Origin of the sequence: Cytobacillus firmus DS1, assembly GCF_000565285.1 — a bacterium.
In the GTDB taxonomy this organism is placed as follows: Bacteria; Bacillota; Bacilli; order Bacillales; family Cytobacillaceae; genus Cytobacillus; species Cytobacillus firmus_A.
Genome location: NZ_APVL01000021.1, coordinates 1 through 57671 on the forward strand (window position 1 = coordinate 1; position 57671 = coordinate 57671).

Sequence of the window (57671 nt, forward strand, 5' to 3'; positions counted from 1 at the left end):
ATTCACCCTCTTCAGGCTTGCTCATCCACTCATCAAGCATTAGAGTATAGTCGCGATCATATGCCTTTTCTTTTGGTTCTACAATAAAAGAACCGTAAAGACCTTTATCCATTTGCTCAACAGCATTCTGATGGGTATGGTACATATATGTTCCAGGATCCTCCGGGGTGAATTCATATATGAAGGATTTACCCGGCTGTACCGCATTTTGTGTTACACCTGGTATACCGTCCATTTCATTTGGAACCTTAATCCCATGCCAGTGTATGGACACAGGTTCATCAAGTTCATTTTTAAGATTTATTTTTACTTTTTCTCCTTGCTTTACTCGAATTTGAGAACCGGGAACAGATCCATTGAATGTTAATGCATCCACACTTACACTCTCATTCAGTTGATGTTTGCCTTTTTTTGCAACAATGTTTATTTCATTTCCTGTCAGTGTTTCTGTGGCATTTGCAGGTTGCGGCCCCTCGGCCTTTTCTTTTTCATCTGTATTATTTTCTTCTTCCATGTCCATGGTCCCATGGTCCATTCCACTCATGCCGCTATTAGAACAGGCAGCAAGAAATAAGATAGAAAAAAGGAATATAGCAAGCAGTTTAAGTTTCATGACTGAATACCTCCTGTTATTATTCAAACAAATCATAATATAAATAAGTGCAGAAACTATGGATAAAAAATTCTTTGTATGAAATTTTCATTTAATGTAATTGACAATTGGAATTTAGTTAACAAATAATTCATATTTCTTTGCAGCCTCTTTAAAAATTTCGTTGTAAAAATAGAGTTAACGTAAATCATAAATAGGGGAGGCTGCGAGAATGGATAAATAGAGCAGACAAACATTCATTCCCAAATAGCTAAAAAGAACAAGGGGTTTATTTGCCATTTCAGTTTTTCCTCTAAGGTTGACAGCTTGCAACAACAGAGAAAGAGTGAATAGGAGTGCGATGGAAAGCTAAAGGAAACATCGCTGCGTCTCTTTATAAATTTTAGTTTAAGTAACATTAAGATGTTTTGTTAACCCTTTAGGAGGTATATACACATGTGAAATAATTTAAAGGAGGAAGGAAATGACCATCAAAATATTAAAAATTTCAGGGTTAAGTTTGGCATCACTCGGAATCGTTTTTTCAGCTGGGGGAGTTTCTGCAGATGCCCACAATACCGAAGTAAATTTGCAAGACAGTGCAAAGGTTAAAGAGGAATTGAAAGTTGAGAAAAATCTAGCTAAAATAGAGAAAAAAGTGAATGATATTAACGTTAAAATAGTTGGAATTAAAGCATCCCTTGTAGAACCCCCCTTATCTGCTGAAGAGGTCGAGAGATACAAGGAATATAAAGAAAAAATTGGCGATCTGCTTAATCGTTTAAATGCTGTGGAAAACCATTTAGAGGCCAAAACTAAAAATTCAGACAAACTGGATGCTTCCCAAGAAAGTATCGAAAAACTGATTAATGAAGTCCGCCTTAATGCTTTAGAAATCAGAGAAACAATTGAACTTCATTTTGCTGAGACAATGTCAAGTTCAGGTGAAGTTCCTGATAAACTTGGAGAAGCTGAGAATCCAGCTTTCGAAATAGGCAGTCAAGCTATAATTGAGGCAGATCATATGCCAGGCATGAAAGGGGCAGCCGCAACCATTGCAGGAGCATATGAGACTACTGCTTACTCTGTTACGTATTATCCAACGACTGGGGAAGAGCCGGTAAAAGATCATAAATGGGTCATCCATGAGGAAATTGAAAACGCCGGGGAAGAGCCTCTTAAACCAGGTGCAGAAGTTACCCTTAATGCAGATCATATGGAAGGTATGGACGGAGCAGCAGCGGTCATTGAATCAGCGGTCGAAACTACTGTCTATATGCTCGACTTTACTACCACAACCGGCGAAAAAGTAGATAAGCACAAATGGATCATTGAAAGTGAACTGGCTCCAATACAGCAGTAGTTCTTAGTTATTGAAAACATTTTAGGAAAGCCGATGTATACAAGCTTTTTTCATTGTATATATTCGGCTTTTTTAATTATATTACGATTTCTTTTAAATATCTTTTTCTAAAAACTCCTTACATATTGAATCTCTTCATAAATTCTTCATAATTTAATGTTATGAATGATAGGTGAACAAAATAGGATTTTCATTTCAGCAAACGGATTTGGCTTTTTCTTAGATAGGAAAGTGTTCACACGAATAGGGGTTTTAAAAATGTATGAGTTTTTCAGCATAATAAGCAACTTCTTTAGCCAGCCTTTAATTAATATTGGTTTGAGTACTAAAGACATACCCATAATATCAGCTTTTATATTGGGCCTTGTAGGAGCATTGGCACCCTGTCAATTCACAGGGAATTTGGGAGCCATTACATTATACGGCAGCAGGTCTATACAAAAAAACACCGCTTGGAAAGAAGTTCTGTATTTTACATTGGGTAAAATAGCCGTATTTTCAGGTTTTGGTTTATTAGTTTGGATATTCGGAAGTGAGATTAAGACCTCTTTGACCGTTTATTTTCCTTGGATAAGGAGAATTATTGGACCAATGTTTATATTGATCGGCTTATTCTTGCTGGGGTTCCTTAAATTCAGGAAATCAATATCACTAGGGGACTTTTTTGAGAGATTTAAAAAGGAAGGGAGAGTTGGAGCCTTCTTTATGGGAGTGAGCTTTAGCCTTGGTTTTTGTCCCACCATGTTCGTGCTATTCTTTGTCACTCTGATGCCAATGGCACTCTCAGTAAATTATGGGATGATATTGCCTCCAATCTTTGCAATAGGGACTTCTCTTCCTCTTATTATTTCTGTTTTTCTTATTTGGTATCTAGAGCTAGGAGGGAAGTTTATAAAAAAGGGGAGAAGATTAGGGGCAATCGTTCAAAAAATCACTGGTATGATCATTCTTATAATTGGAGTACTTGATACCATTACGTACTGGAGTCTATAAAAGGAATTTGTCGAGGGAATTTATTGCTTTAAAAGATAAATTAAGATGAGGTTAGAGAAATAAAGCAGATGAATTCCAAAAAATGAATGATATTATTATGTTAAAGTATGCGAACCGTCTAAACTTGAAAAGGGTAAAAGAAAAGGCCATCCCTGTAGTAATACAGAAGGGATGGGCCATTCTTCAGTTTACTGTACCATATCTTTAAATTAAGAATTGAAGTAATGACCAGCTCAATAAAAATAATGTGCTTCCGGAGGCTATTAGTATAGTAATTAGCTTTCTTTTTTCTTTAGCTTGAAGATGTTTATATTCTTTATAAGTAACTTTACCTATAGCAAATTGAAGCCCTGCTTCATCAGGTGAAACTAAATATTCTCTTCCATGAGCATCCTGCAGCATTACCTTTGTGATTAAAGGCAAAGCTTCTCCTTGCAGTAAATTAAGGTTACTTTCAATAGATGTATTTTCTTGAATCATCCTATACTGTCCATCAGCGGCAGCAATACCGACTATGTTATAAATGGAATGCCCCCTTATCTCTTCACACATTTTAAGGGCTTGTTGCTCAATGACATTATGAGTAAAGCACAATATTTTCACCTCATTATTAAAGGGTGTAAGAGGAGAGTTTTTATTATTTTTCGGTTTGTGCTATATATCAGCGTTGACCTCCAGATTTCTCTTTTTAAATCAATTATATGCACCATCAATTTCTACCGTGTGCACATAAATTTTACATAATTATTTATATGGTAAAAGTGAGAGTAATCTAAACAATTTATTTAATTTTAATGTCAATGATTATAAATAGTCAACATTCAAGCTATTTAACTATTATTAGTTCTCAATCGGAACAAAAGAGTTAAGAGGAATAAATATTTATCGAATGGAAAAAGACTAAAAGGAAATTTCATCTTACATGAGCTAACATCATATTTTCTGCACATTTTATAATTATAATATTGTAAATTGCTAAAGGAGGATTTTGTGTATGTTGAAAAAAGCATTCAAAAAATCAATGTTATTTGTATTGCTTGCTTCTCTTTTATTACTTTTGGGAGCCTGTACAAATGCAATTGATGAAAACGCAGAAAACAATGAAGGCACCGAGAATACAGAAGAGAGCAAAGACAATGAAGATATGGAAGGCATGGACCATGATAATATGGATGATGATATGGAAGGCATGGACCATGATAATATGAATATGTCTGGTTCAGGCGAAGTTCCTGAAGGTTTAGAAGAAGCAGCTTCACCAACTTATGAAGCTGGAAGCAAGGCCATTATTGAATCAGATCACATGTCAGGTATGAAAGGCGCTGAAGCTACCATAGTTGGAGCATATGATACTACAGTTTATACAATATCATACACTCCGACAACTGGCGGAGAGAGTGTGGAGGATCATAAATGGGTGATTCATGAAGAGTTAGAAGGGGTAGGAGAAGAGCGGCTTGAACCTGGAACAGAAGTTACTGTAAATGCTGAACATATGGAAGGCATGGACGGAGCAACAGCTGTAATTGACTCTGCTGAGCAAACAACTGTATATATGGTTGACTTCACTCCAACAACCGGCGGTGAAGAAGTGAAAAATCACAAATGGGTAACAGAAAGCGAGTTATCACCAGCTGAATAGATTTATAAACTTTAACTGAATAAAGACAGAACAAAAAGCCGATTCCAGATCAAGAATCGGCTTTTATATGGAACTGCTTTAAATCCTAAAATCAGAAAAAGAGTTTATTACTTGCCTGTCCATTAATACCCAACACCCCAAACGGTTAGTAAAAACTAATCAGCGGGAAATCCTGTCTTTCTCAACTTTTCCCGTATATTTCTAACATGCGAATCAATAGTGCGGTCTTCAATTGATACTCCATATCCCCAAACCGATTCAATTAAGTGATTTCTGGAGAAAACCTTGTTCCTGTTATTTATAAATAAATGTACCATCGCAAATTCCTTAGGGGTAAGCAAGATCTCTTTATCTTCAAAAAACAGTTCATAAGAATCAGGTTTAGGTTCGCGAATGGTACCTGCTATTGTTATAAAAGATAAAAGACTTCCAAGTTTCATTAAACGCCCAAAGATCTTTATCGGTTTTGAGGTGAATAAGGATAAAATATTACAATTGCTTAATGTCAAAAATAAATATGAGAAAAACTGATGCCAATTGTTGATGGTATATTCTGTATGAATGATAAGTGTGCAAGAGACGTAATTTCCATAAGCACAACTTGAAGAGGTAACTTATTGATACGTTTGATGGTTTTTCTAGTTTACATAATATATATTATAGGAAGTAATGAAATGAAATAAAAATACTGTCTCATTATCAAAGTATACTTAAGATAGTGAGACAGTATTAATTTTTTCATCAAATTAATTCTCCTGGTTTAATTTGCATTTATAGAATTTTGAAATGAATTTATTTACAGCCAGATTCATTTTCACTAAATTCTTGGTATTATGTTCTGATGCTTGCTGATATTAGTTTAATCCTTATTTAAGGGATATTTTTGAAGATTTATAAACCCCTCTTATATTTTATATTTAACTAATTTAGTTTACATAATATTATTACGCGCAACCTTTATCTAAACTTATTCACTATCCTGTGTACTATTAAAGAATATTTCTGCCTGATCTTTATTTTCCTTTCCATTGTTATTTTCTTTTTCACCCATTTTCCCATCAGATTCATAACTTAATTCAAATGTATTCTCTGGTTCCTTTTTCATTTCGATCGCTCCATTGTTTTGATATTTAGTACAGTGTCTTTTACATTTAATAAATGCGTTTTCAACAACACCAGAACATGAGTTCCCTGAATACTTTTCACACTGGCATCAGTGCGGCAGTTAAATACTTTCTGGGTGTCCCGTAATAAATCAGCTTGCTGAATTCCGGATAAATAGATTCAAAGTAAATAAAGATTGGCGAATCAAGCAGCCATGGATAGTTGGAATAAAAAGACCGGTCTCCATAAACCATCGCTGTCAGCGCCAGATCCAATTCTTTCTGGAAAATGAGAAACCTTATTTTTGAGTATTGCTGATCAAATTCCCCCCTGCTGATATATACCCTTCCGCTCAGCACATACTGGCCCATTTGCGGAATCCATTCAGCAAGAACTTCATCACGCATTTTAGGATTAATTGCTTTAAAATCATAGCATCCGCCTATTGCCAAAAATAATTCTCCAGTTGCATCTGAGTGTGTAAGTGTATATTTCCTGCTGTCTACTGGTCTGAATTCCGTCGCAGGAGGCAAATATTTAACCGACAGCTTAGATGGATTAAATTTGCTCACAAGAAGCGTCCCCCCTATACAAATTTCCTTATGCTCAGTATATGGCGGCCAGAGAGAAACGTGACAAACGCCCAGTCATTAACGCTTGCGGGAATTCATTTTCATGACTTTGGTATCTTTTAATTTCCATTTCCCTTCTTCATACAGCCAAAAGGACTCTACAAAGGCAATGGTATCTGCATTATATGCTCCGCTTATTCTCTGAACTCCCATTAACCCCTCTTTCCCTTCAACAGGGATGATCTTCAAAGTGCTATATGGATTTACCATAAGCTCAGTTGGCTCGCTAAGCTTTCCGTTTACATACATACCGAGCCGTTCATACTCTTTACTCCGGTCCCGTAAATCAAACGTATATGATTGTTTTGTATCCTGGATGCTGATATTTGCTTTGTAGCCATTTTCAAATTGACTATTGATTACTAAAGGATCTGGAACAGACAGGTCAATCAACTTAAAGTCCTTTAAAGTATATAAATAAAAATTCGACAGGCCACCGCTTCCACCAGTTGGAATAATAATATACATATCTTTGATGGAATCATGGTTTAAATCTTCAAACTGTATTTGAGGTTCATAGCCCCCCTCAAGCTCCGCTTTATACGTATTGCCGTCTGAAGCCTTAACTTCGAGTGATATCTCTTTTAAAAATGAGGCGCCTTCCTCATAATAGACACCCTTAATATAGACAGTATCTGCCTTATTATCACCGGTAACATCCACTTTCTTTTTTGACAGCGATACAGTCTTTTGTTCCTGTTCACCTGCATATACACCGGTTATAGCGGATAAAGACATAAAAAAGAAAGCAGCAAACGCAAAAAGCAATTCCTTCTTCATTTACGCATCCTCCCTATTTTTTTATTATCTTGCCCAATTTTGGAAATAACATGTAAAATCACAAAAAACCTCCTATCCTAAGGATAAGAGGCTGTAATAAATAAATTATTTAGCTGCTTTTTTTAAAGCATTTTCTTTAGTTTCCCAGGATTCAATCCCTTTCAGACCTGGGATAGAATCAGCATAAAACACAGGGTCTTTTCCTTCTTTCCTCTGTGCCTTATAATCCTTCAATGCAGCGAATGCAATTTTCCCGAGCATTGTTATGGCAATCAGGTTTATTAAAGCCATAATGCCCATAAATAAATCTGCAAGGCCCCAAACTGTTGCCAGGTCGACTAAAGCTCCAAAGATGACCATGCCGATTACGCCAATACGATAAATGAATATTGCCAATGGGCTTTCCTTGATGAACTCAATGTTCGTTTCCCCATAATAGTAATTGCCAATAACAGAACTAAATGCGAAAAGAAAAATTGACACCGCCACAAAAATTGGAGCCCATGTGCCGATATGAGACGATAATGCGGTTTGGGTTAATTGGATACCTGAAAGATCAGGTGATGTATAAGCTCCTGAAAGGATAATCATAAATGCAGTCGCAGAACAAATTAAGATCGTATCTACAAATACACCTAAAGTCTGAATTAACCCCTGTTTAACAGGGTGAGTAACAGCAGCCGTTGCAGCTGCATTAGGTGCACTTCCCATTCCGGCTTCATTGGAGAATAATCCCCTTTTAATACCCATCATGACAGCAGCACCCATTGCCCCTCCAAAGGCCTGATCCATACCAAATGCACCTTTAACGATCGTTGCAATAAGATTTGGCACTTCAGTAATATTCATAATCACAATTACAATGGCAACAATTAAGTAAATAACAGCCATTATCGGAACAATAACTTGTGATACATAGGCTATTCTCTTAATTCCTCCAAAAATGATAACAGCCGTTAAAACAGCAAGAATTAACCCAATGGTCAAACGGCTTGTCCCAAATGCTTCATTGAAGGCTAATGAAATTGTGTTGGATTGGACTGAGTTGAATACAAGCCCAAAGCAGAAAGTAATGATGACAGCAAACAAAATGCCCATCCATCGTTTGTTAAGTCCTTTTTCCATATAATAAGCAGGACCGCCGCGAAACCCGTCTTTATCTTTGACCTTATAGATTTGCGCTAATGTACTCTCAACAAAACTTGAGGCTGCGCCTAAAAAGGCAATGACCCACATCCAAAACACGGCACCTGGTCCGCCAGCTGCTATTGCTGTAGCCACGCCAGCCATGTTGCCGGTCCCTATCCTGGAAGCAGCACTGATCGTAAATGCCTGGAAGGAAGAAATCCCTCTTTTTCCTTCTGCTGATACCATGGTTTTATCTCCAAGTATCCGAACCATTTCTCCAAAATAACGGAATTGTACAAATTTGCTTCTTAGACTGAAATAGAGGCCTAAAATGATAAGTACTGCAATTAAAATATAAGTCCAGACAATATCATTTAGAAAGCCTACAGCTGAATTTAAACCTTCTAAAAATAAATTCATTCATTTACCCCCTGTTTCTTATTTTGCGGCATTTATTATCTCACTAAAATAACACCTCTTCTAATCTATCAAAAGAATTTTTAATAGACAAGACGAATATTCATTCCAATGCCTTAAAAACACAATAAAATCTTGTTCTAAAAGAAAAAAGCCAAAATTTATATTCCCCTGTAAACGGATCTTCAAACGTTTTCAAATAATAATTTATTCGGTTTTTATACAAAAATATATAATGAATCCCCCTGTCATTAACAGGGGGATTCACTAGGCTTATTCAGCAGAGACATCTGCAACATTTTTAGTTTCTTCAACCTTCCACATGCATTTTGCTTTGCCGCTTTCGGAATCGTCAATGATGAACGATCCATTTGAATAGCGGTCATTAAAACGGATTGCTGAAGCATTAACTGCTTCTATATGGCCTTTTTCTGTTTCAATATATATGTCATCTTTACTGCGGACAATTACACACCCAACGATACGATGAGGGTTTGATTTCAATTCACGAAGCATCACTACGCCTCTCTTGGCACGGGAGGTGCGTTCAAATTCAGTCAGCTTCATTTTTTTAATGGAACCCCGCTGTGTAACAATCACAACAGCCTGTTCTTTCGTTTCCTCTATAAGCTGGGCACCTGTAACAAAGTCGCCGTCTTTGAGATTGATGCCTTTAACTCCAGCAGCCCTTGCCCCTACAATGCTGACCTCTTCCTCGTGGAACCAGAGGCCATATCCCTGGTGGGTCGCAAGGAAAATTTCCTTGGTGCCATCAGTTAAATAAACGTCAAGAACTTCATCATCGCCCTTTACATTGACAGCAACGAGCGGTTTAGAATATCGCTGTGCCTTATATGATTTCAGCTCGGTTTTCTTTACCATGCCGTTCTTCGTCATGAACAGAAGATATTCTTCCGTTTCAAAATCTTTTACAGGAATGGCACGGACAATCGATTCATTCCGGTCAATTGGAATGATATTGGCAATATGCTGGCCAAGATCTTTCCAGCGGATATCCGGCAGCTGGTGAACAGGGCAGTACAGATAGTTGCCTTTATTCGTAAATACAAGGAGAACATCAGTTGTATTCATATCAAGCTGGGCAATAATTCTGTCTGAATCCTTCATGCCGAAATCCTGTCCGTTAGAGGCGGCAAACGATCTCTGGCTGGTACGCTTGACATAGCCTTCCTTCGTTACCGTAACAATAACATCTTCACTTGCTACCAGAACTTCAAGATTGATTTTGATTTCCTCGATTTCCGCTTCAATTCTAGTACGGCGTTCATCCGCAAAGCGCTTTTTAACATCCCTTAACTCTTTTTTAATAACCGAGAGCAGCTTCTTCTCGCTTTCGAGAATAGCCTTAAGCTCGCCGATTAGCTTAGCAAGCTCCTCGGCCTCTGCTCTTAAGGCGGTTATATCGGTATTTGTTAAGCGATATAGCTGCAAGGAAACAATTGCTTCTGCCTGAGGTTCAGTGAACTCAAACTTTGCAATCAGATTATCTTTCGCATCCCGTTTGTCTTTAGAAGCGCGGATCGCTGCAATCACTTCGTCCAGGATAGAAAGAGCCTTCATGAGTCCCTCAACGATATGCTGGCGTGCCTCGGCTTTTTGCAGCTCAAACTGGGATCTGCGTGTGACAACCTCTTTACGATGGCCTATGTAAGCATCCAGCAATTCTCTTAACCCCATTAATTTCGGGTGGCGATTGTGGATGGCGACCATATTGAAGTTATATGGAATCTGCAGATCGCTGTTTTTGTACAGGTAATGAAGGACGCCTTCAGGATCTGCATCCTTTTTTAACTCGATCACAATACGGAGGCCGGTCCGGTCTGTTTCATCACGGACTTCCGCAATGCCTTCCACTTTCCGGTCAAGCCGGAATTCATCAATCTTCTTAACCAGATTGGCTTTATTCACTTCATAAGGAATCTCAGTGATGACGATCTGCTTTTTCCCTCCGCGCAAATCCTCAAATTCAGCCTTTCCGCGGACAATGATTTTGCCTCTTCCTGTCTCATAAGCTTTTTTAATTCCATCGATTCCCTGGATAATGCCTCCAGTAGGGAAGTCCGGCCCTTTAATATGCTCCATCAGATCATCTATGGAACAATCAGGCTTATCCATTCGTAAAATAACACCATCAATAATCTCATTCAGATGATGGGGCGGAATATCAGTTGCATATCCCGCAGAGATGCCTGTCGAGCCATTGACAAGCAAATTCGGATAAACTGCCGGCAAAACGGTTGGCTCATTGGACGTATCATCAAAGTTCGGGATGAATTCAACCGTTCTTTTCTCAATATCTCTCAGCAATTCGGAAGAAAGGGGAGATAAACGGGCTTCTGTATAACGCATAGCTGCTGGAGGATCTCCATCGATGCTCCCGTTATTGCCGTGCATTTCCACAAGAAGGTTACGGACCTTCCAATCCTGGCTCATCCGCACCATCGCATCATAAACTGAAGTATCGCCATGCGGATGATAATTGCCGATTACATTCCCAACTGTTTTAGCGGACTTTCTAAAGCCCTTTTCATGTGTGTTGCCTTCTACGTGCATGGCATAAAGAATCCGTCTTTGAACAGGCTTTAACCCATCACGTGCATCAGGAAGGGCACGATCCTGAATAATATATTTACTATAACGCCCAAAGCGGTCGCCTAATACATCTTCAAGAGGAAGGTCCCTGAATTTTTCAGCAGAACTCATGAGTCAACACCCTCCTCCTCTAGTACTGAAATATTTTCATTTTCAAGTATGCTTCCATCTTCTTCAAGGCCGAATGCCACATTCGATTCGATCCATTTGCGCCGGGGTTCAACCTTATCGCCCATCAAGGTGGTCACACGGCGTTCAGCTCTGGCTGCATCATCAATTTTGACGCGGATCAATGTGCGCGACTCCGGATCCATAGTTGTCTCCCACAGCTGGTCAGCATTCATTTCCCCAAGCCCTTTGTAGCGCTGGAGCATATAGCCTTTACCCACTTTTTTAATCGTATCCTGAAGATCATCATCACTCCATGCATACTCAATCACTTCTTTTTTGCCTGACCCCCTGCTGACTTTATATAAAGGAGGCAGCGCAATGAATACCTTTCCTGCTTCAAGCAGAGGTTTCATATACCTGTAGAAGAACGTGAGCAAAAGCACCTGGATATGCGCTCCATCAGTGTCGGCATCTGTCATGATGATTACCTTATCATAGTTGACATCATCCAGATTAAAATCCGCGCCAACACCTGCCCCAACGGCATGGATAATGGTATTGATTTCTTCATTTTTAAAGATATCCGCAAGCTTTGCTTTTTCTGTATTAATTACTTTACCTCTAAGCGGAAGAACAGCCTGGAAGCGCCTGTCCCGTCCCTGTTTGGCAGAACCGCCGGCAGAATCACCCTCAACCAGATATAATTCATTTCTTTGAGGGTTCCGCGATTGTGCCGGAGTCAGTTTTCCGGAAAGCATGGCTTCCGATTTTTTCCGCTTCTTTCCGCTTCTTGCTTCCTCACGTGCTTTACGGGCAGCTTCTCTTGCCTGGAAAGCTTTTATCGCCTTTTTAATTAACAGAGAGCTTGTCTCAGGGTTTTCTTCAAGGAAATAAGACAAATGTTCGGAAACAACTGAATCAACAGCAGATCGTGCTTCACTGGTCCCCAGTTTGCCTTTCGTCTGGCCCTCAAACTGCAGAAGCTCCTCAGGAACACGAACAGAGATTATCGCAGTGAATCCTTCACGCAGATCCGCTCCATCCAGGTTTTTATCTTTTTCCTTCAGAAGATTCACTTTGCGGGCATATTCATTAAAAGCCCTTGTCATCGCAGTTTTGCTCCCGGCCTCATGCGTACCGCCGTCCTTTGTCCGGACGTTGTTGACGAATGAAAGGACATTTTCAGAGTAGCCATCATTGAATTGAAAAGCAAAATCCACTTCAATTGCATTGCTTTCGCCTTCAAAGCTTACGACAGGGTGCAGAACATCCTTTTCTTCATTTAAATATCCTACAAATGCTTCTATACCGTTTTCATAGTGAAAAACGTCATGAAAATCATTACGCTCATCTATAATTTCTATTTTCATTCCTTTTAAAAGGAATGCAGACTCACGAAGACGCTCGCAAAGCGTTTCGTAATTATATGTGGTTGTCGAAAAAATCGACGGATCCGGCTTAAAGTGAATGGTAGTCCCTGATTGATTTGTCTTGCCCGTTTTTTCCAGTGTAGTCACCGGCTTGCCGCCCAGCTCGAAACGCTGTTCATATACAAATCCGTCACGTTTAATTTTAACCACAAGCCATTCGGAAAGGGCGTTGACGACAGATGCGCCAACACCATGAAGCCCGCCGCTCGTCTTATAGCCTCCCTGGCCAAACTTTCCCCCTGCATGAAGGACAGTTAATATGACTTCCGGAGTCGGCTTGCCCATTCTATGCATACCTGTAGGCATTCCGCGTCCTTTATCTTGTACACTAATAGAATTATCTTTATGTATTCTGACAATGATATGATCCCCGTAACCTGCCAGTGCTTCATCGACAGCATTATCGACAATCTCATATACAAGATGGTGCAAACCCCTTGCATCCGTACTTCCAATGTACATCCCAGGGCGTTTTCTAACCGCTTCAAGCCCTTCGAGTACCTGTATGGCATCATCATTGTAGTCAAAAGCTTCCTGATTTCTTGCCACGAACATACCCCTTTCATTTCCTGCAAAAAACACTTGCCGCCGAAAATCACGGCATTGGAACACCCCTATAAGAATTCGGCTGTACAGCCATTTTCTTTGTGAAAAAACAATATTCGAACAGGTGTTCTACATTTATATTTTACCATATAAATTTGGATGGTCTATGCTTTATTTTATCTATTTATTTGGTTTTGGCAAATAAGATCTTGAGATTTAAGAGATTTATCATGATTATTTCCGTTACACGAACCCTTTATTTACAGGGATTCTATAAAAAATAAAAAACATGAGATCTTGAAGAGACCTCATGCTTTAGTTTACTTTGTCAGAGCATGTTCAACTTTAATGCAGCGGTCCATGATGACAATGTACCCTTTTTCTTTTAGAAAATCATATGCTTCCTGGTTTGCCACTCCGAGCTGAGCCCAGAAAATATCAGCATCTATTTCAGCAGATTCCCGTGCGATTTCCGGAAGAAACTCAGACCGCCTGAATACATTAACGATATCCACATGCCCCTCGATGTCTTTAAGACTGGGCACTGCCTTAACACCAAGTACTTCATCAACAGACGGATTAACCGGAATGATTTCATAGCCCGCTTTTTGCATTGCCTCTGATACCATATAGGATGTACGTTCAGGATTTCCGCTTAATCCTACGACAGCAATCCGCTTTGCCTTTTTTTAGAGGACACCGATTTCGTCCCTGCTTGGGTTTTCAATAGCCATTTTGTTCCCTCCATTTTATCTGGTTAATTATATTTTACCTAAAAACACAAAAGCACACTAACTTATTGCTCTTATACCCGAATATCAAGCTTATAATAATCAATGATCTCTCAACTTTAAACCCGGCTTTTTTATAAATAGACAGCGCTTTCTCGTTTGCTGTTCCTGCACAAAGCTTAATGATTTTGGCTTCACAATTGCCCTTTACTATATTTTACCATAAAAAAACCGGTTGATTTGCTTTCAGCCGAATTAGAAGATTAATAAACTGCTGTCTCTAATCTCTTGAGCAGCCTTTTTATGCTGCTGTTCGCTTCTTTTAAAACAACTTCTTTATCAACTGTGTTCAGCTTCCTATTTTCCATCACCAATTTACCGTTGACAATGGTAGATTCTACATCTGCACGAGTGGCAGAATAGACTATCCTCGAGATGGTGTCGATATCAAATGACGGATATACATGAAAGTCATTAAGATTAAGAATAGCAAGATCTGCTTTCTTTCCGGGCTCCAGACTTCCGATTTCCTGTTCCATTCCAACTGCCTTTGCTCCGCCGATTGTCGCCATTCTGAAGACGGTTCTTGCATTCATTGCAGTTGGGCCGTGCACAGGCTTCTGAATGAGGGCAGCCAATCTCATTTCATTAAACATATCCAGATTGTTATTGCAGGGAGCCCCGTCAGCCCCCAGGCTGACAAAAGCCTGCTGATCCAATAAGGAGGGAATCTCCGCTACACCAGATGCCAGCTTTAGATTGGATCCCGGACAATGGCTGACCTTTACGCCCCGCTCTTTAATGATTCTTTTTTCTTCTTCATTAAGCCAAACACAATGAGCCAGTATCAGCCTTTCATTGGCAAGGCCAATGCTGTCAAGATAGACTACATTCCGCATACCCAGTTCTCTTTCGACAAGGAGAATTTCATTGGCGTTTTCCGATGCATGAGTATGAACTCTAACATTGTACTGTGCTGAGAGATCTCTGACGTTTGTCAACAGTTCCTCTGTGCAGGAAACGACAAATCGGGGACAGAAGGCATATTGTATTCGCCCATTATCACGGTTATGCCATCTTTCAAGGAGATCCACGCTTTGCTGGATGGATTTGGAGGTATTTTCTCTTAATGGAACAGGGACCTCATCCCCTTTATCCATCATGACCTTTCCGGCGAGTGCCCGTATTCCGCTTTTGGCAATGGCCTGAAATGCATATTCGGTATGATTAACGGTTTCCATGTCCACTACAGTTGTTGTTCCGCTCTGGAGCAATTCGCCAATTCCGAGCATGGCAGAATAATAGATGGACTCTTCATCATGTGATGCCTCAAGCGGCCAGATCTTCTGCTTTAGCCAATCAAGCAGCTCCAAATCATCAGCCTGCCCGCGGAATAATGTCTGGCACAGATGGATATGTGTCTGAATGAATCCCGGAATGATCGTCTTTCCGGTGGCATCGATTACTTTATCGGCTTTATGTGATAAGTTCTGTCCAATTTCGGCAATACGGTCATCTACAATATATAAATCCCCGAAAATGATTTCTTCAGCTGCATTCATTGTAATAATTTCAGCGTTTTTTATCAGAATACTGCTCAATTTCTTCCTCCCCCTCGCATTGGACTGACTTCTGACGGCTCCAGCTTTCCATATGACATAATAAGCTGTCTGTAAAATTGAATAGAGCGCTGATATGCCGCCAGACTAACCCACTCATTTGGCTGATGTGCCAGCTTTTCATCACCTGGGCCATAAATCAAGGTAGGAATTTCACTCCTAGGATTAAGTACGGCACCATCTGTATAGTAGGACACCCCGTAATGGTCCGCTTCCGATTCGCCCTTTACCATCTGCGCAATTTGAATAATGTCTTGAGCTGGATCAGTTAAAATAGATGGACGGTCAAGAAGGGTTTCAATACTGTACTTATAAATTTCACCCTGATCCAATAGAACATCCAGTTTGGATTTTAGCTTTTTTATAAAATGGAAATGGGATTGAGGGGGAACCGTTCTAATATCTGCTCTGATGCTGCATTTATCTGGAATGACATTGGTCTGCAATCCTCCTTCAATCATGGTAACAGCCAGGCTGCTTTGTCCGAGGGGCTTCTTTTCTGTCTTCCATTCAATTTTCATTTCATCCAATACCCTGATTATTTTCAGCATGTGATCTACTGCATTGATTCCCTGTTCCGGCATGGAACCGTGAGAGGTTTTTCCATAAGCTGTGATCTCAAGCCAAAGGGCTCCCTTATGGCCAATCACAATTTTTTCATTTGTCGGTTCAGCAATGACAAGTGCATCAATTTTTCGGCCATCATTTTCTTTTAAAAATGTCCTGGCACCGCAGCTGTCGACTTCTTCCCCGGCTGTTGCCAGAAAGGTTACGTCAGCAGGCAGATCAGTATGGGTGAGATACAGCTCCTCCAAAGCCAGGAACATTGCTGCAAGGCCGCTTTTCATATCAGAAGCTCCTCTGCCATAAATCCGGCCATTTGCGATTTCCCCTGAAAAAGGGGAGTGTACCCATTCTCCTGTTCCAGGGGAAACTGTATCCATATGGCCGCATAAGAATAGCTGTTTACCGCTTTTTCCGGGAAGCGTAACTTCAAAATTGCTTCGGGTCTCATCAAGCATGGTCACCTTAAAAGGCAGACCTTTTTCTTTGCATCTATTAATAAAAGCTTCAGTCACTAAATGCTCGTTTCCGGGCGGATTGGAGCTGTCAATTTGGAGCAGATGCTGAAGAAACTGAATATCATTCATGAATCTGCCTCCATAATTTGCATTTTAATAGGGGTCACTTTAAACCCATTAACAGGCGCCATGTCCTGGGAACACGTTGTACAGGCAATGACTACATCGCACAGTGCTTTCAGCCTTATGTAATCGCCTGGCTTGGAAAGGGGTTCTGCAATGACATAATCCCCAACATCATCAAGGACATTATTCATAAAGATATTAATGGGATCCGGAATAACCGGGGGATGAATATTATACTTTTTCAATGCATTCGCAATATTATCATGGCAATTAGGGTGGTCCTCTTTATCGAAATCAACTTTGTAGCGGTAATAATCACATGCCGGAAAGAAGAAATCATGTTTTCCAACAGTATCTTCCAACAGCTGCATTAGCGGACGGCGGCGGTTGCTGTAAAGCCAGTCTCCCGTTTTAAGCCGTATGCTGCTTAGTGAAGCGCGCATATGGACAGGTGAAACATGTTCCCCGGGATCTTCATAGTTAAAGCAGACGAAATCCCCTACCTGTTTTCCTTCCATATCAATAATAATCAGATCTTCCCCTTTGTGTATCAGTGCGCTTCTTCCTTCATACGGCGGGATAATAATTTCGTCCCGGATCTTGCCTCTGTTAAAAACCTCTTTCATTTGATCACCAGCCTTTGTTGTTATTCAATGAAAACTGCAACCGCACGAATCGGAGACCCCGTACCTTTCCGAATTCTGAGCGGGAGTCCGAAATATAGAAATCGCATGCCTGCGATCTGGTCGAGATTGCAGAGATTTTCCGTATTGGTTATTCCGTATTCACGGCAAATAAGATGTCCGGAGTACTTAGGATCATCCGGATGGTCAATGGCCGGAGCATCAATGCCTATATTGACTGCACCTTTATCAGCCAGCCATTTTGCTGCCTGATAATCCAGGCCGGTATACGTGGTGAGCCATTTGTCGGTACCATAAGACCGATTGTAATGGCCTGTATAAAGGAGGACGATATCTCCTTTTTCAATAAACTTCTGTGATTTCTTCAGTGCATCCTCGAGATCACGGTCAGTTATATATTGATGAGGCTGGATGTGGGATACATCAAGGCAAACTGCCGGCCCGTAAAAATACTCAAGCGGCATTTCATCGATGTATTGGCCGTTAGGATCATACTCATAAGTTGCATCACTATGAGTTGGACCATGTTCATTGATTAATAGATTATTAGTAGCAAACATAAATCCAATTTGCTTTTCACTTTCTTCGTGGGAGATATTCGGGAAGATCATTGTTTTCTGATGAAGGGGAAAAACAGGCATCCCCTGATAAATTTCCTGTGTTAAGTCGACAAGCTTAACTCCCATGCTATTCCTCCTTTACCTGCTGTATAAATGAAAAGCGGCAGAGAACGCCGCTTTAATGATCAATTAATAATGGTCGGAATGACCTCGAACTTATCTACATCAATAAGCCCCATATCCGTAATTTTCCATTTAGGGCTTGTTACCAATGACCAGAATGATAAATGCATAAAGGGAACTTCCATACCGCAGCCAAGAACTTCTTTGGCAAGCTGCGACAGTTCATCGACCTTTTCACTCATTTCTTTCCCAGTTAATTCATCTGTCATTAAACCGCCAATCCGGAGAGGCAAATCACCTACTAATTTACTATCCTTTATCATGGCTATTCCGCCATCCATGGCAATAACACGGTTCACCGCCATGGCCATATCTTCGTAGTTAGTTCCTGTAACAATGATATTGTGTGTATCATGAGCAACACTTTCTGCTATGGCTCCGCTTTTCAAATCAAATCCATGCAGAAACGTCTTGCCAATTTTTCCGGTTCTGCCATGGCGCTCAACAACCAAGAGAGGCAGAACATCCTGCTTTAGGCACGGCTGCACAATGCCTTCTTTGACATTCAGCGTATATTCGCTTCCGCCGGTTAAGTTCTGGAAAGGTATCGCTTCAATTGCCCTTACTTTTGCACGGCTGCCTGGAGCTTCAATAGCAAGTTCCTTCACTGTTACAGGCTTCCTCTTCACTGACTTTTTCACACTTTCCGGATATATGTAAGGAGCAATATCTATAGTTAATTCGCCTTTTTCAGCTGCTTTTTTCCCTGCCAGGTATACCTGATCAATTGTCATATTGTTCAGATCGCTAATCACAACAACATCTGCTCTTTTCCCAGGTGCAATTACCCCCACATCCTTAAAGCCAAAGTGGGTGGCCGGATTAATGGTCGCCATTTGGATGGCTTCCACTGGATCAATCCCAACTGCAATCGTTCTGCGGACGATATCATTCATATGTCCGTAATTTAACAAATCAGCAGGCACCATATCGTCCGATACAAGGATTGCACGGCGGGAATCCAGCCCATCCTCTGTTATCGCACGAATACAGTCTGCCATATTCCTTTGGGAAGAGCCTTCACGCATGAACACACTTACGCCATTGCGCAGCTTTTCGACTGTTTCTTCTTTCGTCGTAGTTTCATGGCAGGACACATGATTCCCTCCGCTGATAATATGGGCGGCAAGCTCTTTACCAAACAATCCAGGGGCGTTCCCTTCAACGGTTTTTCCTATGCTGTTTGCATATGAAACTGCAGCAACAAGGTCGTCTATTAATTCCGGTGCATGCTCATATACGGGACCGATATTACTGAAGCTTTGAATCTCCCCAATTCCCTGCACATATGGGTCTGCCAGGAGCTCTTTCATATCCTTTGATGTCACATCAAAGCCGGATGTTTCAAGTCCTGGAGCATCAGGCACAGCACAAGGCACCGTGAATAATACCCGGTTTGGAAGTGTCTTAGCTTCTTCAATCATTGCCTGCATTCCGTGAACACCAAGGACGTTCCCTATTTCATGCGGATCACCTATCAGCGTGGTGGTTCCTGTCGGAATGGAAAGCTTGGAGAATTCCGTACAAGTCAGCATCGCACTCTCAAAATGCATATGAGAATCAATGAACCCTGGACAGACGAATTTCCCCTGAATGTTTTCAACTATCGTTTTTGGCCCAATTAAGTCTTTTGCGTCCCCTGCCATTAAAATATATTCGCCTTTCATCGCGACGTCTGCTTCATAGATCTCACGGGTGATCACATTTATAAAGTATCCCCCTTTCAGGACTACATCGGCATACTGGCTGGGATCAAGCAATACATCAATAAGCTTGCGGTACTGCACTGCCTTTTTGATATTTTTTGCATCCATTTATTAACCCCCTGTTTCCATTCCTTCTACACTGTCAATAATTCCGATAATGGCAGCATCGATAGGAGCATCTTTATTCTGAACTGCTCTTGATGCCATGCTTCCAGTCACATAGATGACTTTCTCGCCAATGCCGGCACCAACAGTATCAACGGTTATAATGGGGTTCGGTAACATTGAGCCGTCCAATCCTATAGGCTGGGTAATTAATAGTTTTGTGCCCACCAGATTATCATCTTTTCTTGTGGCAGTTACACGGCCAACCACTATTCCCAATTGCATAAAGACCTACTCCTTAAAGTAAAATAATATCGATCTTAAGTTCCTTTGCTGTATCTCTTGCCAAGGGGGTTATGATAGCCCCTTTTGGAACAGTTAGCTGATCAAGCTTGCTCAAATAGGCAAACCGGACTGTCTCATCGGAAATAACTGTTTTCTTCATTTGCTGAACAGTAAAGTCAGTCCCATCATTTAAATCTATTAATCTTATGCCAAGCATCTTTAGCTCTGCCATCTGCCCATTAAGTTTTCTTTTTAATAAGTCCGGACCTTTATCCATTCCTTTCAATTTCCAATATTGGCTGAAAGGATCACCTCCAGCCTTCAAAGCCGTGACCCGTTTCCCTTTTAATAAAGCCTTTAGTATGATCCTCACCAAAGGCCTTTGTTCGTTTAGGGTTAATAGATCTGTTATCAAAGAAAATGAAAGAATAGGCAAAAGGATGTCATCAAAATGATCGAGTAGCTGATCATTAATCAATGAAGCAGAGATCCAATCGTCATTCCCTGTCAAAAAAACTAACTCCTCAAGCGGAAATTGGGTTAGCATTTCTTCTTCAGCGGCCATTCTAAGTGTAATATCTTCCTGTATTAACTTTTGCAAGTAAGAAAATCCCGGTTCCATTCCAATCATATGAGAGGTTAATAGAGCCAGGATATGTGGTTTTCTGCCTCTGCTTTTTTCGTTACGCATGTAAAGCTCCTGCAGAGTGTTTTTTGCCATAACACTCTGCTTTTTGCTAATCATACTTATTCACCGATATTTTTTGATAATAGAGCTCTTTCAACTTCGCTGTGCGGTCTTGGAATGACATGGACTGAGATGAGTTCTCCTACTCTGCTGGCAGCTTCAGCACCTGCATCAGTGGCAGCTTTAACGGCTCCGACATCTCCTCTGACCATAACTGTTACAAGACCAAATCCCACTTTTTCATATCCGCAGATCTCCACATTTGCTGCCTTAACCATTGCATCCGCTGCCTCTACTGCGCCAACAAGGCCTTTCGTCTCGATTAATCCCAATGCTTCACCCATTGTGTGTTTCCTCCTTAAGTTTATTAAACTGATGGTTTATCATTATCATTTTCATCAGGTTCAATTTGTTTTTTAACTTGCTTTTTTTCATGTGGCTTATCTACGGATTTAACCTCTTTTTCAGCACCTGCTTCCGGATGCATGTCTTTCAGTTTGAAATTCGGAAGCAGCTTCCCTGCCACTTCACTGTGTGCACGCGGGATGACATGAGCAGAAATTACTTTTCCTATTCTCTCTGCTGAACTCACACCGGCATCGACTGCGGACTTTACAGCCGCAACATCACCGTTAAAATGGATTGTGACGCCAAGGTAGCCATCCACTCCTATTACTTTTTCAATTCCTACAATTTCTACATCTGCTGCTTTTACGGCTGCATCTGCTGCAGAAACTGCTGTTGAATAACCAACGGTTTCAATCAAACCCAATGCTTGCAACTGAAGAATCCTCCTCCTATGAAATTGTCAGAGCGGCTAAATTTTCAGGAATTTTTGTGTTGATCTGTGGCTGTGCTGCTGGCCCTGGCCTTATTTAATCCTGTCGAATTCCTTACAAAGCTTATCCGTGATACGGGATACCTCATCAAACTGACCGTGAAGAAGCACATATTTCTTCTCTATTAAAAAATGGATGTGTTCGGCCGGACTTTTTTTCATGTTCCGGTCAAGGAGCAAAATACCCGAATAATAGTCAATACCTTCTATGACAGCGACACCCCCAACTGTCGAATTAAGCCCCAATTGTTTTGTAAGCCATGGACTGGGGGACTTTTCTGTATATGCTGTAATGGGTTTAAATGATTTTTGGGAAAGTTTTTTGAAGAAGCTCTTTAAAGCGTTTAACAGTATTCCATCATTTTCTTCATAAAGCTCCAGCGAAAAGGATTGCCTGCTGCTTTTGTCCCATGACAGGCAATATTTTAAAGAAGGAAACTCTCTTAAAAGGTCATTCAGTAAAAAAAGCTGTCCGGGCGAACATTTTTCTGAAGTAACTACCCCGATTGACCTTGTTTTTAATTCCCGCTGAAAGGAGCCTTCCAATGTGGGGTGAAGATCTGAGAACAGCCAGACTTTCAAACCCTCAGGCGTTTGTCCGACAAGCTGGCTTTCTCTTGCATTTCGGCCAGGTTTTGTTTCAGCAGAAACCCGCTGTTTCCCTTGTGCCAGGGACAAGGTCTGAAGCTGTGCAATTTTTTCTTTAGCGGAAGGCTTGGGTGAAGAAAGTGAAACTGTCTGCCTTCTAACGTTCGGGTGTGGATTAGCAGCCTTGGATGAGTCTGCATGATTAACAGCTATTCTTTTATTCATTTTTTCCTTCTGATAATTTGGCCGGTTTATACCCGGTATACCCGACTTCAATCCCGGCTGGCTGCGGGGCGGGGGAAAACTGGGAGCTCCATTAATAGGATTCTCTTTTTGCTTGCTGTAGGGCTTCATTACTTCTTCTACAACACTTTTAATAAAGTCAGACACACATTATGCACCTCCACTTTTGACACATGCTCTTATAAAATTTTACGAAGTTCTGAATGAGGTCGGGGTATTACATTTGCCGAAACCAGTTCTCCTCCAGCCAAGGTATGAGCAGTCTTCCCAACCTCAACAGCAGCTGTGACAGCTGCCACATCCCCTTCAATAATGACGGTGACAAGACCGGATCCGACTCTCTTTAAATCAACTAAGCTGACATTTGCTGCTTTTGCCATTGAGTCCAGAGCTTCAATAGCTGCTGTCAATCCTCTTGTTTCTATCAGACCAATTGCCTTCATTTTGGACCTCCTCTACTGCAAAAGCTTAAAGATAGTCTTCGAGATTCACTTCAATGGGGATTGAAGTCCTTCTAAATAACTCTTCTTTTCCAAGCGGATAGGTTGCGTCGATGCCCATCTTATCACTGATTCCTTTTAAATGATGGGAAGACTCGAGCGGTGATCCCTTCGCACCCTGAACGATAAAAATGTCATCCCCCGCCTGTACTCTTGTCGCTATAGCCCATTCAACATCATCCGAATCAAAGATATCGACGTCATCATTCACAACAATCACATGCTTTAAATCCTTATCGCTAGCAAAAGCTGCCAGTGCTGCCTGTTTTCCGTCACCATCATGTTTCTTCTCAATTTGTATGACTGCATGATAGCGGGCCACCCCGCCCATCGGGATATGTACCGCTTTGATATTTGGAACAACCTGCCTGACGGTGCTAAAAAGTGTGGCTTCCCTGACAAGCGCCATTGGCAGCCTTTCTTCATAGCTTGATGGAAAAATAGTCTGTGAGATAGCATTATTACGGTAAGTAACGGCTGAAAATTCTACTATCGGCTGAGGAGTTCTGGTGCCATAATAACCTGCCAGTTCGCCAAACGGCCCTTCCAGTTCTCTTTCATATGGGAGCATTTTGCCTTCCAGAACGATTTCCGCATCTGCCAGTACTTCCAAATCCACCGTTTTGCACTGAACGACATCCAGAGACTGGCCAAGCAGTGCACCTGCTACATCCAATTTGTCGGTATGATACAAATGTGTACTGATCTGAGAACTTAAGACAACAGCTGGAACGACACCAAACATAACAGCCACTTCCATCGGTTCGCCAATGCTTTCATAATGGGCATATTGCTCCATCAGCTCCGGGGAGGTTATGAGAATGTTTGTTCGATTACCGCCAAGGTATTGCATCCTGCGAATCGAGGTATACCTTTTTCTGCCGGATAAGTCATTAACCACCAGAATTCCTGCTACATAATAAGCACCTGAGTCTTCAGCATGATAGGTTGGGATAGGAAACAAATCTGCCAGATCAAATTCCCCGGTTACAAGGTTCTCCTGAACAGGACCAGTTTGCCTTAAGGTTGTCGGAATAGGATTAACAATTGATTCGATGATTTTAGGAATAAGTTCAGATGAGGAGATTCCCATGCTGTCTGCCACCAGCTCTCTATCTCCTCCCAAACCGGCAGCCATGGCAGATTGATAGCCTTTGATTTTTTCAAATAAAAAAGGCTGTCTTCCATTTCTCGTATTAATCACTGCTCCCAGTTCGTAGAGTGGGTCAACCTCTTTTTTCACCCGATGAAGAAGTCCCCTGCTTTCCCATCTGTCCAACAAAGCCCTCATTGTTACAGGGTTCATGTCTTTTCCCCCCATCTCTCCAAGAGCTCATGGTCAATATCCAGCATGTCCAGTATCCTTGCCACCATAAAGTTGGCCAGCTCCCAAATTTCGGTCGGCTTATGGTAAAAGCCTGGTGATGCAGGCATAATGCATGCACCGCTCTCAGCAAGAAGAGTCATATTGCGAAGATGAATTAAATTAAAAGGAGCCTCTCTCGGAACAATAATAAACTTTCGATTCTCCTTCAAAACAACACTGGCAGCCCTGCTTAGAAGCGTATCGCCAACCCCGTTCGCAATCGCACCCAATGTATTCATCGAACATGGCACGATCACCATTCCGTCTGTTTTAAAGGATCCGCTGGCAACCGCAGCGAAAAGATTCCGGTTGCTGTGGATAGCGGCATACTCCTTCAGCTCGTCCATCTTGACCCCGCATTCAAATTGCATTACTTTTTCTCCCATCTCCGTAGCAATTAAATGCGTTTCGATCTCTAATTGATGAAGAGCGCGGATCAGTGTATATGCATACAATGATCCGCTTGCTCCGGTTATGCCCACTAAAATTCGTTTTTTCCTTGGAACTTGAGAAGAGTTAGACAACGGATTCGTCTTGGGAGAATTTCTTTTTAGCCAGTTCTTTGTATTCTTCTGTTGATAATATATCTCCGAAAATGTCAATGTCCCTTAGACCTGATACGTGCATATCATCATCCTGCGAAGCGGTGGCATCTGATACGCAAATCACATTATAGCCATGATACAAGGCATCAGAGGCGGTACTGCGTACACATACATTGGTCCAGACTCCAGTAAGGACGACCGTATCAATTTCTTCTTCTCTCAGGAAGAGATCAAAATCAGTATAACTGAATGCACTATGCCGCCTCTTTTGGACCACATAATCTCCTTTGCTCTCATCGGGCTGAAGCTCTGGAATGAACTCCGAACCCCAGGTTCCTTTTACTGCATGGACAGGTCTTACACGGAAATCCCGGTCATTCTTTCTGTGAGCTTCCTGAACATGCACAACCTGAATATTGTGATTATGTGCGAATTCAATAAGTTCTTGAATTTTAGGAACAATTTTTTCGCCATTTTCACACCTTAATGCTGCTTTTTCGCCGATAAAGTCGTTTAACATATCTATAATGACTACACAGTGCTTTTTTCCCCTAAGTTCCAATCCCTTCAGCCTCCCTCGATATATATTTATTGCTGTGCTACAGGATCTTTTGTTTTCACATTTACCGCCTCGTATTTTTCATACTTCAATGTTCTTTCAAGTCTCTGGATGCTTTGGCGAGGAACATATTCTCCATATCCCGCTTCTCCGACTATTCCCTTATCTTCTTCGAAGACCACGTTTCCGCGGATAATGGTTTGTACTGGCTTGCCTTTTAGTTTCATGCCATGCAGCGGGTTGTATTTAGCCATTGATTCTGTTTTCTGTTCATCAATTACATACTCTTTTTCAAGGTCAATAACAGTGAAATCAGCATCGCTGCCAATTTCCATTGAGCCTTTCTTAGGGTAAATTCCATAATGAATGGCGGCATTACGGCTCGTTACTTCTACAAATCTCGATAAGGATATGCGTCCTTTATTTAAGCCTTCACTGACAAGGATCGGCACCATCGTTTCTACACCCGGAATGCCAGGGAAGGTGTTCCAAATCGTTGCACCTGGATAATCCTTTTCGGTAGCAATTTCATATGGGGCATGGTCGGTTCCGACGAAGTCGATTGTTCCGTCAGCCAGTGCCTGCCAGTGGGATTCGTTATCCTCTTTTCCTCGCAGCGGAGGAGCAATTTTGGCATATGAGCCCCGCTCTGACATGGAATCCTGAGCATTTAAAACAAGGTAGTGAGGGCAGGTTTCAGCTGTAACCTTGACACCACGCTTCTTTGCAGCCTTTACCAGCTGGACGCCTTCCTTTGTGCTCATATGTACGACATGTACACGTGCGTCTGTAGCTTCCGCGAAGCTGAGAATCAGTTCAATGGCCACTTTCTCAGCGAGGCTTGAACGAGCTTCAGCCCATGCAGGTCCGTCAAGGCGGCCTTCTTTTTCAAGTTTTTTCGAATTGAATGTGCAGATATCATAGTTTTCAGCATGAACACCAATAGGAAGACCGGTTTTTGCAACGTTTTTAAAAATCTCCAGCATTTCTGCGTCAGATACTTTAGGGAAGGTAGGCACAGAAGGAGTCATGTAAACTTTAAATGCAACAACTCCCTGGTCTATCTGAGGGTAAATATTATCAATCCAGCCTTCACGTGCATCTTCACCTGTCATACCGCCCCAGAAGCAGTAATCAATATAAGCCTGATCTCTGATTGGACCGATTTTTTTATTGAAGCTATCCCCATCCCGAACAGATGGCTTGCTGCAGCATGGCATATCGATAATGGTTGTCAAGCCTCCAGCTGCTGCAGAACGGCTGCCGGTCGCAAATGTTTCTCTGTGAGTAAACCCGGGATCCATAAAGTGGGTATGTGGATCAATACAGCCTGGAACAACTAATTTTCCTTGAATATCAATAACCTTGGCTGCATTCAGAAAAGAAATGTCATTCGTGTAGCCGACAATCTTTCCCTCGTTTACTAGAATATTCGTTAAAACCTGACGATCTCCCTGTGGAATATTTGCATTTTTCAGAATTAAATCCATTTACATTGCTCCTATCTATTAATTTGATTTCTGCCTCAAAATAAGAGGCAGATGGTTACAGCAGCTGCTATTAAATCATTTCAGCTGAGTGATCTCCTTTCAGCTGTTCGATTCTTTCACTTTCACTTATATTTAAATCTTTATAATTAAATACCAAATTTAATAAAATTGCTGTGATGCTTCCCAGTACGATTCCATTTTCAACCAGCAGGCGTGCACTTGTCGGCAGACTCTCAAAAATCTGCGGTACAACTGCCGAACCAAGTCCGATTCCTATTGAACAGGCAACAATCAGCAAGTTTTCATTTTTGCTGAAATCCACTGCAGAAAGCATTCTGATTCCTGATGAGATAACCATCCCAAACATCGGAATCATGGCTCCTCCAAGGACAGCCATAGGAATAATCGTAGTCAGAGCAGCCACTTTAGGCAAAAGACCTAAAGTCATCAATATGACACCAGCTGCGATAACAACATTCCGTGTTTTTACTTTAGTCAAAGCTACAAGCCCCACATTCTGGGAAAAGGAGGTATAAGGAAACGCGTTAAAAATGCCCCCTATAACAACAGCCAGTCCTTCTGCACGCAGCCCTTTCTTAATGTCTTTAGAGTCCAGTTTTCTTTCACAGACATCACCGAGAGCAAGAAATACTCCAGTAGATTCAATCATGCTCACAATTGCTACTAAAGTCATCGTAAGGATGGCTGAGGGATTGAATGTCGGGAATCCGAAATAAAACGGCTGAACGACATGAAACCAGGAAGCCTGGCTGACTTCAGAAAAACTGACAAGTCCCATAAAGTAAGCTGCTATTGTCCCGGCCACCAATGACAGAAGGACAGAGATCGCTTTCATATAACCTTTAAAAAACCTGTTCATTAAAATAATCAGCACTAGTGTAAATGCAGCCAGGAATAGATTTTTCGCACTTCCATAATCAGGTGATCCAAGCCCGCCTGCAGCATTATTCATGGCAACAGGAATCAGTGATACCCCGATAATAGCGACGACTGAACCGGTAACGACCGGCGGGAAAAACCTCATAATTTTACTCATAAATTGTGATAGGATCATGACGATAATACCTGAAGCAATAATAGCCCCGTAAATGGCAGTAATGCCCTGCAAATTCCCGATGGCAATCATCGGGCCGACTGCTGTAAAAGTACATCCCAGAATGACAGGCAGCCTAATGCCAAAATGCTTCCCCCCTATAACTTGAAGCAATGTAGCAATCCCGCAGGTAAACAAATCAATCGATATTAAGTAAGCAAGCTGCTGGGCATTAAGCCCAATTGCCGGTCCCACAATCAGCGGTACAATGACAGCACCTGCATACATGGCTAGCACATGCTGAAATCCCAAAGTCCCTACCTTCCAAGGATTTAGCTTTTCCAAAGATTTTCCCCCCAGGTTTAATTCTTTGTTATGCCATAGCCTACTCCAGCTTTTAAAACGGCATCACCTCCCAACAGAAATATTTGTATAAAAAAAACCGCAGCAATAGATAACATCAAAGTAAACCATAGATGTTCTATTACTGCGGTTTCATTCAGCTTCCGTTAAACAAAAGACAAAGGAACCGCTCCTATATTCAGGTTTAAGAAAAACTGCGGCATGCACAGCTCTCCCTAACATAATGTAAAACTGCTATTCTTCAAAATAAATAATGGTGCATGCTTCTTCAGTAACAGGATCATAATCTTTTAAAATCGTCCTGACTTTCAAATGAAGAGCATCTTCAATCATCCCTTTAAAAAGCGATTTGAATTCAACAATCAATGCTGAATCAACCGAAATGGTCAGGTGATGGAAGTTCTGACTCAGCATATGCAGTGCCTGAACACGCTTATGCTGGGCAAAGATGATGACTCTATCATCAAAAGTTTCAATACGCTGTTTTTTTACACCCGTTCCATAGATCTCCTGGTTCACACGATTATAGAGATAAGCGAGATCTTTTTTTATGGTCTGAGATAATTTTGAGGTAGAAACAGTCATGAAATCCTCCTGTTAATCAATATATTAAACAAGGCTATTTTAGAAGTCAATATCTTTTTTCAGAAAATTCATACTTGACAAAATATTAACTTAACTATTACACTACAAATCAACTCCCCCTCTATTTCTATAATTGTTCCAATAAAACCTCCCTTCAGCACCATGAAAAATTAAATAGAATTTTTCGTATAACCTCAATAATCGGTTTGAGGGTTTCTACTGGGAACCGGAATTCCTATCTACGAAAGGTATATTTTCCTGTGGACTTCAAACAGGGAACCTTTTGTGCAGGAATTTTTTTGTGCTTATTAGTCTATTTAGAAGAAGAAGCATAATATCATAATTTAAATACCTCTGCTTGCTCGCCAGGCTAATATCCCTACAAACTGCTCACACTATTTTTTCATTGCCATTATAGTTTCATAATCTATGAGGAGGCGAAGATTTGAAAAGTATTCAATTTATTGTTAATGGAAAGGAATGTACGGTCCTTTGCCCGCCTGCGAAAACGCTCCTTGATGTTTTGCGGGAGGATCTGGGTCTGACTGCCAGCAAGGAATGCTGCGGAAAGGGAGAATGCGGATCATGCTCTGTTTTAATCGATAATGAGGTTGTATGTTCCTGTCTTGTCCTCGCTGGCCAGGCTGAAAACCAGGTGATCACCACTTGTGAAGGAGTCGGATTATCACCAAATCTGGATGTGATTCAGGAATCATTTATTGCGGAAGGAGCAACACAATGCGGGTACTGTACTCCGGGAATCATCGTATCTGCAAAAGCTTTTCTGGATGGTATTGACCATGTTCCATCCGTTGGGGAAATCAAAACCGCATTAGGAGGCAACCTATGTCGCTGTACAGGCTATACCAAAATTATTAAGGCCGTTCAGACAGCTGCCAGCCAAAAAATATCCGAGCCGGAAACAATCCGATAGTCCATGACACATACAGCTATTTTGCTTGCCGCGGGCCAGTCCAGCAGAATGGGAACTCTAAAAGGACTGCTGCCATGGAATGGTATGACATTATTCGAGCATCAGCTTAACTCTCTCAGAAAATCGGTTTTCACAGATATTGTAGTTGTATTGGGATTTGAAGCTGAAAAATTCCTTTCAATCGGAAAAAAGCATTCTGCAAAATTGATAATAAATGAACATTTTCAAGACGGTAAATGCTCGTCAATCATTGCAGGGGTGAAAGCTGTCAACACGTTATCAGAAACGATTCTGATTACATCCGTGGACCAGCCGCTTCATCCTGTCATCATTAATAAACTCGCCGGGAATCTTAGAAACAGCCGCTGCCTGATTGCAGTACCCAGCCACCAAGGCAAAAGAGGACACCCAATCCTCTTTTCCTCCCGATTGAGGAACGAGCTTTTATCGATAAAGGAAGAGAAAATGGGCTTGAGACATGTAATTCATGAGCATGAGAAATTTCTACTTGAGTTGCCGGTGGAAAATGAGCAGATTCATCTCAACCTGAATCATCAGGAAGATTATAAAATTGCACTAAAAAAATATACTGGGAGGTAATTCGATGCTTGTTTCAGAGATTGACATGATCACCCCTTCCTCTCTATCCGAATGTCTGATGCAGCTATCGAAGGAAGGCAGGATCCATAGATTGATAGCAGGCGGTACAGATGCTGCAGTCCGGATGAAGGAAGGCAAATGGCGGCCGGAGATTTGGATCAATATAAAAAACTTAAATGAGCTGCGGTATATCCAAGAAAGTGAAGATTGTATTTATATTGGCCCCTTGACCACCCATAAGGATATTATTTATTCTCCGCTCCTGCAAAGAAAAGCCGATGTTCTCGTGGATGCAGCACGGGAAGTTGGCGCCACCCAGATGCAGAATATGGGAACAATCGGCGGCAATATTGGCACTGCCTCACCTGCAGGCGATACACTTCCTGCTTTGTATGTTCTTGGAGCAAGGCTTGAACTCACCTCTCTGTCGACTAAACGAATCATTCCAATCGAAGAGTTTATACTTGGCCCCGGCAGGACAGTTTTAAAAGAAAATGAAATGATTACAAAAATCCTCATAAAATCGCAAAAGCCAAATGAAATAGGCATTTTCCAGAAGCTCGGCCCCCGCAAAGCACAATCTATTTCTATTGTGAATGTTGCTATTTCACTCACATTGGACCAGGACCTGAAATGCCGGGAAGGAAAAATCGCCTTCGGATCTGTGGCACCAACTATTATCCGGGCACGCAAATGTGAATCTATGCTTTCCCTGGGAACGATTAATGATGAATTAATCCGGAATATCGCCAAAATTGCCTGGAAAGAGGTCATGCCCATCTCAGATGGAAGAGCAACTGCTACATATAGAAGGGATATGGCGAGCGCTTTATTAGAAAGAGGATTGTACCGTTTAATCAGGAGGTGGGATAACCAGTGAACACCAAATGGGTTGGAAAAAGGGTGAAAAGAATTGATGGCCCGGAAAAAGTAACCGGAGAATTAAAATATATGACCGACTACCATTTTGACAATATGGTTTGGGGTAAAGTGCTGCGGTCGGAATATCCGCACGCCAAAATTAATTCCATTGATATTGAAGCAGCCAAAAATCTGCCTGGTGTTATTTGTGTACTAACCCATAAAGATATTCCCGGCTTTAATGGATTTGGGATTGTGGTTCCCGACCAGCCTGTTCTGTGTTCTGATGTCGTCCGGTGCACAGGGGACGCTGTAGCCCTGGTAGCTGCAGAAACACTGGAAATCGCCGAGCAGGCACTGAGTTTAATTAAAGTGGACTATGAGCCCCTTGAAGTTGTTGCAGATGCTGAATATGCCCTGAGAGATTCTGCTCCGAAGCTTCATCCGGATGGCAATCTGCACAGCCATGTCAAAATAAATAACGGAAACATTGAGAAGGCCTTCGAGGAAGCTGACATCATTGTAGAGAATACCTTCTACTCTCCCCGGCAAATGCATGCTTTTATCGAAACAGAAGGCGGCTGGGGGGTAATGGATGACGAAGGGTTCCTAACGATTCGCTGCCCTGGCCAATACGCATACCGCGATCGAATGCAGATTGCGAGGTCCCTGGCTTATAATCCTGAAAGAATAAGAGTCATTTCAAGCCCAATTGGCGGTGCCTTCGGCGGGAAGGATGAGATCACGGTTCAAATATACCTTTCCCTCCTTGCACTGCATACAAAGGGACGGCCTGTAAAAATCCATTTGAGCCGGGAAGAGTCTGTCATTGCGGGTATAAAAAGACATCCTTTTAAAGTTCAGATGAAGACCGCTGCTAAAAAAGACGGGACACTTCTTGCCAATCAGGTTAAAGCCATTGGAGATACTGGTGCTTATGCATCACTTGGAGGGGCAGTCATTGCACTTGCGATCGAACATTCATGCGGCCCATATAAAATTCCCAATGTGGATCTCGAAGGCTTCTGTGTGTATACCAATAATGGCATTGCCGGTGCTTTCAGAGGCTTTGGCGTCAATCAGGTATGCATGGGAATTGAAACACATATGGACATGATTGCAGAAAAGCTGGGAATGGACCCTATCGAATTGCGTAAAAAAAATGTCTATCACCAGGGGGAGGTTTCAAGTGTCGGCCATATTGTCAAATCCAGTGTTGGCACCTATAAAACCCTGGAAACAGCAGAGAATTGTGAGCTGTGGAAGAACCGGGAAAAGTATAAATCCGAAGTAAGTGAGCCATGGAAAAAACGGGGAGTTTCCGTGGCAACATCCTTTCATGGCATCGGAATGGGCATTGGCCTTCCTGACTATGGTGCCGCCTCTATTGAACTGCTGCCGGATGGAACATTCCTTGTAGGAGTGGGATGCGAGGAGATCGGAGGAGGCAATAGCACCGCCTATGCCCAGATAGCCGCTGAAATGCTGAACTGTGATATCAGCAATATTAAAATCGTTCAAGGTGATACACAAAAAACACTCGATGGAGGTACTGTAACTGCATCCCGCTCCACCTATACCGGTGGAAGAGCTGTTGCGGCAGCAGCACCCAGGATGACTGAGCTTCTTATTCAAACTGCTGCTGAAATGCTGAATTTAGATTCTTCTCAAATTGACTTAAAACCGAACCATATTTCAGCCCATGGAGAGATCATACCTTATAAATCTATCTATAAATACCTTTATAATCATCATCGGGCAACTAGAGTAGAAGGACACTTCTACCTGCCGAAAGAAAAAGAAGAAATCAAAGGATCCGGCGGTGCTCCCCACCATTTATACGGATATTTGACACATGTAGTGATGGTGGAAGTTGATACTTTAACAGGTGAAACGGAAGTTCTGCGGGTTGTATCCATCCCGGATGCAGGCAAAGTCATTAATCCGCAGGGGCTGGAGGGCCAGACTGAAGGCGGAGCCGTAATGGGCATCGGCTATACCCTTTATGAAGATGTACTGATCGAAAATGGATATCATAAAACGCGGAATTTCACTGATTATATCATCCCTACTATTCGCGAGACTCCTCTGATTGAGACCTTTCCGGTAGAAGAGCCCGAACAATCAGGGCCTTTTGGGGCGAAGGGAATTGGAGAAGTGGTGATGATTCCGATTATTGCTGCTATCATGTCAGCCATATATGATGCAACAGGAGCCAGAATCCGTCATCTGCCCGCTACTCCCGAAAGAGTGTTTAATGCATTGAAAGATCTCAAAAAACAAAAAGTCCAATCCTCAAGGTGATCCTATTGATGAGCCGCAATTTATTTGCAAAATTAGAAGAGTCAATCAATAACCGCAAAGACACATTCCTGCTGACCATCACAGAATATCCTGATGAAAAGCTCATCGGAGCCAAAGCTTTATTATGGCCTGACGGAGAATTCTGCACCGAAGCCTCCCTTCTGCCGCTGGATGTGAGGGATTTATTATCAATACATTGCAATAAACTGGTCACCAAAAAACGGTCCGGGACTGTGAGATTTATGTGGAAGGATCGTTTAATTGAATGTTTTGCTGAGTACTTCCCTTCTCCGCTCCATTTGATAGTCGCCGGTGCGGGTCATGTATGTGAACCCGTGGCAGAAATGGGACGTTTGCTCGGATTTTTCGTGACCGTAATAGACGACCGAAAAGAGTTTGCAAACAGAGAACGCTTTCCAAATGCAAATGAAGTGGTTTGCCAATCCTATCTGGATTATTTCCGGCATGTCGACATTACGGAAAAAACTTATATTCTCCTTCTTACCCGGGGACATAAGTATGATGTTCTCAGTTTGAATGAACTCTTAAAAAGGGAATTTCAGGCAGGATATATTGGCATGATCGGCAGCAGAAGACGTATTTCGGGAGTATTCGAAGAAATTCAGCGGGATTTTCCGCATGAAAGCTTTGAAAACTTATACACACCTGTGGGTCTCGATATTGGTGCTGAAACTCCTGCAGAAATTGCAGTCAGTATCATGGCAGAAATTCTGAAAGTGAAAAATCAAAAATCCGGAGATTCCTTAAGTTCGCAAATTAAAAGATTTGCAAAAATGGGGTTCCATGAGGGGGCTGGCAAATGGACCAAATGCAGCTTATAAAGCGCACCCTCGATATCAGGAAAGGAGGTGAGAAAGCAGCACTCGCCACAATTATCCGCACGAAGGGCTCTACCCCGAGAAAAACCGGAAGCCGGATGATTGTGTTCCCCTGCGGAAGAGTAGAAGGAACAATTGGCGGAGGCTGCGGTGAAGCGGAAGTAATTGAGGAGGCTTTTCAGGTCATTCAAACAAATACCCCAAGTCAAAAGCGCGTTGATTTAACAAAAGGGCTGTTTTATGAAGATGGCGGAATATGCGGCGGAATTATGGATGTTTTTATTGAACCCATCTAACCAGGAAAATAGATCTCCCGCCTATTCCATGGTCAAGTCAGTTCGTGTCTCAGGATGAACATTAACCATGATGAATAAGGAGTGACCTTTCATGTCGATGATTGAAAAGGATCTTGGGTCGGGCCTCCCGCCTGCCTCTAATGCGAACCTATTAGATCGGCTCTTTAAGCTTTCCGCACGGAACACAAATGTAAAGACAGAAATACTGGCAGGCATTACTTCATTTATGACAATGAGCTATATCATCTTTGTCAATCCGATTATCTTAGCAGATGCAGGAATACCAAAAGAAGCCGCATTGGCTGCAACTATTTACGCAAGTGTCTTCTGTACTCTTCTAATGGCACTGTGGGCAAATTTCCCTGTAGCAGTTGCCCCGGGCATGGGGCTGAATGCCTTTTTTGCCTATACAGTTGTACTCGGTCAGGGTCTTTCCTGGCAAACAGCCCTTGGAGCGGTATTTATATCAGGGATTGTGTTTTTAATTTTAACTGTTACCGGAGTCCGGCAGAAAATTGTAGATGGTGTCCCGGATGTCTTAAAGTCAGCCATAGGTGTTGGAATTGGTTTATTCATTGCTTTTATCGGGTTAAAAAATGCAGAACTTGTAGTCGCTAATGAAGCTACATTTGTCGGCCTGGGAAGCATCACAAGCAAGGGGCCGCTTCTTGCCATATTCGGATTAATTATTGCCGCCCTCCTGATGGCAAAGAAAGTAAAAGGTGCCCTGCTTATCAGTATATTGGGTACAAGCGCAGCAGCCATGATTATTGGTTTCATTGCCTACCCTAAAGCCGTAAGTGACATCGTGTCACTCAATCTTCCAAGCATGTCTGAGACGTTCCTGGCTATGGACTTTATGGGAGCAGTAAAATATGGCATCATCTCAGTTATTTTCTCCTTTACGATTGTAGAATTATTTGACAATTTAGCTACCCTCATCGGATTATCAAGAAAAGCTGGCCTCACAGATGAAAATGGAAAAATTGAAAACCTGGATCGTGCCCTTCAGGCAGATGCAGTTGGAACGATGGCAAGTGCAGCCTTCGGAAGCACTGCCTTAAATGCTTATGTGGAAAACGCCACAGGGATCTCGGAAGGCGGACGCACTGGCTTAACTGCTTTAACTGTAGCTGTCCTATTTTTCCTGTCGCTCATTTTTGCTCCACTCATCTATTTCATACCGTCTGTCGCCACTGCGCCTATTCTTATTCTTGTTGGCGCCTTAATGCTAAGTGAAATAAAACATATAAGCTTTGACGACTTTACTGATGTTATTCCTGTATTTTTAACGATTGTTCTCATGCCATTAACTTTCAGTATCGCCCAGGGACTGGCATTCGGTTTTATCTCTTACACACTGCTTAAGCTTCTTACCGGCAAGCATCAACAAATCCACTGGATCATGTATTTTGTCAGTGCTGCATTTATTATTAATTTCATTATGGGCGGACATTAATCTGATGACGGTCATTTTTTTAAAAGCGAGGAGTCCAAATGAAACTTACCATTGAAACGTTACGAAAAAGAATTGATGTGGCGGCCAAAAGAACTCCTGCCGATCTTGTTATTAAAAACGGAAAAATAATAAACGTATTTACACGTGAAATCATCGAGGAAGACATAGCGATTGCCGATGGATTCATAGCTGGCTTAGGAAGCTATGAAGGCAAGGAAATTATTGATGCTGGGGGCAGCTATATCGCCCCCGGCTTTATTGATGGGCATGTCCATATTGAATCGGCGATGGTGACTCCTGCAGAGTTCAGCAATGTTGTCCTCCCGCATGGAGTAACGACTGTGATTGCAGATCCTCATGAAATAGCCAATGTCAGCGGAACTGACGGCATTGATTTCATGCTGGATTCTTCTGAAGATATCCCGCTCGATGTATTTTTTATGCTGCCATCCTGTGTCCCTGCAACTCCATTTGAAAATGCCGGCGCTTCTCTCAGTGACACGGATCTCGAAAAGTATTACAGTCACCCAAGAGTGCTGGGGCTCGGTGAAGTTATGGATTATCCCGCTGTTATGAACAATGATGATGGAATGCTGAAAAAACTGGAAGCAGCCTATAGCAAAGGGAAATGCATTGATGGGCACGCAGCAGGACTTAATGGGGATGAAATCAATATTTACATGGCAGCCGGCATAAGAACAGATCATGAATGCATCAATCCAGAAGAGGCACTGGACAGAATGCGCAAAGGGATGTATGTTATGCTGCGGGAAGGATCTGCGGCAAGAGACTTATTGTCCCTTCTCAAATCTGTCAGCGAACAAAACGCACGACGCTGTTTATTTGTTACGGATGACAAGCATCTGGATGACTTAATCAATGAAGGCAGCATTGATCATAATGTCAGAATGGCCATAAAGGAAGGGATGGATCCCATACTTGCCATACAAATCGCTACTCTGAATGCAGCAGAATGCTTCGGCCTGAAAAATAAAGGGGCCATTGCTCCCGGTTATGAAGCAGACCTGGTTTTTCTTAGTGATCTCAGGAATGTCAAGGTTGAGAAAGTTATAAAGACCGGAGTACTTTCTGCAGAGAACGGGATCATAAAGAATTCTGTTCCAAACAGCATTGCACCTGCTGAACCCATCTTGAACAGTGTCAAAATCAGCAGCCTGATCTATGAAGATTTAAGTATTAGCATTGGTAAGGGTGACTGCAATATTATTGGCATTATACCGAACAGCATTGTGACCAGGCATCTGATGGAAAAGGCAGATTCAATTGATGGCTATTTCCAGCCAAATCCTCATAGAGATCTCTTAAAGCTGGCTGTTGTGGAGCGGCACAATTGCACAGGCAGCATCGGGCTTGGTATTGTTAAGGGATTAGGGATCACAAGAGGCGGGATAGCTTCAACAGTTGCCCACGATTCCCATAACATTGTTGCAGCAGGCACATCGGATGAGGATTTGCTGGCTGCCATTAAGCATACGGCAGCAATGAGAGGCGGCCTGGCTGTTGTCCAGGATGGGAAAATTCTTGCGGAATTGCCCCTGCCTATTGCGGGACTCATGACTGATCGGGATTCTTCTTTTATACATGCACGTTTATCCCAATTGAATCACGAACTGATGACAATCGGATGCAGCATGGAATTCAACCCGTTTTTGACACTCTCATTTTTAGCGCTTCCGGTTATCCCTGAACTCAAATTAACTAATAAAGGTCTATTCTCCGTAAGATCCTTTAGCCACATTAAAGCCGAGGCAGAAAAATAAGGCCGGGATGTTCTCCGGCCTTTCTTTTATTTTTTAGCGGCTTCCTTATTAGTTAAAGTTAAGGCAGACCAGGCTGTATCATCCGCAAAGTACCTGCTCCAGCTTGCAACACCGGCTAGATTATACTTCTTTGCCAATTCAGCCCGTTTTGTCAGTGAAATTTCATCTTCAAGCCACACTTTGTAAGTAATTTTATCTTTTTCTGAATAATGCTCCGCATAATTTTGCCCGCTTACCGGATCATATTCCGGAATAATTTTATTTTGACTGAGCCATTCTTTCACTTTGCTCATGGAAAGGGCTTTGGAAGAAACATCCCCATTTGATTTTTGCTCCCATAATCTTGTGTATAAAGGCACACCCAATAATAATTTTTCATTGGGCACAACCTCGAGCAGAAGTTTCAGATTTTCTTCCACCCAAGGGAGGCTTGCAACGCTTCCCGCAACCTGTGAGCTGCCCCAATGCTCATCATAAGCCATCACTACCATATAATCTGCTATCTTGGCAAGCTTATCCCTTTCATAAAAAGCCGACCAATTGCCGCTTGATGAAATGAAGGTGATATCCATCGACACTACTAAACCTGCGTCATGAAAATATGGAGTGGCTTCTCTCACAAACTGTGTTATTAATGGCCCGTCTTCAGGATTAACATTTTCAATGTCAAGATTGATCCCGTTTAATTCATATAATTGACTGAAATGCAGAAGCTGGCGAATCATATTCTGCCTTGTTTCAAAAGAGCCAAAAGCTTCATGTGTTAATTCAGGATCAAATGCATTTGAAAATAAGCCCCAAATTTGGTATCCCTGCATTCTGGCCCAATTTGCATAATCCTTCGAACCCAGGTTTTTGATGGCCCCTTTTCCGTCCGCAAGCTCAAACCATGTTGGCGAAATGACATTAACGCCTTCCATCTTTGGAATGCTCGAAGTATTCGGGTTCTTGGTATATACAGCTTCCCAGGTCAGCTGAATTGGACCTTCCATTTTCGGCAATGTGTTTTTTGTTTCTTCAAGAGAAATAGCTATCTCCTTCCTCTCTCCCTTTTTTATGTATTGCTTCTTCAAATAGCCGGCTCTGCCGTCTTCTTTTCTAATAAGATAGTAGTCTCCTTTTTCCTTTTCAATAAAGACATTCTCTTTTGGAGATACGGAACCGGTATAAGGTGAATCCAGACTGGCTTTCGTCCGCAGCCGAAGCAGTTCTTCATGAATATTTTTTTCCTGCACTTTACCGGCAGCAAAGATCTCTCCATTCTTTTTAATCCAAACTGCACCTGTTTCAGAGAGAATTGAATAAGTTATTGGATACAAAGCCAATAGGGGCTCAATCGCCAAATACCTGTCTCCTTCTATTTGTTTAACGGCAGAATACTCCATTTTCATAGGCTTCCCATTCACCTGGTAGCTGGAAGATTCAGATGGCATCTGCACTACTTTATTTTTAGTGGCAATAATGACAGATTGTGAAGGTTCATCAAAAATAATAGCTTCGTCAACAAATTCCCGCAAAAAAGTTAATGGCAGGTAGATCGTTTCCCCTTCTATGTAAGCATTTCCCGCCTGTTTCCCCATAAACAAAATCGGATGATCTCCTTTAAAGTAAGCAGCCTTCTCCTTTGAAGCAAAAGGGTATAAAAACATGAATATGCTTGAGGTTATCAGTAAAAAAGCAAACAAAAGCCCCGCAAAAATAATTTTTTTAGCGGGAGGCTTTTGCTGACCTGTTTCAATTTTATACATTCCTTTTCCTCCCTTACTATCCATCGTAACGAAATAATCAGAAAATGGGAAGAAAATTTAGAATGTCTTCAAATATATTACCCATCCTATATTAACGAAATTAATTTAGGAAAGGTTTCAATATTTTATCAATATGTTGTAAAGTGAGTAAGCTTCTGCAGTCTGTAAGTAATATATTTGGCCACAGGCATTTTTTCATTGGACGGATAATTCTTCGTATAAATGGCTCCGTTATTATTCCAAAGCGTATTAAAATACCTGTCGACATCCTTCATAACCCGGGTTTGGGAAGGGGCGCTGATTTTTAAATTTGTCTCCAGGTTTAAATCGTCCAGATTTCTTTTTGTAAAATTAGCTGAACCAGCTATGATCATACTATTTTCTCTGCCGGTTATATACATGATTTTTGAATGGTATTGTTCAAATCCCGTATTGTACCATCTGATTTTTATGTTATCATGGCCTAATTTGTCCAATTCAGCTGCAACAGGTATATTAGGCAGCCCGATCTTTTCAGATCCGAAAGCGTTCTGGTTGGGATCCAGGATCATTTTTACTTTTACTCCCCTATCGGCTGCTTCTTTCAGTGCATCAACCACTTTTCGGTCAGCAAGATAAAACATGCCAAGCCAGATGGTTTTCCCCTTCTTGACTTTATTGATTTCTTGAAGAATGTGTTTATAAATTTTGCCTTCAGTAAGCACTTGGACCTTAAGCGGGCCAGTTTTTTGGTTTTTTTCAGGCTTGAAATCTGCCAGTTTGCCGGATGCCGAATAATCGACAACTGCCTGCTCGGTTTTTACGAGGTCAGCTAAAATAGGCCCTTTTACTTCAAATGCTATATTGGAATGAAATCCGCTGGCATTGTGAGGGTTTCCAGAAGTTACAATTCCTGTTTTTTCCGTCACAAAAACCTTCCGGTGATTTGCTTTTATGTTCATTAGATCGAGATAGGACCTGAATGTCACTTTTGGAGCATTTTCTGCAAGCGGATTGGGCAGCCAGCCTTCACCAGCCTGGCCAAACCATTGTATAAATACACGCCAAAATGCCGAATAAATTGGATTTGAATCCCTTAAAGGAACTAATGAAGTGTAAACCACATTTATGCCATTCTCTTTGAGTTCCCGGTATTCCGGAACTTCATGCGATCCATAGGTACTGTTAATTCGATCTGTGATTAAGGTAATCTTCATATTCGGGCTGCTGAGCTTTTTTTCGATCAGCTTATCAGTTATTTTCCCGCTAATATCCGGATATTTTTTATCACCATCGTTAAAGCCATTGAATAAAAACATATCTATCACTATAAAATCCTCTGCTTCGTCAATTGCTTCTAAAATGCGCTGAAAGATCTGCTGTTCACTTTCTCTTTTGCCATTTTCTTTTTCATATGTTAAATCGTAAAAGAACTGAACATCTTCTGCCGAATATACGTCCCCCTCGAACGAAAGGCCTTTTGGCAATGATTTATTGGATTGATAGATGATGGTTGCTGCCAATACCAGCACAAGGCTCAAAATAGGTATCCATACCTTTTTTCTATTTACTTTTTTCAGAACCTTTTTCACCAAGACTCCCCCTGCTCCTTTGACTGCGATATCTATATATAGACCATTTTTGACTATTGTAAACTCATCTATGCGCCTTCAGGCAAAATAAAAGACGAAGGCCAGCGCCTTCGCCATTTATACATATTTTTAGCCTACAAGCTTTACTAGCATATGAGACAGCTTATGCTTTTCTTCTTCTGTTCCTACCTTCCACAATTCCTGAAGAAGCTTTTCTTCACGGTTTCTCGGATCTTCTTTGGAAGCCAGATAATCGCCTACCTTTTGAGCAGTATTAGCAAGCTGCTCCTCGTCCATGCCCAATTTCTGTCCCATGGAAACCTTTCCGCTTAAATAATCTTTAAATCCGTCAAAGCTTGAAAGAATTTCATCTTTCTTTTCGATTCCCATGCTATCGAGTTTTCCCTCTACATTAGCTGCTTGTCCATTTACGTTATTCATATTCTGTTCCATGCTGAATCTCTCCTTTATATGGATTTGATTGCTGTGACAGTCTACTAATACCCGCTGGCATTCATATCAAACACAAGCCGGAGAGTTTGAAAAACCTCCCTGAAATAAATTGGACAACTTTTTATTTGCACATGGTATGCAGGTTTGCTCACATGGTACAATATACTAACATAGAAAGTATGAAGGAGAGTTTTTATGATTTATGGAATTATCATTATTTTAGCTTACTTACTTGGCTCCATTCCTTCTGGATTAATTGTAGGAAAACTTTTTTATGGAGTGGATATTCGTGAGCATGGCAGCGGAAATCTTGGCGGTACCAATACTTTCCGAACCCTGGGTGTTAAAGCCGGCATGATCGTTACCATAGCTGATATCTTAAAAGGCACCCTTGCTGCATCCCTGCCCTTGTTCTTTGGATCGGATATGCATCAACTTATTGCCGGAGTGTTTGCAGTTATTGGACATATGTATCCTCTCTTTGCCGGTTTTCGCGGAGGAAAAGCAGTGGCAACCTCAGGGGGAGTGCTATTAGCCTATGTACCGTTCATGTTTCTTATCATATTGGGTGTTTTCTTCTTAAGCCTTTACATAACCAAGTACGTATCTTTATCCTCTATTCTGGCAGCAGCAGCATCCATCATTTACGCTATTATACTAGGTGACATACCCCTGATTATAGTTGTTTCTATCCTGGGATTCTTTGTTATTTACAGGCATAGGGCAAACATTAAACGAATCAGGGACAAAACCGAGCCCAAAATAAAATGGCTTGGATGAAAAGCAGACGCAGTGAAAAACAGCAGACCAATTACCTGCTGTTTTTTATTTTTTTTTTTGAAAATTATTTCATAAATGAATCACAAAATCTGCGAAACGCGAATAAAAACTTATACATAAAAAAACATAAATTGATATCTTTCGCCATACATTAGTTTAGGCTTAAATTTTGCCGAGAACGTTAATGTTAGGATGAATAATGAGATGGAAAAGGAAGAAAAGACGTATATAAAAAAAGCAGAAGGAGAAATCTGCGAAAGCAGCGTGCAGCTGGCAGCAGCATTAGCCCATGAAATCAGAAATCCGCTGACAACAGTAAAAGGGTTTATGGAGCTCTTAAAGCCTTATTTAATTGAAATCGGCAAAGAACAGTACGCCAAAATTGCGATTGATGAGATTAATAGGGCAAATGATCTGATTTATGATTTTCTAAATGCATCGAAACCTGGAATAAACAAGAAAACGGAAATAGACTTAAACAAATTGATTCAGGAAATAAAGATTTCTTTCGAAAATCAGGCAATTATTAAAAATATAAACCTTTCAGTTAACCTATGTCCTGCAGATCCCGCCATCTATGGTGATTCTAATAAGATAAAGCAAGTACTGGTCAATTTAATTAAAAATGCACTGGAGGCATGTGAAGAAGCTCATGCAGGAGAAGGAAAGGTTTGCCTGACTGCCAAATCAAACAGCCGGAAAATCCAAATTATTATTGAGGATAATGGACCAGGCATGACAGAAGAAACGATAAACAGTTTATTTTTGCCATTTTATACAACTAAAGAAAAAGGGACTGGCATCGGTCTATCCATATGCCGGAAAATAATAGAGGAACATAAAGGCAGAATTAAAGTTCATTCCAGACTTTCACATGGCAGTGTTTTTACAATTGAACTTCCTGTGGCATTGAAGTTGGATGGAAAATTTGCAGAAAAATGATGAAAAATGCAAAAATTCATAATAAAATTAGTCTATTAATATATATATTCTGACGCTTTATATTAAGGGGTTAATTTTTATGAAAAACAACAAAGCCTTCCTGCTATCTGCCTTTTTCTGTACCACATTATTAATTTGCTCAGGTCTCTTAATCTATAGAATGCACACTGAACATAAGGCTGAGGCAGCTGTAGCCAAATCTGTTCAATTGCATGCTGAAAACAGGGAAACTGCCGAGAGCAATAAAATCCTTATTGAAAGGGTGACCTTAGGAGCTATTGGAGACATCCTTATTCATGATTGGGTATATAATGATGCAAATACAAAAACAGGCTATGATTTCAAACCGATGTTTGAACATGCAAAATCGCTATTAAGCCTGCCCGATCTCCTACTTGCCAATCAGGAGACTATTCTTGGCGGCCCCGAAATAGGAATTTCCAGTTACCCAATGTTCAACAGCCCTCAGGAAGTGGGGAATGCTCTCATTGATGCAGGCGTTGATATTGTTTCAACTGCCAATAACCATTCACTCGATAAGGGAGTCAAGGGCTTGGAAGCATCTCTGGATTATATGGACCAAATTGGATTGCCGCATGTGGGAACAAGCAGAACACCAAGTGAGCAGCAAACCTTGAAAATACTCAGCAAAAACGGAATTAAAGTTGCCTATCTTTCTTATACATATGGCACAAACGGAATTCCCGTTCCGTCAGGCAAAGATTACCTCGTTAATCTCATTGATGAAACCGCAATGAAAAAAGAAATTAAACGGGCTAAAGACGGAGCTGACGTCGTTGTCATGAGTATGCATTGGGGAAATGAATATCAGCTTCAGCCAACAGAGGAGCAAAAGAAATTAGCTGAGATTCTCGTAAATGAAGGTGTTGACATTATCTTCGGCCACCATCCACATGTTCTTCAGCCTATGGAGTGGATTGACAGAAAAGACGGAGGCCGATCATTGGTCGTATATTCGCTTGGCAATTTCTTATCCGGGCAGATGCGGGATTATAAAGATATAGGCGGACTTGCAACCGTGGAGGTTACAAAATATATTGATCAAGATGGGGTCGATATTAAACTTTCCAATCCCGGCTTCGTCCCGACCTACGTCAGCAATAAACAGCTGAAAAATTACCGGATCGTGCCGCTCGAGGATGCGGGCCCCTTTGGTTTACCCCATGCAGAGTCCAAATTTGCCGAAATTATGAAACATATGATGGGAAATATTCACTGAAGCGCTTTATAGCGCTTTTTTTGTGTAAAAAATGGTAAAATATCTATATGCAGGGAGGTTTGATTATGAAAACCACTTACATTAATAAGTCTCTTCCTTTTTTGCAGCTAAGTGTATTCACCGCTGGCGTATTGCTTTTTCAATTGAAGCTTTTCGCATTAGCTTTCATACTTTCGTTTGGACTTATTATATTTTTATTGCTTCTCTCAAAGCAGGAGCGTGTTTTTTCCTGGACCATTGCGGGATATTTAACAGGCAGCCTTTTGTTTCTATATGGCGATAAGCTGCTTGATGCACTGCCCCTTCCATACTATATCTTAATGATATTGAATCGGTTTCTTCTGGTGATCCCGATCCTGCTGCTGGTCTATATTTCAATAAAGTTTAATAAAAAGGCTATCCCCTTTTTACAGAAACCGGATTGGAATTCCCTTATATTTTTCCCATTTATATGGAGCGGCTTCCACTCGATAAAAATAAAGTATTTTCTTATCATTGCTGTCATAATTAATTTTGCTTCATTTGCTTATTCTATTTTTTCAGCTGAAAACTCCTTTTCATTGGACTTTTTACTATTCCTGATTGGCTTCTCAATTGTAAATGGAATAATGGAAGAGCTTTTATGGAGAGGAATCATCTTATCCAGAATGGCTGAACTGTCAGGAGAAAAGGCAGCAGTTCTTTTCTCCGGGCTGGCATTTGGTTTTTCTCATATGGTTCTTGGCTACTCATTTATTTTGTGTCTGCTGTTTGCTGTCGGCGGAATATTTTATGCCGCTGTCACAGTGAAATCCCGAAGCATCTTTCCTGCTTTCATATGGCATATTGCCATGAACGTATTCATGATTTTAAGCGGATTAATACCTTTTCCGGGATAGTTGAATGCTGCAAATGCAATCAAAAAAGAAAGGCTGCAGACATTTTATTCGCGAATAAGGAAAAACTAGCCTATAATATGACTATCACCCAGGAGGAGGAATTTCAAATGAACATACATATCGAAGATCAAGCTGCCCAATGGTATCAGGAAGAAATGCTCTTAACAAAGGGTGACTTTGTCCGCTTTTTTGCAAGATATGGAGGCTGCAGCACTGTTCAGCAGGGATTTTCATTAGGCGTCTCTAATGAACAGCCACATGACGCAGGTGTGCAGACTGAAAAAAACGGAATTACCTACTTTATAGAAGAAAAGGACTTATGGTACTTTGATAATCACGATTTATTCGTGACATTTAATGAAAAAGCACAGGAACCTGAATTCAAATATACCAATGAGTAAAAGAAGCAGACACAGCCTGCTTCTTTTTTTCTGTGGCTTTATTAAAAAAAATGCTGATATTTGATTTTCTCGAACAGTAGTTCTTTCTCAGTTAACTTAACTTATGATAAACTAAGGTTATTGGAATTTTCCGAATAATGGAAAGTTTATTGTTCCGTAAAGGGCAGGTTAATTCATTAAAAGGAAGGAAAAAGGTAAATAGAAAGGGAGCTATTTTATAACCGGATAAATAAAGGAGAGAAGGCTATGAGTAAATCATTTATTGAACAAGTACATTATATTAGGATTCCTGTAAAAGATTTAGAACTGTCTGCACAATGGTATAGAGATGTATTAGGGCTCCAGTTACTAAACAATACTGAGAAACTTGCCATTTTAAAAGTAGGTGAAGGACCGTTCTTGCTTATCTTAGTACATACCGAAGATGAAACATTTTCACATTTTACTATTGATAATGAACAAGAATTTAGCATTGGCTTTACAAGTCCAGAATTATCCAAGTTTCATCAACACTTAATTAATAATCAAGTGAAGGTCGAGGATATAAAAGAAGATAATGGTCATGCCTTTTTCCACTTTTATGACCCAAATGGCAATAAACTTCAAGTACACTGGTAAGATTATAATAAATAAAGTACCCTATTTTATTAAGTGGTGCTTTAACGGAATAAAAAGGGGAACGTCCAAATCAGACGTTCCCATATTTTTTGCCTGAACCTGCTTTCCTTTGTAGGTGCCTTTCGCTTTTCTATTGCAGCCGTTCCAGCTGCTCCCATAGCTCCTCTTTTTCAAGGATTTCCTTCTGCCTGGCACCAATCAAATCAAAGTGTGAGTAGCCATCAGTGCGATAATCTATCCACTCAGGCTTGAGGCCATGTGATTCTCCCCAATCTATCAATTTCTTCAAATCTGAACAGCCGACCTTTGTCACCGTTTTACAGCCAGGGAATCGCTCATCTAACCAATAATGAGTTAAAAAAGCAATTTCTCCACGGTCTATTTTCCTTTTCCATTCTTGAAGATCTTCTCTGCGAAGGCCGAATGCCATTTCTATTCTCCATCCTTTATTATCTGACAGCACCTTCAGGCTGCTTTTTTGCTTTTTCATACGCTTCATGCCAATCGGGGTATTTCTTTTTAATTGAAATCGGGCGGAAATTATCCTTTTTGACGCAAACATGCTTGGACATGCCTGTCACGGCAAGCTCTCCATCATCATTGTATATTTCATATCCATAGCTGACGCGGAAACCGTCATACTCTTCAATCCAGGTTTTAATTGTAGCAGTCTGCCCGTAGCGCAATGGTTTTTTATAAGAAGCAAGGATATCCAGAACAGGAGAGATGATTCCATCCTTCTCCATTTCAGCATAGCTGAATCCAAGATCTTTTATGATCTGTGTCCGGCCAAGTTCCATCCATACCAAGTAATTGGCGTGGTATACTACTCCCATTTGATCTGTTTCTGCATATCTTACCTCTATTTCTTTTGTTGAGATGAGCATCCCTATTCCCCTTTACTTATTTTATTTAAAGCAGCTTCGAAATCCGGCTTCTCCAAAATGCTGACCTGCTCAATATCTTCAGCAAGTGCTGAAACAATTCTCATGGCTTGTGCCTGAATGGCCTCATCAGCAAGATTGGCAGCAAAACGTCCATTCCCGTTTACTTCAATCCTTGATAACGTTCGGTTAAGGTAATCCTTTGCTTCCTCCGTTAGAGTGTATTCATATTTTCCAGCATACGAAATAATAATTTCCAGGAGCTCAGCGGTTGAATAGTCCTTGAAATGAAAGAACTTTTTGAATCGGGACTTTAACCCCGGGTTACTTAACAATAACTTCTCCATTTCATTCGGGTAGCCAGCCAAAACAACAACAAGATTTTCATTATGCTTTGTCATTTCATCCACCAACGTATCAATGACTTCTTTGCCAAAATCTCCTGATGTCTGGGAAAGAAGTGAATATGCCTCATCGATGAATAGGACGCCGCCTAAAGCCTCTCTTATCTTTTTCTTTGTTTTGATAGCAGTTTGGCCAACATAGCCGGCTACAAAATCAGCACGGCTCGCAACCATCAAATGTCCGCGTTTCAGAAATCCGCATTCCTTCAGCAGTTCTGCATAGACCTTTGCAACAGTCGTTTTTCCTGTCCCAGGATTACCTGTAAATACAGAATGGAGCTGGATAGGCACAACAGGAAGTCCTCTTTCACGGCGCATCTGCTGCATTGTAACAAAGGACACTAAGTTTTGGACTTCTGTTTTAACTGTTTCAAGTCCGATGAGCCGGTCAAGCTGCTCCTTGGGATTCATCAGCTTTTCTTCTTCTTCACTTTCAAAATCTTCTTTTTCTAAAAGTGTATAAGTCATGATGTTTTCGCTACTTTTTGCGTGAGAGCCTTTTTTAAAAATTGCATCCAGAACAATGTTTCTTACAGTCCTGGCATTACCGAATGTATCATCAACCCGCTCTTTTTCAATACGTTTGCCCAGTTCCTGTTTTGCTCCTTCTGTTAGGACATAATCATTATCAGCAGACAGCTTCTCAGCAATCTGCAAAAGCTCCTCATTCGAATAATCAGGCAGTGCAATAAAGTTTGACTCCGGGAAACGGCTGCGGAGACCAGGATTGCTGTCCAGAAATTGCCTCATTTCTTCTGGATAACCGGCCATGATAACCGCAAACTTTCCGCCGTATTCAGTCCCGGTCATCAGCGATACAAGAGTATCAATGGCAGTTTGTCCATAATCGCTGCCGGTCTGTCCCTCACGCTTTAAGCTGTATGCCTCATCTATGAACAGTACACCGCCGATCGCCTTTTCAACGGCCGCCCTGACATTTTCTTCTGTTTGCCCGACAAATCCGCCCACCAGCTGTGACCGGTCAGCTTCGATCACTTCTTCCCGCGGCAATACACCAAGGCTATGATAAATCTTTGCCAAAAGACGGGCGATCGTTGTTTTTCCCGTACCTGGATTTCCGGTTAGTATCATATTAAGGCTCAGTTCATCCTTCGTTTGAAAACCAAGTGACTTTCGTTCGTTTTGGTATTTTAAAAACCGGTAAAAATCCTGAACTCTGCTCTTGACCGAGTGCAGCCCAACCATTTCATTCAGTTCAACCAGTGGATCGGTTTGGGCATCAGATTCCTCTTCCTCTGATTCAAATATCTCTTTCCATTCAATTTTAAGTCTGTTGATGGCATTCAAGTGATTTTTCATATCGGTATAATAAGTCGAAGTATGGAAGACACCTGATATTGATTGTTCATATTCCTCGGAAGCCTTTAATAGAAAAGCTGTCTCTTCAATCGCTTTTTCAAGTATTTCAGTCAGCTTCCGGTATTCCGCATCCTCATAGGCATGCTGCTTTTTCTGCAGATCTTCTAACTCGTCATCCGCTTTGTTCATAAAGCTTCGGCAAATTTCAATAAATTGCTCAGCTGTTTTCTTTTTTGCTGCCCTGTTATCGGTTTCCCGAATCGGCGGGAAAGTCAGAGCTTCAAGAAGATTGCTTTTATTTTTCCATTCAGATTTTCCTAATTGGGCAGCTGCCATTGTATTTCCAGTATCCAGTTCAACTGCTTTCTGCAGCCATGCACTGGCAAGGGTATCATCTGTATTCTTGTTTAGCCGGGAGATAGCAGCCATGGCCAATAATTCCGAAAGCAGACCTGGATCTGTCTTTTCATTGATTTTCTTAATTACATTAAGCAGCTCTGCTTCATTTTGTATGTATCCGTATTGATCAAGCTCATTCTTCCAAAGGCCGATTCTAATTTCTTCTGATTTTGCCTGTCTATTCTGCTGTGTCATCGATTATCACTTCTTCTTCTTAGTTTCCTCAACTTATCTTACCATATTTCTGTAATTATCTATAAGCATGCGCACCTTAGCTGCAAAGGAAAAGACCCAATCATATTCGATTAGGTCTTAGAAAATGTTAATAATTATTGTTCCTGCTGCTATTGCCGTCTTGCTGTGCCTGATATTCATCCTTTATTTCCGAACGGAATGAAGCAAGACTTTCCCGGCGGCGTTCATTTTTTGCTTCAATTCTGGCAAGATCTTCTGCATTTGCATACTTCATCGATTCTTCAGCTTCGTCCATGTTCTCAATCGTATGAACGATCATGGATTGAAGCTTTTCAACATTATCGCTGCGGTCATCTGGGTTAGGTCTGTTATATGCCATGGTATGTTCCTCCCTTTGTTAGGTGATGGTACAAAGTTAGTTTGTGAAAGAACAAGAAAAATATTGGCGGAAAAGTGTGGGTCGCTTGCCTGATATACCTGATATGTTCGGAAACAAAAGAACCTGCCGAATATAAAAATGGCAGGTTTTATTTTCAAAAGATAAGAAAAATTTTTGAACGTCGATAACGGTCTAGCTCCAGCGCCTTTCCCCTCTAGGTCACAAGTCGGGGGTGGGCAAGGCACTTGCGCTTTTCTTAATTATTCGCCTTTGGTTTGAATGACTTGAGCATGCTGTCCGGATTTGTCCTGCATCTTCTTGCCTTTGTTGCCGCCAAATCCGCGTGATTGTGTGCCGATATGGTTCGGATTGAAATGATTAGGGTGTCTTTTTGGATTACTCATTCATATCCCTCCTCATTTTAAGTTTGTGCATTTTAGGAGGGTTTAATGATTGGCAAGTAATTCTATTCAGCCTTGTCCAGACGTTTAAGCTCGAGGCGCTCTTCGATTTTTTCCATAGCATCATGATCTTTAAGCAGCTGGCGTTTATTTTCTAGTACTAATTCAGCAAAGGAGCGTTTTCTAGGCTTTCTCATAAATCTTTCACCTTCCTTTAATAACATTGTAACAATCATTATCTCCAGAAAACCTTTAAATTATTACAACTTTTCGAAAATTTAATCCGCATATACCCAGACTACGTGAAAAAAGTGCATTTGGTTCGAAATTATTAATACTATATTCAGAAAATACCAATTCAATAAATTTTTCCCTTTTTATTTCACCGTAAACCTATACAAAAAAACATCTGCATATGCAAATGTTTTTCTACATTTCATCTATATACTGATTCATAAGCTCCAAGGACATCGCACTTAAATACTTATTCCGAATAATTCCTTCTTCATCAATAAAAAAAGTGGTAGGAATTGTTATTATTTGATAGGCATTTGAAGCTTTTTCGTCCACATCAAGTAAAATCGGAAAATTCACTTTCATTTCTTCAGCAAACCCTGCAACATCAGACTGAGGATCCATGTTCACCGCCAATATAGCAACGTCATTTCCCTTCTGAGTATAGAATTTTTGAATATCAGGTATTTCGGCTTTACATGGAGGACACCAGGTTGCCCAAAAGTTTAGCATGACTTTTTTTCCTTTGTAATCTGAGAGCTTGACTGTTTCGCCTTGTAGGTTTTTCAATTCGAAATCTGGGGCTTTCAATCCTATTCCTAACCCTGTCTGATTAACGGGCTGACTTTCGGCTTCACCTTTTTCAAAAGCCTGCACTACAAAAACCGCGGTAATAATGATTAATAACACAGAAGCTGCAAACATTTTTTTGAACATGCTGTTTTCCCTCCCGGCTATTCTAGCCTTTTTGCTTCCTTGATTGTATTTTAACCTAGAAAAGCAAAATTAATAAGGTTCTGAACAGCCAATAAGACAGCATAAATGTGACAGATCCGTAAACAATTCCATGAATCCATGTATTAAGCGGATATTTGTATTTCTTAATTGCCATCACTAAATAGATTAGAGCCAAAAAAGCCCCTAAAATAGTTCCCTTTCTTCCTCCTGAGAAATATAAAAACCCAATCGGGCTCCTTAGGATATTTTCTGTTTGGAAAAGGATTGAACTAAACTTATAAGTAAAAAAGCCAATAAGAACTGAATTCAAGATGACATTCAGAAAAACTTTTTTATATTCCCCGCTGTCTCTTAAGACCCGAACAATAATGAAATAAGAAACAATTCCTGAAAGCAGGACTATAACCCATTCGTACTTCACTAAAAATGGTCCAATCAAAAAAGCACCCAATGTCAGCCCTCCAAATTACAGATATTATCAAGATACCTAAACCCGTATATTTTGTAAATAAAAAAACCGCTATGTGAGTAAACACATAGCGGCGGGTAAAAATTAGTTAGCCAGTTTATCACGAAGAACCATTTGCAGGATTCCGCCATGACGGTAGTAATCGATTTCAACTTCAGAGTCGAAACGGACAAGAACTTCGAATGTAGTCTGGTTGCCGTTTTCATCTGTAGCTGTAACCTTAACAAAATCACGTGGTCTAACATTTTCGTCGATTTGAACATCGATCGTCTCTTTACCTGACAAGCCAAGAGTTTCTGCACTTTCGCCTTCCTTGAACTGAAGTGGAAGAACTCCCATTAGAACAAGGTTAGAACGGTGGATACGCTCATAGCTTTCAGCAATAACTGTTTTAATCCCAAGCAGGTTCGTACCTTTTGCAGCCCAGTCACGGGAAGATCCCATTCCATAGTCTTTGCCGGCAAGAACAACAAGGCCAGTTCCATCTTCTTTATACTTCATGCAAGCATCATAGATAGATGTAACTTCACCTGTTGGCCAGTAAGTTGTGAATCCGCCTTCTGTTCCTGGCGCAATTTGGTTGCGGATACGGATGTTTGCAAATGTACCGCGCATCATTACCTCATGGTTACCGCGTCGGGATCCATAAGAATTAAAGTCACGTGGTTCAACACCGTTCTCGCGAAGATATTTTCCTGCTGGCGTATCTTTGCCGATCGCACCTGCCGGAGAAATATGGTCAGTTGTTACAGAATCACCGAACTTGCCGACAACACGCAATCCTGATAAAGGTTTAACTTCATCAGCATTAGGAGTTAAGCCTTCGAAGAACGGAGGATTCTGGATATATGTTGAATTATCATCAAATGAATATAAAGGCTCATTGCTAGTCTGAATTTGATTCCAGCGAGCATTGTCGTCAAATACATGTTCATATTCTTTACGGAACAATTCAGGTGTAACAGTCTGTTTAACCACTTCATTAACTTCAGCAGTTGAAGGCCAGATATCGTTAAAGAAGACGTCATTGCCATTCTTATCTTTTCCGATTGGCTCGTTTTGAAGATCAATATCTACCGTACCAGCTAGTGCATAAGCAACAACTAATGGCGGAGAAGCCAGGTAGTTAGCTTTTACAAGCGGATGGATACGTCCTTCAAAGTTACGGTTACCGGAAAGAACAGATGTTACAAGAAGATCGCTTTCAGCTACAGCCTTTTCGATTTCTTCTCTTAATGGACCGGAGTTACCGATACATGTTGTACAGCCATAACCTACAAGGTTGAATCCAAGCTGTTCCATGTATGGAAGAAGCCCTGAATCACGCAGGTATCCGGTAACAACCTTAGATCCCGGAGCCAAAGAAGTTTTTACGAACTTAGGAACTTCCATTCCAAGTTCAACAGCTTTTTTCGCCACTAAACCTGCACCAACTAAAACGTAAGGGTTTGAAGTATTTGTACAGCTAGTAATTGCCGCAATGGCAACAGCACCCGTTTTCATCTTGGTTGAGTCGCCGTTTGCAAAGTCAATTGTGATTTCTTTGTCGATTTCTTTCTTGCTTAAGCCGAAGCCCTGGTTCCCTTGAGGAGCAGTGATTGCCTCGTTGAATTCCTTTTTCATAGCAGAAAGCGGAATTAAATCCTGAGGGCGCTTAGGACCTGAAAGGTTTGCTTCGATTTCGGAAAGATTGATTTCAACTACATTTGTGTATACCGGCTCTAAAGATGGATCGAAGAACATTCCATTTTCTTTGCAGTATTTTTCCACAATCTTGATCTGCTCTTCAGGACGTCCAGTCAGGCGCATATAGTCAAGGGCTTCTGCATCAACAGGGAAGAAACCGCATGTTGCACCGTATTCCGGAGCCATGTTAGCAATTGTAGCGCGGTCAGCCAATGGAAGCTGTGTGACACCAGGACCGAAGAATTCTACAAACTTGCCAACTACACCCTGACTGCGCAGTACTTGAGTTACTTTTAATGCAAGGTCAGTAGCAGTTGTTCCGTTAGGAAGCTCGCCAGTAAGCTTAACCCCTACAACTTCAGGAACAGGGAAATATGAAGGCTGGCCAAGCATACCTGCTTCAGCTTCAATTCCTCCTACACCCCATCCAAGAACGCCGATGCCGTTGATCATAGTTGTATGGGAGTCAGTACCTACAAGAGTATCAGGGAAAGTTTCGTAATCGCCTTCCGTTGTTTCAAGCGCATGAACAACATTCGCAAGGAACTCAAGGTTTACCTGGTGAACAATACCTGTTGCAGGCGGAACTGCACGATAGTTGTCAAATGCTTTTTGTGCCCAGCTCAAGAACTGGTAACGCTCAGCATTTCGCTCGAACTCAAGCTCCATGTTGGCTTCAAGTGAATCAGGTGTACCATACTTATCTACCTGTACAGAGTGGTCAATAACCAGATCAACAGGCTTCTCAGGATTAATTTTGTCAGGATCCCCACCCATGTCAGCCATTGCCTTACGCAATGAAGCAAGGTCAACTACTGCTGGAACTCCAGTGAAGTCCTGCAGAATTACACGTGATGGTTTGAAAGGAACATCTACTTCTTTTACTTCAGAAGTTCCCCATTTTGCCAGGTTTTCAACATGCTCTTTTGTAATTACACGGCCGTCATATTGACGAAGTACTGATTCCAATAATACCTTAATTGAATAAGGCAATTTGGAAACATTACCTACTCCAGCTTCTTCAAGAGCACCTAAATGATAGTAATGATAGCGCTTCCCGTCCAGATCAAAGGATTTGCGGGAATTGAACACATCGTTCTTTGCCAAATGTATTACCCCCTCTTTCAATAAACATCATATACCAAGTGTTAGGTAATTGTCGAAAAGTTTGAATTTTCATCCATCCTTACTTTTCTCACAATTCCTATATTAATACAACCTGCTATATAAGTAAATAACAAGAAAGTTATTGTTTTTGATAAGTTTTTCTTATCATAATTTCTTATTTACTTCATTAAGACTTTTAAATTCCGTAATTGATAGTGTTTTTCAATTAGATAAAAATACCCTTAATGGCTTGGTTATTATTCTGCAAAAACGAAAAAGGTAATATACCGGTCCAAAAAACAACATAAATTGACATTATCCAAGGAAAAATAGTACCAGGGAGGTGATTGACTATGGCTAAAAGAAAGTCTAATCATATAATTGAGGGTATGAACGCTGCAAAAAGCCAGGGAATGGGCTCAGGTTATAATGAGGAATATGCCAATGAACCATTAACTGAAGCGCAAAAGCAAAATAATAAAAAGCGCAAGAAGAATCAATAAAGTGAAACTTCAATCAGTGGGGAGTGCTTTTCTCCCCGCAGATTATTAGTTGAGGCCCACAGGACAAGGAAGGTGAGCATCGCACGACCAAATGCGACAGCTTTTGGGGGGACGTTGCGTTCTTAGTCTTTGTCCTTCTTTCGGGCCTTTACATTATAAAGCGAGGCGACTTGCCCAGGGGTGACAAGCGAGCCCCTAGGAGCCGCAGCTAGATTGGGCAGTTTGCCCCCCCTTATATTCCTTTGAGTCTTGAAGTGGGGTCGTACTGCCCGTTAGACTTCGATAAATGATAATACCCGGCTGAACTGCAGCCGGGTAAACTTCTAGTACTGGTTAACATCCTCAACCATGGATCTTAAATCCTGCTGGAATTTCTCCAGCTGTGCCCTCTGATGGTCAGATGCAACCTCCAGAGCATTTTCAATTTGAGCGTACGCTTCATTTACTTCCTGCTTAAGATGTTTTAGCTGATGGCCATAACTGGCGGAATCTCTTACAATTTCAGCATAGAGCTCCTGTGCATCTTCCATTCCCTGCTGTGCAGCCTGAAATGCCTGCTGTTTATTTTTATGATATGGCATGTCTATTTCACTCCTAATAAAATTTGTACCATTAAATTGCTCAATAGCCTCATAAAATATTCCGCGAATCACTAAGAAGGAAATCTTGACATTCAGCCACATTTTGCAAGGCAATTTTTCATGGAAAAGAGACAAACTAACACATGAGATGAAGGTGAATTTCACCTTGTATCTTTTTTACCCGTCAGCCATTAAAACGGCAGCCTGCATATCAGCTGCCTGGAGCGGAAGAAACATCCTATTATCCGAGGAGGACTTCAAATGAACAAAAACAATGGCAAAGACATGCGAAAAAATGCACCTAAAGGACATAATAATGATGGACAGCCTGAACCATTAAGCGGCTCTAAGAAAGTAAAAAACCGTAACCACACCAGACAAAAACATAATTCACACCATGACATGTGAATGTAAAGAAAACAGCTGCCTCATCATCAGGCAGCTGCTTCTTCGTTAAATAGCAATTAAAGCATTTATTATGGTGTCCTCTTCATTGGAAGTTACTGTCCGCAGATCAATCAGAATTTCTTCCTTTTGAATCCTGACTATTATGGAAGAATTAATCCTTAACTGGCGGCCGATATGATCTGCTGAATATTGCCGGTGCTTTAAAACAGCAATCCAGGATGGAAGCTCTACCTCAGGCATCGTACCTCCCCCAACCTGCCCTGTACTTTCTCTCATTGAGCATTCATAAACGTTCCCGGCAGCTTGTAATCTGTTAAGAAATTGTGCTGTTCTCACTTTGAGTTCATCACTCGTCATCAATACATCATGAACCACGGGAATATTCTTCAGACCCTCTTCGCCTTTTAAGTAATCAATAAGCGTTCCTTCAAGCGCAGCAATTGTCATTTTATCAACCCGGAGAACCCGGGCAAGCTGATGTTTTTTCAGCTTTTCGATTAAATCCTTTCTTCCGGCAATAATGCCTGCCTGGGGACCGCCCAAAAGCTTGTCCCCGCTGAAGGAAACGATATCTGCCCCCATTTTTAGCACATCGCTGACTGCTGGTTCATTTCCGATACCTTTGCTTTTAAAATCAAATAGGGCACCGCTTCCCAGATCTTCATAAAATATGAGGTTTTTTTCTTTTGATAGGCGGGCAAGTTCCCCGGTACAGACTTCTTTTGTAAAACCTATAATTTTAAAATTGCTCGTGTGCACCTTCATAATCATGGCCGTATCTTCATTTATCACTTTTTTATAATCTTCCAGATGGGTTTTATTCGTTGTTCCCACTTCAACGAGCCTTGCACCGCTCTCTTCCATTATGCTTGATACCCTGAAGGAGCCCCCGATTTCAACAAGCTGTCCGCGGGAAACGATTACTTCTTTTTCTTCCGCAAGAGCTCTTAAAATGATATAAACGGCAGCAGCGTTATTGTTGACTGCCATAGCTGCTTCTGCACCTGTCAGCTCTTTGATCAGATTTTCCAGGTGACTATGCCTGGATCCCCGTTCTCCTTCACCCAGGTTATACTCCAAATTGGAATAGTTCATGGCAACTTCAAG

The 57671-nt window shown here is 41.3% G+C and carries 59 protein-coding genes, 1 pseudogene and 1 riboswitch (1 of these 61 running past the window's edge); of the genes and pseudogenes, 19 read left to right on the forward strand and 41 right to left on the reverse strand.

The window, feature by feature from the left end:
* Nucleotides 1–613: multicopper oxidase domain-containing protein (locus PBF_RS20340; RefSeq protein ID WP_035332353.1), on the reverse strand; the 613-nt coding region annotated here is incomplete at its 3' end.
* Between the two features lie 844 nt (nucleotides 614–1457).
* Between PBF_RS20340 and PBF_RS20345 the strand changes: the two genes are divergently transcribed.
* A complete protein-coding gene (locus tag PBF_RS20345) occupies nucleotides 1458–1955 on the forward strand; it encodes a YdhK family protein (RefSeq protein ID WP_430515290.1) in 498 nt (165 codons plus the stop codon).
* Nucleotides 1956–2213: 258 nt separating this feature from the next.
* Nucleotides 2214–2948 (forward strand): sulfite exporter TauE/SafE family protein, encoded by a 735-nt coding sequence (locus PBF_RS20350; RefSeq protein WP_035332355.1) that lies wholly within the window; start codon nucleotides 2214–2216, stop codon nucleotides 2946–2948.
* Between the two features lie 204 nt (nucleotides 2949–3152).
* On the opposite strand, the gene PBF_RS20355 is transcribed toward PBF_RS20350, so the two are convergent.
* Complete coding sequence (locus PBF_RS20355) at nucleotides 3153–3542, reverse strand: hypothetical protein (protein ID WP_035332357.1); 390 nt, start codon at nucleotides 3540–3542, stop codon at nucleotides 3153–3155.
* A gap of 400 nt (nucleotides 3543–3942) precedes the next feature.
* On the opposite strand from PBF_RS20355, the gene PBF_RS20360 reads away from it, so the two are divergent.
* Nucleotides 3943–4590, forward strand: coding sequence for a YdhK family protein (locus PBF_RS20360; protein WP_035332359.1), 648 nt, complete (start codon nucleotides 3943–3945; stop codon nucleotides 4588–4590).
* A 155-nt stretch (nucleotides 4591–4745) separates the two neighbouring features.
* On the opposite strand, the pseudogene PBF_RS25975 reads toward PBF_RS20360, so the two are convergent.
* The 25 genes and pseudogenes from PBF_RS25975 to PBF_RS20480 form a co-directional block, all read right to left on the reverse strand.
* Nucleotides 4746–4973, reverse strand: a pseudogene (locus PBF_RS25975) (winged helix-turn-helix domain-containing protein); the annotation flags it as partial.
* A gap of 584 nt (nucleotides 4974–5557) precedes the next feature.
* Nucleotides 5558–5695 (reverse strand): hypothetical protein, encoded by a 138-nt coding sequence (locus PBF_RS26585; RefSeq protein ID WP_200870074.1) that lies wholly within the window; start codon nucleotides 5693–5695, stop codon nucleotides 5558–5560.
* Between the two features lie 97 nt (nucleotides 5696–5792).
* Nucleotides 5793–6266: a staygreen family protein gene (locus PBF_RS20370; RefSeq protein WP_035332361.1), complete on the reverse strand. Its 474-nt coding sequence runs from the start codon at nucleotides 6264–6266 to the stop codon at nucleotides 5793–5795.
* A 78-nt stretch (nucleotides 6267–6344) separates the two neighbouring features.
* A complete protein-coding gene (locus PBF_RS20375; protein WP_035332363.1) occupies nucleotides 6345–7106 on the reverse strand; it encodes a hypothetical protein in 762 nt (253 codons plus the stop codon).
* A 105-nt stretch (nucleotides 7107–7211) separates the two neighbouring features.
* Nucleotides 7212–8654, reverse strand: coding sequence for an alanine/glycine:cation symporter family protein (locus PBF_RS20380; RefSeq protein ID WP_035332365.1), 1443 nt, complete (start codon nucleotides 8652–8654; stop codon nucleotides 7212–7214).
* Nucleotides 8655–8924: 270 nt separating this feature from the next.
* The gene (gene parC / locus PBF_RS20385) at nucleotides 8925–11375 is read right to left on the reverse strand and encodes a DNA topoisomerase IV subunit A (RefSeq protein WP_035332368.1); all 2451 of its coding nucleotides are present in this window, start codon (nucleotides 11373–11375) and stop codon (nucleotides 8925–8927) included.
* Nucleotides 11372–13354, reverse strand: coding sequence for a DNA topoisomerase IV subunit B (parE, locus tag PBF_RS20390; RefSeq protein ID WP_035332370.1), 1983 nt, complete (start codon nucleotides 13352–13354; stop codon nucleotides 11372–11374). Before parE ends, parC begins: the two co-directional genes overlap by 4 nt.
* A gap of 317 nt (nucleotides 13355–13671) precedes the next feature.
* Nucleotides 13672–14025 (reverse strand): CoA-binding protein, encoded by a 354-nt coding sequence (locus PBF_RS20395; protein WP_235192298.1) that lies wholly within the window; start codon nucleotides 14023–14025, stop codon nucleotides 13672–13674.
* A 320-nt stretch (nucleotides 14026–14345) separates the two neighbouring features.
* Entirely contained in the window at nucleotides 14346–15683 is a 1338-nt protein-coding gene (locus tag PBF_RS20400) for a 5'-deoxyadenosine deaminase (RefSeq protein ID WP_035332372.1), read from the reverse strand.
* Entirely contained in the window at nucleotides 15680–16852 is a 1173-nt protein-coding gene (locus PBF_RS20405; protein ID WP_035332373.1) for a M20 family metallopeptidase, read from the reverse strand. Before PBF_RS20405 ends, PBF_RS20400 begins: the two co-directional genes overlap by 4 nt.
* A complete protein-coding gene (locus PBF_RS20410) occupies nucleotides 16849–17475 on the reverse strand; it encodes a DUF1989 domain-containing protein (protein WP_035332375.1) in 627 nt (208 codons plus the stop codon). Before PBF_RS20410 ends, PBF_RS20405 begins: the two co-directional genes overlap by 4 nt.
* 20 nt (nucleotides 17476–17495) lie before the next feature.
* Nucleotides 17496–18179, reverse strand: coding sequence for a cyclase family protein (locus PBF_RS20415; RefSeq protein ID WP_035332377.1), 684 nt, complete (start codon nucleotides 18177–18179; stop codon nucleotides 17496–17498).
* 59 nt (nucleotides 18180–18238) lie between these two features.
* Nucleotides 18239–20050: an adenine deaminase gene (locus tag PBF_RS20420; protein WP_035332379.1), complete on the reverse strand. Its 1812-nt coding sequence runs from the start codon at nucleotides 20048–20050 to the stop codon at nucleotides 18239–18241.
* Nucleotides 20051–20053: 3 nt separating this feature from the next.
* Nucleotides 20054–20332 (reverse strand): EutN/CcmL family microcompartment protein, encoded by a 279-nt coding sequence (locus PBF_RS20425; RefSeq protein ID WP_035332387.1) that lies wholly within the window; start codon nucleotides 20330–20332, stop codon nucleotides 20054–20056.
* Nucleotides 20333–20345: 13 nt separating this feature from the next.
* The gene (locus PBF_RS20430; RefSeq protein WP_235192297.1) at nucleotides 20346–21053 is read right to left on the reverse strand and encodes a hypothetical protein; all 708 of its coding nucleotides are present in this window, start codon (nucleotides 21051–21053) and stop codon (nucleotides 20346–20348) included.
* Nucleotides 21054–21079: 26 nt separating this feature from the next.
* On the reverse strand, nucleotides 21080–21364 hold the full coding sequence (locus PBF_RS20435; protein WP_009334686.1) for a BMC domain-containing protein: 285 nt from the start codon (nucleotides 21362–21364) through the stop codon (nucleotides 21080–21082).
* A gap of 23 nt (nucleotides 21365–21387) precedes the next feature.
* Complete coding sequence (locus tag PBF_RS20440) at nucleotides 21388–21801, reverse strand: BMC domain-containing protein (protein WP_035332393.1); 414 nt, start codon at nucleotides 21799–21801, stop codon at nucleotides 21388–21390.
* Nucleotides 21802–21891: 90 nt separating this feature from the next.
* Nucleotides 21892–22836, reverse strand: coding sequence for a hypothetical protein (locus tag PBF_RS20445; protein ID WP_035332395.1), 945 nt, complete (start codon nucleotides 22834–22836; stop codon nucleotides 21892–21894).
* 32 nt (nucleotides 22837–22868) lie between these two features.
* Nucleotides 22869–23132 carry a BMC domain-containing protein gene (locus PBF_RS20450; protein WP_035332397.1) on the reverse strand — a complete coding sequence of 88 codons (264 nt, stop codon included), beginning with the start codon at nucleotides 23130–23132 and terminating at the stop codon, nucleotides 22869–22871.
* A gap of 25 nt (nucleotides 23133–23157) precedes the next feature.
* Nucleotides 23158–24495, reverse strand: a complete 1338-nt coding sequence (locus PBF_RS20455) for a UbiD family decarboxylase (protein WP_035332399.1) — start codon at nucleotides 24493–24495, stop codon at nucleotides 23158–23160.
* Nucleotides 24492–25079, reverse strand: coding sequence for a UbiX family flavin prenyltransferase (locus tag PBF_RS20460; RefSeq protein WP_430515289.1), 588 nt, complete (start codon nucleotides 25077–25079; stop codon nucleotides 24492–24494). Before PBF_RS20460 ends, PBF_RS20455 begins: the two co-directional genes overlap by 4 nt.
* Nucleotides 25072–25662, reverse strand: coding sequence for a cysteine hydrolase family protein (locus PBF_RS20465; RefSeq protein WP_035332403.1), 591 nt, complete (start codon nucleotides 25660–25662; stop codon nucleotides 25072–25074). Before PBF_RS20465 ends, PBF_RS20460 begins: the two co-directional genes overlap by 8 nt.
* Before the next feature lie 26 nt (nucleotides 25663–25688).
* A complete protein-coding gene (gene allB, locus PBF_RS20470; protein WP_035332406.1) occupies nucleotides 25689–27149 on the reverse strand; it encodes an allantoinase AllB in 1461 nt (486 codons plus the stop codon).
* Nucleotides 27150–27219: 70 nt separating this feature from the next.
* Nucleotides 27220–28548 carry a nucleobase:cation symporter-2 family protein gene (locus PBF_RS20475; RefSeq protein ID WP_035332407.1) on the reverse strand — a complete coding sequence of 443 codons (1329 nt, stop codon included), beginning with the start codon at nucleotides 28546–28548 and terminating at the stop codon, nucleotides 27220–27222.
* Between the two features lie 252 nt (nucleotides 28549–28800).
* Nucleotides 28801–29151 carry a Na-translocating system protein MpsC family protein gene (locus tag PBF_RS20480; protein WP_035332409.1) on the reverse strand — a complete coding sequence of 117 codons (351 nt, stop codon included), beginning with the start codon at nucleotides 29149–29151 and terminating at the stop codon, nucleotides 28801–28803.
* A 164-nt stretch (nucleotides 29152–29315) separates the two neighbouring features.
* Nucleotides 29316–29413: riboswitch (purine riboswitch) on the forward strand.
* 183 nt (nucleotides 29414–29596) lie between these two features.
* Between PBF_RS20480 and PBF_RS20485 the strand changes: the two genes are divergently transcribed.
* The 8 genes from PBF_RS20485 (at nucleotide 29597) to ade (ending at nucleotide 38225) form a co-directional block, all read left to right on the forward strand.
* A complete protein-coding gene (locus PBF_RS20485) occupies nucleotides 29597–30085 on the forward strand; it encodes a (2Fe-2S)-binding protein (protein ID WP_035332410.1) in 489 nt (162 codons plus the stop codon).
* Nucleotides 30086–30088: 3 nt separating this feature from the next.
* A complete protein-coding gene (locus tag PBF_RS20490; protein ID WP_035332412.1) occupies nucleotides 30089–30685 on the forward strand; it encodes a nucleotidyltransferase family protein in 597 nt (198 codons plus the stop codon).
* Between the two features lie 4 nt (nucleotides 30686–30689).
* Nucleotides 30690–31565 (forward strand): FAD binding domain-containing protein, encoded by an 876-nt coding sequence (locus PBF_RS20495; protein WP_035332415.1) that lies wholly within the window; start codon nucleotides 30690–30692, stop codon nucleotides 31563–31565.
* Nucleotides 31562–33850 carry a xanthine dehydrogenase family protein molybdopterin-binding subunit gene (locus PBF_RS20500; protein WP_035332417.1) on the forward strand — a complete coding sequence of 763 codons (2289 nt, stop codon included), beginning with the start codon at nucleotides 31562–31564 and terminating at the stop codon, nucleotides 33848–33850. Before PBF_RS20495 ends, PBF_RS20500 begins: the two co-directional genes overlap by 4 nt.
* 8 nt (nucleotides 33851–33858) lie before the next feature.
* Nucleotides 33859–34692 carry an XdhC family protein gene (locus PBF_RS20505; protein WP_035332419.1) on the forward strand — a complete coding sequence of 278 codons (834 nt, stop codon included), beginning with the start codon at nucleotides 33859–33861 and terminating at the stop codon, nucleotides 34690–34692.
* The gene (locus tag PBF_RS20510; RefSeq protein WP_035332421.1) at nucleotides 34671–34985 is read left to right on the forward strand and encodes an XdhC family protein; all 315 of its coding nucleotides are present in this window, start codon (nucleotides 34671–34673) and stop codon (nucleotides 34983–34985) included. Before PBF_RS20505 ends, PBF_RS20510 begins: the two co-directional genes overlap by 22 nt.
* Nucleotides 34986–35076: 91 nt before the next feature.
* Complete coding sequence (locus PBF_RS20515; RefSeq protein ID WP_035332423.1) at nucleotides 35077–36444, forward strand: NCS2 family permease; 1368 nt, start codon at nucleotides 35077–35079, stop codon at nucleotides 36442–36444.
* 38 nt (nucleotides 36445–36482) lie between these two features.
* On the forward strand, nucleotides 36483–38225 hold the full coding sequence (gene ade, locus PBF_RS20520) for an adenine deaminase (protein ID WP_035332424.1): 1743 nt from the start codon (nucleotides 36483–36485) through the stop codon (nucleotides 38223–38225).
* Between the two features lie 26 nt (nucleotides 38226–38251).
* On the opposite strand, the gene PBF_RS20525 is transcribed toward ade, so the two are convergent.
* From PBF_RS20525 to PBF_RS20535, 3 genes are all read right to left on the reverse strand, one after another.
* Complete coding sequence (locus tag PBF_RS20525; protein WP_035332426.1) at nucleotides 38252–39973, reverse strand: glycosyl hydrolase family 18 protein; 1722 nt, start codon at nucleotides 39971–39973, stop codon at nucleotides 38252–38254.
* A gap of 128 nt (nucleotides 39974–40101) precedes the next feature.
* Entirely contained in the window at nucleotides 40102–41544 is a 1443-nt protein-coding gene (locus tag PBF_RS20530) for a phospholipase D family protein (RefSeq protein ID WP_035332428.1), read from the reverse strand.
* Nucleotides 41545–41673: 129 nt separating this feature from the next.
* Nucleotides 41674–41997, reverse strand: coding sequence for a DUF3243 domain-containing protein (locus tag PBF_RS20535; RefSeq protein ID WP_035332430.1), 324 nt, complete (start codon nucleotides 41995–41997; stop codon nucleotides 41674–41676).
* A gap of 195 nt (nucleotides 41998–42192) precedes the next feature.
* Here PBF_RS20535 and plsY point away from each other — a divergent pair, with 195 nt between their 5' ends.
* The 6 genes from plsY (at nucleotide 42193) to PBF_RS20565 (ending at nucleotide 46856) form a co-directional block, all read left to right on the forward strand.
* Nucleotides 42193–42777: a glycerol-3-phosphate 1-O-acyltransferase PlsY gene (gene plsY / locus PBF_RS20540; RefSeq protein ID WP_035332431.1), complete on the forward strand. Its 585-nt coding sequence runs from the start codon at nucleotides 42193–42195 to the stop codon at nucleotides 42775–42777.
* A 204-nt stretch (nucleotides 42778–42981) separates the two neighbouring features.
* The gene (locus PBF_RS20545; protein ID WP_051488960.1) at nucleotides 42982–43719 is read left to right on the forward strand and encodes a sensor histidine kinase; all 738 of its coding nucleotides are present in this window, start codon (nucleotides 42982–42984) and stop codon (nucleotides 43717–43719) included.
* A gap of 79 nt (nucleotides 43720–43798) precedes the next feature.
* Complete coding sequence (locus PBF_RS20550; protein ID WP_035332433.1) at nucleotides 43799–44959, forward strand: CapA family protein; 1161 nt, start codon at nucleotides 43799–43801, stop codon at nucleotides 44957–44959.
* 65 nt (nucleotides 44960–45024) lie between these two features.
* Complete coding sequence (locus tag PBF_RS20555) at nucleotides 45025–45837, forward strand: CPBP family intramembrane glutamic endopeptidase (protein ID WP_035332435.1); 813 nt, start codon at nucleotides 45025–45027, stop codon at nucleotides 45835–45837.
* A 107-nt stretch (nucleotides 45838–45944) separates the two neighbouring features.
* Nucleotides 45945–46238 (forward strand): HesB/YadR/YfhF family protein, encoded by a 294-nt coding sequence (locus PBF_RS20560; RefSeq protein WP_035332437.1) that lies wholly within the window; start codon nucleotides 45945–45947, stop codon nucleotides 46236–46238.
* Between the two features lie 246 nt (nucleotides 46239–46484).
* Nucleotides 46485–46856 carry a VOC family protein gene (locus tag PBF_RS20565; protein ID WP_035332439.1) on the forward strand — a complete coding sequence of 124 codons (372 nt, stop codon included), beginning with the start codon at nucleotides 46485–46487 and terminating at the stop codon, nucleotides 46854–46856.
* Nucleotides 46857–46986: 130 nt separating this feature from the next.
* Here PBF_RS20565 and PBF_RS20570 read toward each other — a convergent pair whose 3' ends face one another.
* From PBF_RS20570 to acnA, 9 genes are all read right to left on the reverse strand, one after another.
* A complete protein-coding gene (locus PBF_RS20570) occupies nucleotides 46987–47286 on the reverse strand; it encodes a hypothetical protein (RefSeq protein ID WP_035332441.1) in 300 nt (99 codons plus the stop codon).
* 19 nt (nucleotides 47287–47305) lie between these two features.
* Nucleotides 47306–47743, reverse strand: a complete 438-nt coding sequence (locus PBF_RS20575) for an acyl-CoA thioesterase (protein ID WP_035332443.1) — start codon at nucleotides 47741–47743, stop codon at nucleotides 47306–47308.
* A 2-nt stretch (nucleotides 47744–47745) separates the two neighbouring features.
* Nucleotides 47746–50058 carry an AAA family ATPase gene (locus PBF_RS20580; protein WP_035332445.1) on the reverse strand — a complete coding sequence of 771 codons (2313 nt, stop codon included), beginning with the start codon at nucleotides 50056–50058 and terminating at the stop codon, nucleotides 47746–47748.
* Nucleotides 50059–50185: 127 nt separating this feature from the next.
* On the reverse strand, nucleotides 50186–50437 hold the full coding sequence (gene tlp / locus PBF_RS20585; RefSeq protein ID WP_035332447.1) for a small acid-soluble spore protein Tlp: 252 nt from the start codon (nucleotides 50435–50437) through the stop codon (nucleotides 50186–50188).
* Nucleotides 50438–50697: 260 nt separating this feature from the next.
* On the reverse strand, nucleotides 50698–50841 hold the full coding sequence (locus PBF_RS20590) for an acid-soluble spore protein N (protein ID WP_035332449.1): 144 nt from the start codon (nucleotides 50839–50841) through the stop codon (nucleotides 50698–50700).
* Nucleotides 50842–50903: 62 nt separating this feature from the next.
* Nucleotides 50904–51035 (reverse strand): FbpB family small basic protein, encoded by a 132-nt coding sequence (locus PBF_RS20595; RefSeq protein WP_200870076.1) that lies wholly within the window; start codon nucleotides 51033–51035, stop codon nucleotides 50904–50906.
* A gap of 232 nt (nucleotides 51036–51267) precedes the next feature.
* Nucleotides 51268–51789, reverse strand: a complete 522-nt coding sequence (locus tag PBF_RS20600; RefSeq protein WP_035332453.1) for a peroxiredoxin family protein — start codon at nucleotides 51787–51789, stop codon at nucleotides 51268–51270.
* A 55-nt stretch (nucleotides 51790–51844) separates the two neighbouring features.
* Nucleotides 51845–52261, reverse strand: coding sequence for a hypothetical protein (locus tag PBF_RS20605; protein ID WP_035332455.1), 417 nt, complete (start codon nucleotides 52259–52261; stop codon nucleotides 51845–51847).
* A gap of 102 nt (nucleotides 52262–52363) precedes the next feature.
* The gene (acnA, locus tag PBF_RS20610; RefSeq protein ID WP_035332457.1) at nucleotides 52364–55072 is read right to left on the reverse strand and encodes an aconitate hydratase AcnA; all 2709 of its coding nucleotides are present in this window, start codon (nucleotides 55070–55072) and stop codon (nucleotides 52364–52366) included.
* A gap of 353 nt (nucleotides 55073–55425) precedes the next feature.
* Here acnA and sspO point away from each other — a divergent pair, with 353 nt between their 5' ends.
* Nucleotides 55426–55575 (forward strand): small acid-soluble spore protein O, encoded by a 150-nt coding sequence (gene sspO, locus PBF_RS20615; RefSeq protein ID WP_035332459.1) that lies wholly within the window; start codon nucleotides 55426–55428, stop codon nucleotides 55573–55575.
* Nucleotides 55576–55898: 323 nt separating this feature from the next.
* Here sspO and PBF_RS20620 read toward each other — a convergent pair whose 3' ends face one another.
* Nucleotides 55899–56156, reverse strand: a complete 258-nt coding sequence (locus PBF_RS20620; protein WP_035332461.1) for a hypothetical protein — start codon at nucleotides 56154–56156, stop codon at nucleotides 55899–55901.
* Nucleotides 56157–56417: 261 nt separating this feature from the next.
* On the opposite strand from PBF_RS20620, the gene PBF_RS25235 reads away from it, so the two are divergent.
* Nucleotides 56418–56564 (forward strand): small acid-soluble spore protein P, encoded by a 147-nt coding sequence (locus PBF_RS25235; protein WP_009334725.1) that lies wholly within the window; start codon nucleotides 56418–56420, stop codon nucleotides 56562–56564.
* Nucleotides 56565–56609: 45 nt separating this feature from the next.
* Here PBF_RS25235 and selA read toward each other — a convergent pair whose 3' ends face one another.
* Nucleotides 56610–57671, reverse strand: partial view of an L-seryl-tRNA(Sec) selenium transferase gene (gene selA, locus PBF_RS20630; RefSeq protein WP_035332464.1) — the 3' portion only. Its footprint extends 336 nt past the window's final position; only the last 1062 of its 1398 coding nucleotides appear in the window; its start codon lies off the right edge, out of view; its stop codon occupies nucleotides 56610–56612.

Coding starts and splice junctions, on each gene's coding strand:
- PBF_RS20350 (WP_035332355.1), top strand. CDS start 2,214: ATGTATGAGTTTTTCAGCATAATAAGCAACTTCTTTAGCCAGCCTTTA.
- PBF_RS20360 (WP_035332359.1), top strand. CDS start 3,943: ATGTTGAAAAAAGCATTCAAAAAATCAATGTTATTTGTATTGCTTGCT.
- PBF_RS26585 (WP_200870074.1), bottom strand. CDS start 5,695: ATGAAAAAGGAACCAGAGAATACATTTGAATTAAGTTATGAATCTGAT.
- PBF_RS20375 (WP_035332363.1), bottom strand. CDS start 7,106: ATGAAGAAGGAATTGCTTTTTGCGTTTGCTGCTTTCTTTTTTATGTCT.
- PBF_RS20380 (WP_035332365.1), bottom strand. CDS start 8,654: ATGAATTTATTTTTAGAAGGTTTAAATTCAGCTGTAGGCTTTCTAAAT.
- parC (WP_035332368.1), bottom strand. CDS start 11,375: ATGAGTTCTGCTGAAAAATTCAGGGACCTTCCTCTTGAAGATGTATTA.
- PBF_RS20405 (WP_035332373.1), bottom strand. CDS start 16,852: ATGAATGATATTCAGTTTCTTCAGCATCTGCTCCAAATTGACAGCTCC.
- PBF_RS20410 (WP_035332375.1), bottom strand. CDS start 17,475: ATGAAAGAGGTTTTTAACAGAGGCAAGATCCGGGACGAAATTATTATC.
- PBF_RS20415 (WP_035332377.1), bottom strand. CDS start 18,179: ATGGGAGTTAAGCTTGTCGACTTAACACAGGAAATTTATCAGGGGATG.
- PBF_RS20420 (WP_035332379.1), bottom strand. CDS start 20,050: ATGGATGCAAAAAATATCAAAAAGGCAGTGCAGTACCGCAAGCTTATT.
- PBF_RS20425 (WP_035332387.1), bottom strand. CDS start 20,332: ATGCAATTGGGAATAGTGGTTGGCCGTGTAACTGCCACAAGAAAAGAT.
- PBF_RS20430 (WP_235192297.1), bottom strand. CDS start 21,053: ATGGCAAAAAACACTCTGCAGGAGCTTTACATGCGTAACGAAAAAAGC.
- PBF_RS20435 (WP_009334686.1), bottom strand. CDS start 21,364: ATGGGTGAAGCATTGGGATTAATCGAGACGAAAGGCCTTGTTGGCGCA.
- PBF_RS20450 (WP_035332397.1), bottom strand. CDS start 23,132: ATGAAGGCAATTGGTCTGATAGAAACAAGAGGATTGACAGCAGCTATT.
- PBF_RS20455 (WP_035332399.1), bottom strand. CDS start 24,495: ATGAACCCTGTAACAATGAGGGCTTTGTTGGACAGATGGGAAAGCAGG.
- allB (WP_035332406.1), bottom strand. CDS start 27,149: ATGGATTTAATTCTGAAAAATGCAAATATTCCACAGGGAGATCGTCAG.
- PBF_RS20480 (WP_035332409.1), bottom strand. CDS start 29,151: ATGACTGTTTCTACCTCAAAATTATCTCAGACCATAAAAAAAGATCTC.
- PBF_RS20490 (WP_035332412.1), top strand. CDS start 30,089: ATGACACATACAGCTATTTTGCTTGCCGCGGGCCAGTCCAGCAGAATG.
- PBF_RS20495 (WP_035332415.1), top strand. CDS start 30,690: ATGCTTGTTTCAGAGATTGACATGATCACCCCTTCCTCTCTATCCGAA.
- PBF_RS20505 (WP_035332419.1), top strand. CDS start 33,859: ATGAGCCGCAATTTATTTGCAAAATTAGAAGAGTCAATCAATAACCGC.
- PBF_RS20510 (WP_035332421.1), top strand. CDS start 34,671: ATGGACCAAATGCAGCTTATAAAGCGCACCCTCGATATCAGGAAAGGA.
- PBF_RS20515 (WP_035332423.1), top strand. CDS start 35,077: ATGTCGATGATTGAAAAGGATCTTGGGTCGGGCCTCCCGCCTGCCTCT.
- ade (WP_035332424.1), top strand. CDS start 36,483: ATGAAACTTACCATTGAAACGTTACGAAAAAGAATTGATGTGGCGGCC.
- PBF_RS20525 (WP_035332426.1), bottom strand. CDS start 39,973: ATGTATAAAATTGAAACAGGTCAGCAAAAGCCTCCCGCTAAAAAAATT.
- PBF_RS20535 (WP_035332430.1), bottom strand. CDS start 41,997: ATGGAACAGAATATGAATAACGTAAATGGACAAGCAGCTAATGTAGAG.
- plsY (WP_035332431.1), top strand. CDS start 42,193: ATGATTTATGGAATTATCATTATTTTAGCTTACTTACTTGGCTCCATT.
- PBF_RS20545 (WP_051488960.1), top strand. CDS start 42,982: ATGGAAAAGGAAGAAAAGACGTATATAAAAAAAGCAGAAGGAGAAATC.
- PBF_RS20550 (WP_035332433.1), top strand. CDS start 43,799: ATGAAAAACAACAAAGCCTTCCTGCTATCTGCCTTTTTCTGTACCACA.
- PBF_RS20555 (WP_035332435.1), top strand. CDS start 45,025: ATGAAAACCACTTACATTAATAAGTCTCTTCCTTTTTTGCAGCTAAGT.
- PBF_RS20560 (WP_035332437.1), top strand. CDS start 45,945: ATGAACATACATATCGAAGATCAAGCTGCCCAATGGTATCAGGAAGAA.
- PBF_RS20565 (WP_035332439.1), top strand. CDS start 46,485: ATGAGTAAATCATTTATTGAACAAGTACATTATATTAGGATTCCTGTA.
- PBF_RS20570 (WP_035332441.1), bottom strand. CDS start 47,286: ATGGCATTCGGCCTTCGCAGAGAAGATCTTCAAGAATGGAAAAGGAAA.
- PBF_RS20575 (WP_035332443.1), bottom strand. CDS start 47,743: ATGCTCATCTCAACAAAAGAAATAGAGGTAAGATATGCAGAAACAGAT.
- PBF_RS20580 (WP_035332445.1), bottom strand. CDS start 50,058: ATGACACAGCAGAATAGACAGGCAAAATCAGAAGAAATTAGAATCGGC.
- tlp (WP_035332447.1), bottom strand. CDS start 50,437: ATGGCATATAACAGACCTAACCCAGATGACCGCAGCGATAATGTTGAA.
- PBF_RS20590 (WP_035332449.1), bottom strand. CDS start 50,841: ATGAGTAATCCAAAAAGACACCCTAATCATTTCAATCCGAACCATATC.
- PBF_RS20595 (WP_200870076.1), bottom strand. CDS start 51,035: ATGAGAAAGCCTAGAAAACGCTCCTTTGCTGAATTAGTACTAGAAAAT.
- PBF_RS20600 (WP_035332453.1), bottom strand. CDS start 51,789: ATGTTCAAAAAAATGTTTGCAGCTTCTGTGTTATTAATCATTATTACC.
- sspO (WP_035332459.1), top strand. CDS start 55,426: ATGGCTAAAAGAAAGTCTAATCATATAATTGAGGGTATGAACGCTGCA.
- PBF_RS20620 (WP_035332461.1), bottom strand. CDS start 56,156: ATGCCATATCATAAAAATAAACAGCAGGCATTTCAGGCTGCACAGCAG.
- PBF_RS25235 (WP_009334725.1), top strand. CDS start 56,418: ATGAACAAAAACAATGGCAAAGACATGCGAAAAAATGCACCTAAAGGA.